This window comes from Gulosibacter macacae, from assembly GCF_003865375.1.
Lineage (GTDB): Bacteria > Actinomycetota > Actinomycetes > Actinomycetales > Microbacteriaceae > Gulosibacter > Gulosibacter macacae.
Window position 1 is genome coordinate 1 of the sequence record NZ_RQVS01000002.1, and the last position, 57,671, is coordinate 57,671.

Sequence of the window (57,671 nt, forward strand, 5' to 3'; positions counted from 1 at the left end):
GATTCAGACCACACCTACACCCTCAAATGCGATGAGCCGTTGAACTCGCCATCCCGAACAAACTTCTTCGCCTCAGAGCTGAAATGCAGCTCCCCGGAGAAGCCTGGCTAGAGCTCGGAGTCGACCCCAGGTCGTCGGGTTCCCGCTACTGGCAGAAAGCCACCTTCTTCCCACAGGGGCTGGCAGGAAGACTCTATTGGCTGAGCATGCTTCCGTTCCATGGGTTCATTTTTCGCAGTATGGCTCACCGAATCGTCTTGCAAGCAGAACAATTAGAGGAATAGGTTCCATGGGCCAATGCGCGGCGTAGAGGTTGTGGTCTAGAAGACTATCTCGTGAATCGCGTCCTCTGCCGTCGGGTGTATGAACTGGAAGCCGCTGTTCATAAGTACTTCCGGAGAGACGCGCGCATCAGTGGTGAGAAGTGATTCGGTCGCATCTTTTCCCAACCCAATCCGCAACGCTGCCGTCGGGGTGGGCAGGAGGAACGGCCTATGCAGCTTCCTGGCAAGCGCCCTTCCGATCTCTGCATTGGTTGCATGAACGGGGCCTGCAAGATTTACCGGTCCGGTAATCGTGTGCGCCAGGATGTGATTAATCGCTCGAATCTCATCCTCCAATGAAATCCAAGGCCAGACCTGTTTCCCGCTTCCGAGCGGCCCGCCGAGACCGAGTCGTGTGAGCTGGATCATTGGGCGCAACACTCCTTGCGGGTGCAGGATCGGGGCGGTGCGTAAAAGAGTCACCCCTGTGGTTTCGTCCGCCCTGAGCGCTTCGGATTCCCATGCAGCGCACAACTGGGCAAGAAATGTGTCGCCCACCGGTGACCGCTCCGTAAATTCGAAACCCGGCTTGGAGCCATAAAACCCGGTGGCCGAAGCAGAAATGAGCGAGGGAATAGGTTCGCCATTCTGAGCCAAAGCCCGAATTGCTGTGACGATTGTGCGGGTCGCGTCAATTCGGGATCTCCAGAGCGTGTCTCGATACTTCGAGGTCCAGGGGAGATGGCCGACGCTTGCTCCGCCAAGTGAAACAATTGCACTTGCGTTGCGGAGAATATCCGGGTCAAGCTGCCCGGAGTCAGGATTCCAGCTGACCTCATCAGCCGATTTCACGGGGCGCCTCACGAGCCGCACCACACGCTTTCCCTGGTCACGCAGATCAGCAGCCAGGGCGGTGCCCACTAAACCAGATGATCCCGCAATGATCACACTCATGTCTTTCACCCGTTCTTAGTGTTGTTGGATAGCCCAGCGCTCAGTGGAGACATCAAGCTCGTTTGCCATATCGTTGATAAATCGTGCGACCACCTCGCGCTCTTGAGAAGTGAGCCGCGCCGCCGCATGAAATCGTTTTGCCTGCTGGCGACCCACTGTCTGCATGGCGGCTTCGTGCGTGTCAGGTGTGATAGCGAGCGCGACAGCTCGTCTGTCTTCTGGATGAATTGACCGCGTGATGTGACCGCCTCGTTCGAGACGGTCTAACAGTTTTGTTGTTGAAGCAGTCGAGATTTTCAGGTGGGTTGCCAACATTCCCGGGGTTGCTATCTTCTTTGAATTCGCTGTGACGATGAGAAAATGCAGAGCACGCATGTCATTCTGCCCAAGTTTCATGTAGGCCAATGAGGCCTCTGACAGGCGGTCCTCCGCATCGCGGAGCGCGCCGAGCGCTGCCATGATTTCTCCGATTTGTTGCATGGATTCTTGATCCATTTCGGAGCGATCGATGATCCTGCTTTCAGGGTCATTCGCTTCGACAACGAAGAGGCACGGGCTCTCTTCTGGCGTTGAACTGGCACCGGTCATGGTGTTATATTAGCCGATATCAGTTATTTACCAAGGTGAATAAATTACCTTTGCTAGGCAAAAGGGAAGCGCCATAAATCCACGTGCAGCACAACCGCTGACAGAATCAAAAGAAGCTCGACCGAGAGTTCGCCGTTGGGCACGAGTACTGACTCCGGCGATCCTGATTCTGCTGTGGGTGGGTGCTGGCAGCGTGGGTGGCCCATATTTTGGCAAAGTTGATGAGGTCTCATCAAATGACCAGACTGCGTATTTGCCTAGTTCGGCTGACGCCACCCAGGTGCAAGAACGACTTGCTGATTTCCGCGATTCCGAGGCAATTCCCGCGGTCGTGGTGGTCGCAAGTGAAAAAGTGCTCACGCCCGAACAGCTCTCTCAACTCAGCGATGCGGTCGCATCGCTCCCCAAAACCGTGCCAGGCGTGTCCTCAGAGGTGTCTCCGCTTATTCCGTCCGAAGACGGTAAGGCCGCTCAAACCTTTGTGCCTATTGACGGGAAGGATGGGATTCGCGAAGCAACGACCGGAATCGGTGAGCAGTTGCGAGCTGTGGCTCCCGAGGGCGTTCAAGTGTATGTCACCGGTCCCGCTGGGTTCACCGCTGATCTCGTGAACGCCTTTTCAGGGATTGACGGACTCCTGCTCGGTGTTGCGCTGCTCGCCGTGTTCATCATCCTCATCATTGTGTACCGTTCCCTGCTCTTACCTGTAGCGGTGCTGACGACAAGTTTGATGGCGCTGACCGTTGCGCTGCTTGCGAATTGGTGGCTCGCAAAATGGGGGCTCTTCATGCTCTCTGGTCAGACTCAAGGCATTCTCTTCATTCTCGTGATCGGTGCAGCAACCGACTACTCCTTGCTATATGTGTCTCGGTTTCGTGAGGAGTTGCGAAAGACAAAGGATCGCGGCACTGCGACCCGGCAGGCCCTTCGTGGTTCGTTCGAACCAATCCTCGCCTCGGGAGGCACCGTAATCGCCGGGCTGCTGTGTCTACTGCTTTCAGATCTCAAGTCCAATAGTTCACTCGGTCCCGTCGCTGCTGTGGGAATTCTTTTTGCGATGCTTGCAGCCCTCACGCTGCTGCCCGCCATCCTTTTCGCATTCGGTCGTGCCGCTTTTTGGCCTAAGCGCCCACACTTTGAACCTGAGGTTGTTGCGGCAGAGCATGGAATGCCAGTGGGCATGTGGGCCCGGCTCGCCAACTTTATTCGCACTCATCCACGACCCATTTGGGTAGTTACTGTCGTGGTGCTCGCCGTGGGCGTGTTGGGTGCGAGCCAGCTCAACGCATCGGGAGTGCCTCAGTCAGGCTTGGTGCTCGGAGCCAGTGAGGCCCGTGATGGCCAGAAGGTACTCGGTGAGCATTTCCCCGGCGGTTCGGGAAGCCCCATGTATGTCCTCGCTCCCGAGGCTGCTCTCCAGCAGACCGGCAAAACGTTGATCGGCATCACTGGTGTTGACAGTGTCTCGGTGGTATCGGCAGATTCACCGAGCGGCACCGCCCTGGTCACCACAGGCGGACTGCAGGCGTTTGGCCCTCCCGGAACTCCCGCGCCGGAGCCCACGGTTTCGCACGGAGAAGTACTGCTACAGGCAACGCTCAGCGACGCAGCAGATTCTGAGGCCGCGGAGCAGGTTGTGCGCATCACCCGTGGAGAGCTTTCGGGTAGCGGCGCGATCGTAGGCGGCGTGACGGCAACCGCAGTTGACACGAATGACGCGTCGATTCATGACCGCACGCTCATCATTCCCGTGGTGCTGCTGGTGATCCTGCTGATTTTGATGTTGCTGCTTCGGTCGATTGTTGCGCCGCTGATTCTTATCGCGACAACCGTACTGTCTTTCGGTACTGCGCTTGGGGTCGCCGCGTTGATGTTCAATCACGTCTTTAACTTTCCTGGCGTCGACCCGGCCGTGCCACTCTATGGGTTCGTGTTCCTTATCGCACTCGGCATTGATTACAACATATTCCTGATGACTCGGGTGCGCGAAGAATCAGTTGCGCACGGCACCCGAGAGGGCATTTCGCGCGGTCTCGCCATCACGGGCGGCGTGATCACCTCCGCCGGTCTCGTACTCGCGGCAACGTTTGCGGCTCTTGCGGTCATCCCAATTCTGTTCCTCGCGCAGATCGCATTCATCGTGGCGTTTGGTGTGTTGCTTGACACCTTTATTGTGCGATCGCTACTCGTTCCTGCGCTCGCAACAGATATCGGCCGCAAAATCTGGTGGCCCTCAAAACTCGGAAAAGGTGAAATGTAGAAGTGGTTTCAACGCCTCACAGGCATGTAGTGAGTGGGAGCTGGGGAAGAATCCTGAACTCGAAGGTTCGACCGACGTTGGGAGATGCGATCCGTGCCGCCTATCTGGACAACGGGGTCGGGCCGTTACCTCGCGAATGCAAGCGCGTTTCATATGCTAACTCATGTGCTAGCGACCCCGCTAGGTCGTGAAGAACAGTGCATTTACCCACAGGTAGGTTGCACCGAAATGTTGGAATCGTGAGGCAGAACGACTGTTCATGATTCCATGTGCGAAGGGGACGGAACAGTTCGAGTCCACGATGCTACCCAGCACGGCCGCGACGCCCGGGCGGGAGCAGTCCGCGGCTGCGGGCCTTAGCGACCCAGCCCTGCGCCGTGCTGAGTGCGACACCGTTGATGTCAGCCATTGTCGCTGACGGGTTCTCGTCGCCTTGCCCTGAGAGCTTGCCGTGCTGCAAGGCGACGAGTTCGTAGAAGTCGGGCACCTGCTTGGGGTTACCGAGTGGCTTCAATAGTTCCCTGTCGCTGATCTTAAGGCCGCTCGGGAGCACAACCTTGTTGCCAGTCACGGTAGCAACGCGCTTCATCGCGAAGAGACGCTTGTTAATCGCGGCCTCGATCTTCGCTGTCGGGAGTTCACGTAGCAGATGGCTCGTGATAGGGTCGCCCGGTCGCCACGGCAGATAGATCACTCCCGTGATGCGCACTTCCTCGGGGGTCGCATAGAGCTGGCGCTGCAAACGGATCATCACCCGCGTAGCGGTGGCCTCATGCTCAATGTAGCGCCAGCGACCATCAGCGGCTTCGTTCTGCTCCGAGTTGGCATTGCTCGCCTGGTCGTCATAGCCGAGCACGCGATCTATCTCGTCACTGGTATCGTCGGCACGTTCTCCGGGGAACCGAGCAGCGAGGTGCCAGCCAGCTGGCAGATCGGCCTGCGCGATCAGGCCATCTGCGGTCTGATCCCAGGGGCGGGGCGTCGGAAGTGCCATGTGCACCAGTCTAGCGAACTAACCCGCTTGTCTCATGTAGTTGCGATTACGTGTTGTTTGTGTTTCAGTATCAGGTATTCGCAATAACGCTAGATCCTGGCGACACTCGACCGCCCCGGCGAAAGGAATGGGCATGACCGAGGCAACGACGCAGACCGACTACCTCACACGCGCCGAAGCTGCCGCTCGCTGCCGGGTGCCACTGCCAACGTTCGACAAGCTGCGTCGCGACGGACTGATCCCGGAGCCGGATGCCGAGGTGGGCAAGCACAAGCTCTGGCGCGCAGACACCATCGAAGAGTTCCTCGAAGTCGGCGGAACGAGACGCTGATGGCCGGGCGTCCGTCAAACACTTCCCCGGCTCGGGTCGATCCGAACACAGGTCGCCCGCTGCCCGAGGGGATACGGTGGCGGGCGAATCGCAAACGGTATCAGATACGTGTGACGGTGACCGACCTTGCCGGGAATAAGCAGCATCGTTCTCGTATGCTCCTTACGCTCGCGGAAGCGAAGCGCGAGCTGGCAAAAGAGGTCGCTGGTCGCAACCCGAACGCGGGCATGACGCTCACGCAATGGCACGAGCGATACTGGCCCGCTGTCGCAGCGTCAGTGCGGATTGGAACTGCGCGCGGCTACGACGTGTCGTGGCGCAAGCGGGTTCAGCCGACGCTCGGCGACAAGAAGCTCGAAGAGATCACCTCGCCACTCATCGAGTCGGCGATGGTGGCGTGGGCGGGGTCTCCGTCGATCAAGGTAGATTCGCTTGCCGTGCTCAGCCGCCTGCTCGACGGTGCACGCCGAGCAAGGATCATCGACTACAACCCGGCACGAGAAGTGAAGCGCCCGAACCAGGACACCTCCACTTCCCCAACCTCGCGGGCACTCAACGTGCAGCAGATCAGGAGACTGCTCGAACTCATCCCAAAGGGCGTGTACCGGAGTTACGCGGCAGCGCTCGTATTCACGGGGATGCGCGCTGGCGAGGCAACCGCGCAGCGGGTGCGCGACGCCGACCTGGAGCAGAACATCCTCCGCATCAGCCGCAGCTTCTCCCCCGGCATGAACGGCGAACTGGTCGAACAAAGCCCCAAGAGCCATAAGGAGCGGGAAGCCCCGATTACGAATCAACTCCTTCCGTTTGTCATCGCGGCGGTCGAGGGTAAGGAACCAGATGACCTGTTGTGGGCTGGACAGAACGGTGGCAGACTCACCGCACGTAACTTCCGCCGCGCTGTCGATTGGGAGAAAATCAAGCAAGAACTTCGCCGCCCCGATCTGCGGGTGCACGATCTCCGGCACACCTTCGCCACGATCCTCTTCGACGCAGGAGCCTCTGCACCTGACGTGCAAGCCGTACTCGGGCATTCCAGCCTGCAAGTCACCGAACGCTATTCACGCGCACGCGAGGGTGTCGCTCGGCGGGCCGGGTCGGTGCTCGACGAGCTCTTCGAGCCCGACAAGCCGAAGTCGAAGAAGAACACCAAGAAGAGCAGCACGACGAACGGCGCAAAGAAGTCGCGGCGCTCGTCTGCGAGCCCGAACCTTGCCGACTCGTTCAGCAACCCGTTCGAAAGCGCTGACTACAGCACGGGCCGCGAAAATGGCCCAGGAATGGCCCAAGGTCGCGGCGGGCTCGGCTTGTAAGGACCACGATAGATCCTGCGACTTCGCGCAGGATGACGGCGGGGCGGCGCAAGACGACGCTAGAGCGACGCAGACCGGGGGTTATAGGCCAAAAAGTGTGTATAGAAGGATCGTTCTCCCGCACCAGCGCGCCGAACACGCCCTAACCTCTTACTCCGGCACCCTTGACCGTGCCGAACCCGACCAACACCAGCACCTGTCTGCTATGCGCAACCCGACTCGTGAAAAACGGGACCACCAGCGCCGGTACTCAACGCTGGCGCTGCCCCCGCTGCGGGGCTTCCAGCACTCGCCGACGCCCCGACCTCACCCGCAGACACGAGCTCGACCGGTTCCTTGACTGGCTCACCAGCAAACACGCCCAATCCGAGTTGCCCGGCACCAGCGCCCGCACCTTCCGCCGCACCACCGCCTGGTGCTGGCAGATAGTGCCCCGCCTCGGGCCCGTGGAAACCCGCCACCACCACATCCTCCTCGACGGCATCTACCTCGGCACCTGGTGCCTGCTCATCGCCACCACCGCCGGACCCCAAGGCCTCGGCCACGTGCTCGCCTGGCAATGGTGCGCCACCGAATCCCACGCCGCCTGGTCCGCGCTCCTGGAACGAATCCCCGCCCCAACTGTCGCCGTCTGCGACGGCGGCACCGGACTGCACTCCGCACTCCGCCGACACTGGCCCACCACCCGGGTACAACGGTGCATCTTCCACGTCCAACTGGGCACCCGACGCCACCTCACCCGCAACCCCCGCACCGATCCCGGCCGACGGCTGCTGCAACTCAGCCGGGCACTGTCCGACATCCACGACATCGACGCGGCCATCACGTGGCAACAACACCTCGATACCTGGTGGCAAGCGCACGGACACCTCACCAAGGAACGCACCTACCACCGGCACTCCGGCCAGTGGTGGTACACCCACGACCGGCTCCGCAAAGCCTGGCACCTGCTCCACCGCCTCAACCAGCAAGGCGTCCTGTTCACCTATCTCGAGCACGGCAACGCGCGCACGACCAGCGCGCTAGAAGGCGGGATCAACTCCGGTATCCGTGACCTGCTCCGCCGCCACCGCGGCATGCCCGAGGCCCACCTCCGACGGGCCGCCGAATGGTTCCTCACCCTCAAAGAACTCCCACGCGACCAGGTCTACGACCTTATCCCGCGCGTGGAACCCGCACCGGCCCCAATGGAACAGCCGACGAGGTGGTCGGACCGGTGTCCTACGACACCGCCCTCACCGCGGACGAAGGGCTCTGGGCCCGCGCGGGATGGGCCGGACGTAGCCAACGCGACTAGACACACCCGACGCTATACACACTTTTTGGCCTATAAGCCAGAACCGGCGTCTCACCAGGAAAAATAAAGGAACCCCCACGAGTAGAAGCCTCATGGGGGTTCAGTAATGGCATAATGACCACTACGTGGCTCCGACGGGCGTCGATCCCGTGACCTTTCGATTTTCAGTCGAACGCTCTACCAACTGAGCTACAGAGCCGAGTCACGATTGCCGTCGAAACATCATCGTGTCTCTAGTGAGAATGCCCTCCGGAGAGGGCATTGCACTCGCGACCCTGACGGGACTTGAACCCGCGACCTCCGCCGTGACAGGGCGGCACGCTAACCAACTGCGCTACAGGGCCATATTAAATTACAGACGATCCACTCTAACAGTCCTCGGAAGCATTCGCCACCGTGACCCCAACGGGATTCGAACCCGTGTTGCCGGCGTGAAAGGCCAGTGTCCTAGGCCACTAGACGATGGGGCCGAAGCCCTGCAGTCGTGGACCGCCGAGGAACAACATTAGACGACGAGTCCCAACCGCGCAAATCGGCACGGCTCGGCCGTTCTTCGGCGCGTCAACGAGCCATTCTTCGCGCCTGGGGGTTACGTTTGCGGCGCAAGCCGACTAACGTGGCCTGTGTTACTAGTGTGACTAACATGCACAAAGTGACATTCGGGGCTCGATGATGCCCACCACGCACCGGATTCGCAAGACTGAAGGAACAGGATGCCCGCAACGCGCTCGACGACGACTCGCACGCGCCGCAACGGCCTGCGTGCCATCTCGGCGGCGGTGCTCACCTTCATCCTCGTCGGCAGCGGCCTCAACGCAGCCGTCGCCAAAGACCTCGACGACTACGCGACCTGGGACGATGTCATCGCCGCCCAGGGCGACATCGATCGTCAAAACGCGCTCATCGATGAAATCAACGTGCAGATCGACGACCTCAACAACCAGGTGACGATCGCCGAAGGCAACGCCCTGGCCGCAGGCGACATCTACTCTGCGGCACAAGATGCCGCCACCGCTCAGGCGGGCCTGCACTACACCCTCGACCAGCAGGCGCAGGATGCGGCCACGACCGCCGAGGCCGCCGAACGTGACGCTGGCGCCATGGCTGCTGCGATGTCCAACCGGGTGAGCAACGACCCCACCATGCAACTGCTCACGCAGCCCGAGCAGGCCGATGACTTTCTCATGAGCATGTCGACGCTCTCAAAGCTCGGCACGTACAACGGTGCTGTCTATGAGGATGCGGTGACCGCGCGGAATAACGCCGATTCGCTCGCTGATCAAGCACAGGTCGCACTCGATGAACGCATCCGGCTCGAAGACGAGGCCGAAAGTGCCTACAACGCGGCCGTTATCGCCCAGGCCAATGTGCAAACCGCGCGCGACAACGCAGTGACGCAGGGCAGTGAGCTCGAAGCCATGCTCATCCCGCTGAAGGAACACCGCGATGTCGTCGAGGCCGACTATCACGAGGGTGAACGCCTGCGCGAAGAAGAGCGCAAGCGCATCGAAGAGCAGCGTCGTCGCGAGCAAGAAGAGCGCGAGCGTATCGCCGCCGAAGAAGCCGCGGCTGCCCAGGCGGCGGCTGAGGCCGCTGGCATTCCCTATGTGCCGCCGGCTCCGTCGTCGGGCGACGGCGGCGCTGGGTATAGCGGGGGCATATCGCCGCCGATGAGCTGGAACTCGGTCGTCACCAGTCCCTACGGTATGCGTTGGCACCCAACGCGGGGCGGCTACTCGACGCACTGGGGCCTCGACCTCGTCGTCCCCGGCGGCAGCTGCTGGGCGCCGCTCTACGCCATCGACTCCGGCACCATCACCTATGCGGGTGAGATGGGCACCTACGGCAACATGGTCGACATCAACTCGAATGGCACGACCTTCCGCTACGCCCACATGTCCTACGGCGGCATCAATGTGTGGCCGGGACAGTACGTCAACGCCGGCGATGTAATCGGCTACGCCGGCACAACCGGTGCCTCGACGGGTTGCCACCTGCACCTCGAAATCATGCCCTGGGGCAATAACGTTGACCCGCAGGTCTGGCTCGCTGACCGCGGCATCTACTACTGGTAGCGGTAGGTAACGCGCATAAGAAGGCGGGGCGTGCATCCATTTGGATGCACGCCCCGCTACTTAGGTGAGTTGCTTACTCGTGGGGAACGAACGAGGCGATCGCGCGCTCGATGATTTCCTCGGCCTCGGCGGCGGTGCCCCAAGCCTCGACCTTGACCCACTTGCCGGGCTCGAGGTCCTTGTAGTGCTCGAAGAAGTGCTTGAGCTGGTCGCGGGTGTTCTGCGCGACATCCTCAAGTTCCTGGATGTGAGCCCAGCGCGGGTCCTTGGCGGGCACGCAGAGCACCTTGTCGTCACCGCCGGCCTCGTCGGCCATGCGCAGCACGCCAACCGGGCGCACCTTCAGGCCCACACCCGGGAACACCGGGTACTCGAGGAGCACGAGTGCGTCGAGCGGGTCGCCGTCATCGGCGAGGGTGTTCTCGAAGTAGCCGTAGTCGACCGGGTAAACGAACGGCGTGAACAGCACGCGGTCGAGGTAGACACGACCGGTTTCGTGGTCAACCTCGTACTTGTTCTGGCTGCCGCGGGGAATCTCGATGACGACGTCGTACGCGCCCATGGTGCTCCTTGAATGACGATTCGGATGCAGAAACGTTGCAACTCCCAGGCTACCGCGCGACCATGGACGCGGCAGTGACCGCAGAGGATTGGAACGCACCATGGCGAAGAAGACCGATTGGAACAGCCTCAACGAGAACCAGCAGGCGGGCATCGTGTTGCTTGCCGCAATCCAGGTGGGGCTGTTTTTGTTTGCGCAAGGGGCACTACTCGGCCGCCCCAAAGAATTTGTGCGCGGACGCAAGTGGGTGTGGTTCCTCACCAACTTCATCAACTTCTTCGGACCGATCGCTTATCTCACCTTTGGTAAGCGACGTACTCCGCGCGCGCGGTGATGGCGCACTAGGCTGGCCACGTGCCTGATCGTCCTCGCCTTACACCCCCGGTCGCCGACATTCGTCGCGCGGTGCGTAATTCGTTGCGCGGTGTTGCCCGCGAGGGTGACCTAGTTCTTGTTGCGCTTTCGGGCGGCCCCGACTCGCTGGCACTCGCGGCTGCGGCGGCTTTTGAGTGTCCGCGGGCCGGGATGCGCGTGGGCGCGGTGTGCATTGACCACCAGCTTCAGCCGGGTTCGGCGGAGCAGGCGGAACGTGCCGCGGCGCAGGCGCGCGAGCTCGGCCTCGCCCCGGTCGTTGTTGAGCGCGTCGACGTCGTTGATGACGGCGCCGGACCGGAAGCTTCGGCGCGAGCGGCGCGCTACGGCGCCATTGACCGCATCCGTGAGCAATTGGGTGCCACGCATGTGCTCCTCGGACACACGCTCGACGACCAGGCCGAGACCGTACTGCTCGGTCTCGCCCGAGGATCAGGCGGCAAGTCACTGCACGGCATGGCGGTGGTGAACGGCACGCTCGTGCGACCGCTCCTCGGTATCCGTCACGCCGAGACGCACCAGGCTTGCGCCGACCAGGGTCTCGAACCGTGGCACGATCCGCAAAATGAGGATGCCCGCTACAAGCGGGTGCGCATCCGTCAGACCGTCATGCCCATGCTCGAAGCCGAGCTTGGCCCGGGAATTGCCGAAGCGCTGGCCCGCACCGCGACGAGTCTGCGCGAGGATTCCGAGACGCTCGATGCGCTGGCGAATGAGTGGGCGCACGAGATTATTGGTCACGACGAGCAGGGTCGCATCACGCTTGATGTTGGCGGGCTCGTGACGCAACCCGCGGCCTTGCGCCAGCGCATCTGTCGCCTGGTTGCTGAGCAGGGCTTTGGGGTGTCGCTGTCGCGCGCACACACGATGGCGGTGTCGGCGTTGGCGACCGAGTGGCGTGGGCAGGGTCCGATTGATCTGCCGGGAATTCGCGTCGAGCGCGACAATGGCCAACTGTTTTTCGACGCGACTCGCGACGATTGATCCGGATGCACGAACTGAGAGGGAGCTGACGTGCGCGCAGAGCAGATTCAACACGAGGTTCGCGAGGTGCTCCTCAGCGAGGATGAGATTCGCGGTCGTCTTGCCGAGATGGCGCGCGATATCGAGCGCGACTATCACGAGCGCACGCCGCTGCTCGTCGGCGTGCTCAAGGGTGCCGTGTTCGTGATGACCGACCTCGCGCGCTCGTTGCGCATCCCGGTCGAGATGGACTGGATGGCGGTGTCATCGTACGGTTCGGGAACGAAGTCGACGGGTGTGGTGCGCATCCTGAAGGACCTCGACACCGACCTTACCGACCGCCACGTGCTCATCGTCGAGGACATCATTGACTCGGGTCTGACGCTCACTTGGCTGAAGCAGAACCTTGAGTCGCGGGGTGCGGCGTCGGTGGAGATTTGCACGCTGCTGCGCAAGCCCTCGCGGCTGAAGTCGAACGTGTTCGTGCGGTATATCGGCTTCGATGTGCCGAACGAGTTCGTGGTTGGCTACGGTCTTGACTACGACGAGCGCTACCGCAACCTCAACGATGTGGTCGTGCTGCAGCCCGAGGTGTTCGGCGGCGAAGCGACCGACGAGCCAGTCGAGCCGGCCCGCCGGGTGCTGCGCCCCGGGATCCCCGAGGAGGCGTAGCCGCGCGCAGGGCTGCGGCCCTCGCATCCCGCGTGCTGAGGCCCTCGCGTCCCGCGTGCTGAGGCCCTCGAAGCACAGCTCCTCCCACTAATCCGCGCGCTCCCGCCTAATCCGCCCGCTGCAACGCGCGGTTTAGCCGGGAGCGCGCGGATTAGCGATGGTACGACTGCGCGCGCCATGCGACCGGACCGCAAGAGACGCCAACGGCGCGCTACTCGGCCAGCTCGAAGCGCACCCGGCGCTTCGCGATATCCGCTTCGATGAGTCGCACCTGGATGCGGCGCCCAGGCGGCACGTCGCCGCGGCACTGCGCGATGACCGGCGGGTCAAACACGAACACCTCGGCATCGTGTTTGCCATCGCCCGGCCGCAACATACCGGCGGCGAACTCCGACCCCACCTGATCGGCCAGCGCCGTCGCTTCGGCCAAATTGAGGCAGGCATTGTCGACCGCGTTCGCGAGCTGGCCGGTGCGCTGCATGATCGCCGGGATGTCCGCGAGCGGGGATGCAGATTCCTTCGCCACCGGCGCGGCGGCGTCGCCAGCAGCCTCCTGCGCATCCTGTTCATCGAAGTCGAACCACTCGCCGTCGCTGAGCTCTAGGCACAGCTCCGTACCAAACCGGTCGGCCAGTCGCCGAATCGGTGCGGTCACATGCGCGTACTCATTCGCGACGCCCGCGTGCGAGCGGCGGTCGGCGCTCGGCAACGCATCCCCGGCACGAGTGTCGAAGGCGAGGTAGCCAGATCCGCGCAAGAGCTTTGTTGCGGCCATATTCAACGCAAGTGTCGACAGTTCCTGCGGCGGCAAGGATGCGAGCAGGGCGCCGGGCGCCGCATCCCCAGGCTCAATACCGAACGCGCGTGCCGCGTCGCGAAAACGAGCGAGCGACTCGGCGTCGGGCCGAGGCAGGGTGCGCAACAGGCCCGCGCCACCGCGCACCATGATCGCGGCGGCGGCAATGCCGGTCGCGAGCGAGCACTCCGAGTTCCACGCATCCACTTGGGTGCGCGGTTCCAAGCGCAGCCGCCAGCCGCCTTCGACCGCGGTGAGTTCCTGCGCCGGGAGCTGTAGCTCGATCGCGCCGCGTTCGAGCGCCCGGTGCGCACGCACTGCACCAAACGACGGCAGCGCCTCGATCGCCGGCGGTAGCGCGACGTCGCGATCGACCGCATCCTGCACGCCCGCGTAATCGAGCCGGGCGGTGACGTGCACGAGCGCGCGCCGCAGGCGGGCGCGGCGAAGGCGACCGGATGCGTCCGCGTCAATTTGCCAGAGCACCGCCGGTCGGTCTTCGCCGGCGACGAGGCTCGCGAGTTGCTCGCCGAGGATGCGCGGATGCAACGGCACACTGCCGTCGGGAAGGTAGATGGTCTGGCCGCGCAAGCGAGCTTCGGTGTCGAGTGCTCCGCCGGGTTCGATGAATGCGCCGACATCGGCGATCGCGTAGCTCAATCGGAAGCCGTCGGTCGTGCGCTCGAGGTGCACGGCTTGGTCAAGGTCAAGTGAGCCGGGTGGGTCGATCGTGACGAAGGGGATCTCGCGGGCGTCGATGCGGTCGGCGGCGAAGCGGTCTTGCGCGTTCGCGGCTTCGCGCTCGACTTCGTCGGGAAAGGCGCTCGGCAGTTCATACTCCGCGCGCACGCTAGCGAAATCGAGGTCGACGGCACGATTCGGACGCATGCCGACGAGGGTACGTCGCTGAAGCATCCAGCTGGCTGAAGCCGCGGCCTGCGTAGGCCCAGACCCTCGAAGCACGGTTCGTGTGCTGAGGTTCTCGAAGCACGGTTCGTGTGCTGAGGTTCTCGAAGAACGGCTGGTATGCCCCTTCGAGAGCCTCAAGACGCGAAGGTGCGAAGGTGCGAAGGTGCCTCAGGGTGCGGCTCAGTCGCAAGGCTCGAAGCGAGCTCCTACAAATCAACCCATCGCAGCGGGTTCGACTGCTCCGATGACGACACCGCGATGGCGAGCATCCCACTGAGATAGCGGTCCTCAGAGTTCTCGAGCGGCAGGCCGTGTCGATCCGCGCTCACACGGTGATGGCTGAGCAGCGGCTTCCCGCGGGGCACGCAGAGCAGCCGCGAATCCTCACTCGACGCCGCGACCGCCGCGAACGAGTGGTCCGCCCGAGTGAAATGCACACCCTGCTCGCCGAGTGCATTGGTCACTGACGGTAGCGACGGGTCCATTTGCTCGACGATGCGGCCGAGCCAGTCGGGGTAGCGCGCGCGCTCAAGCATGACGATCTCGCCATCGAGCGTGCGCGTGCGCACCACCAGCAACACCCGGTCGCGCGTGGCGCAACGCAGGTTCCGCACATCCGAGCTATTCGCCGTCACCCACACCTGGTCAACGACACTGCCGCCGGGCTCTCTGCCCTGCGCATAGGCCCACTGGGCGAATGAGAGCACTTCAGAGAACGCCGAGGGCGCGTTCGGCCGACGCACCACGGTTTTCGGGGCCCCACGGCCGCCGGCGAGGGTGCCCTCAAGCACGAGATTGCGCAGGGCGAGGCGGACAGTTCCGACCGAGGCGCCGTGGATTTCGGCAAGCTCACGCTCGGTGGGCATCGACGCACCGATCTCGATGCGTTCCGCATCGATCTCATCGCGGATGCGTTCAGCAATGGATTCGTGGAGAAGCACAGTTCGTATCCAAACTCGGAATGCTGACGGGTTATCCGTCAACGGTGGCACTAATGTAAGGGTCGCTCGCTGACCGTTTCCGTGTTGGTGGCTGGATCAGGTCTGGGAAGACCAGGGATTTCAAAGGGCATTTCGGGTGGAAACTGACTCAACCGGCGGCAACCAGCAACGAGCGGTGATGTTAAAGCTAGACGGTCTAGATGGGATCATCTTTGATTGTGACGGCGTCTTGGTCGATTCGGAGTCGTCGTGGCTCGAAGTCGTCGGTGATATCGGCGCCGCACGCGGCCGGTGCGACCTTGATCGGGCCCCCTATCGCGGCCTCACGGTGATGGATGCGGCGATCAAGTTGGCCGCCGAACTCGGCGAAGCGGTCGAGCCGCTTCGCAGTGAACTTGCGGTCGCGTTCTCGGCAGAATTGCGCGTCGGTGTGCCTACGATGCCCGGCGCGGTGGATCTCGTGCGCGCGCTCGCCGGTCGCATCCCGCTCGGCGTTGCGAGCAACTCAAGCGCTGACGATCTCGAGAGCCTGCTCGGCGCATCCGGCCTGCGCCCCCTGTTCGAGATCGTCGCGAGCGCCGACGATGTCGTCGAAGGCAAACCGAACCCGGCGCTCTATCTCGAAGCGGCGCGGCGACTTGGCATTGACCCGACCCGCTGCCTCGCGATCGAAGACTCCCCGGTCGGCTCGCGGGCGGCCATGCTCGCCGGGATGCGTGTGGTCGGTGTCAACGCCGACCCGAGCGTCGAGCTCGAGGCGCACTACCGCCTTGCGAGTTGCAATGACGTTGCCGAACTGCTTGAACTCACCGAGGTGCGCGCATGACCACCGTGCTCTGCTGGAACCTCTGGTTCGGTGGCCGCGAAATCGAGTCGGGGCGCGCGAAACAGGCCGAGCTCATCTCGCGCGTCGCCCCCGATATCGCGATCGTGCAGGAATGCTTCGGTGACGGCGGCGAAGAGCTTGCTGATCGTCTCGGCTGGCGTGCCCGCCAGCAATCGTGGGACAACGCGGTGCTCACGGCGCATCGGTCGAAACTGCTTGGCACGGATACTCGTGCCTTCGGCACGGCGGCCGCGGTCGACCTGCCGGGCCTCGGCCTCACCCTTGTGTGGTCGGTGCACCTCTGGTTTGACGATTACGGCCCGTACGCGACGGCGCAGGGCGCCGATCAGGATGCGGTAGACGCGTTGCCGGGCGAGCAGCGTCGAGTGCGTGAGATTGAACTCATCTTGGCTGAGACCGACCGAATGCTCGGCACGGAGGTTCCGGCCGAGACGCCGGTGATCATTGCGGGCGACTTCAACTGCCCGTCGAGCGACGATTGGGCCGCGCGGCCTGATCGCGTCGACGTGTCGTGTCGGGCGGTCGATCGCCTGCACGGGGCCGGGTACACGGATGCGTTCCGTGACGTGCATCCCGATGCTGCGGTCGTCGGTGGGGAAACCTGGTCGGCGATCGAGGCGGATCACGAGCCGCTTGACCGCATCGATTTCGTGTTCGTGCGCGGTGTTGAGGTCAAGGAGGCGCGCGTGCTCGGCGCGGCACCCGCGAACGTGCACGGCGAGAAGTTTGCGGATGCATCCTGGTTCGACAACTACGGCGGCACCTGCGCGCCGATTCCGCACCAGCGCGACAATAGTTTCGCGAGCGACCACCAGGCGCTCGTCGTGAAGCTCGCGCCCCTCGCACGCTGAGGTTCGCCGTCCCGTGCGCTGAGACTCGCCGTCCCGAGCGCTGAGACTCGCCGTCCCGTGCGCTGAGACTCGCCGTCCCGTGCGCTGAGGCTCTCGAAGCGCCCGCATCCACCGTGTTCGTTGAGCGCGCAATTCATTCTGGTCGCCCGCAGGTCACCCGCAGGTAGGCTTTAGGCCGTCCCGCCCTCTGTAGAAAGCCCTGCGAGCTCGCATCCATGAAGAAGTTCCAGAAGACCCTGAAGAGCCCGATCGTCATCGTGCTGCTCGCCGTCATCCTCATCGGGGTCGGATTCAGCCTGATCAACATGCAGGGCACCCGCGAGGTGACGACGCAAGAAGGCATCACCCTGATCGAGGCCGGCAAGGCCGAGAAGGTGAAGATCGTCGACGGTGAAAACCGCGTCGACGTTGAGCTCACCGAGCCCGACGAAAAGTTCGGTCAGCACATCCAGTTCTATTTCGTGGATGCACGTGCCGATGCGGTCGTGCAGGCGGTCGACAAGGCCGCGCCCGAGGGTGGCTACAACGATGAAGTGCCCGGTCCGAACTGGATTTCGACCGCGCTGTCACTCCTGCTGCCGCTCGTGCTCATCGGTTTCTTCGTCTGGATCATGTTCTCGGGCATGCTCGGCGGCGGTGGTGGCGCTGGCGGCGTGATGAAGTTCGGCAAGTCGCGCGCGAAGCTCGTCTCGAAGGAAGACCCGAAGGTCACCTTCGATGACGTTGCAGGTGCGAACGAGGCGCTTGAAGAACTCGCCGAGATTAAAGACTTCCTGATGGCGCCCGACAAGTTCACCGCGGTCGGCGCGAAGATTCCTAAGGGTGTGCTGCTCTACGGCCCGCCCGGAACCGGTAAGACCCTGCTCGCCCGCGCCGTTGCGGGTGAGGCTGGCGTGCCGTTCTACTCGATCTCGGGTTCTGACTTTGTCGAGATGTTCGTCGGTGTCGGTGCCTCGCGGGTGCGCGACCTCTTTGAGCAAGCGAAGAAAGATGCGCCGGCCATCGTCTTCATCGACGAGATCGACGCCGTCGGCCGCCAGCGTGGCGTGGGTCTCGGCGGCGGCAACGACGAGCGCGAGCAGACGCTCAACCAGCTGCTCGTTGAGATGGACGGCTTCGACGGCAACACCAACGTCATCCTGATTGCCGCGACGAACCGACCCGATGTGCTCGACCCGGCACTCCTGCGCCCGGGCCGCTTCGATCGCCAGATCGGCGTCGACGCCCCCGATATGGACGGCCGTCGCCGCATCCTTGAGGTGCACGCGAAGGGTAAGCCCCTCGCATCCGATGTCGACCTCGCCGTCGTTGCCCGCAAGACGCCGGGTTTCACCGGTGCCGACCTCGCGAACGTGCTTAATGAGGCGGCCCTGCTCACCGCGCGCATGAACGCGCAGATCATTGACGCGCGCGCCATTGATGAGGCTGTCGACCGCGTGATTGCGGGCCCGCAGCGTCGCTCGCGCGTGATGAATGATCAGGAGAAGCTCATCACCGCCTACCACGAGGGTGGTCACGCGATCGCGGCTGCGGCGCTGCGGCACACCGATCCGGTCACGAAGATCACGATTCTGCCGCGTGGTCGTGCGCTTGGCTACACCATGGTCGTGCCGCTTGAAGACAAGTACTCGGTGACGCGCAATGAGCTGCTTGACCAGCTCACCTACGCCATGGGTGGCCGCATTGCTGAAGAAATCGTGTTCCACGATCCGACCACCGGCGCTTCGAATGACATCGAGAAGGCGACGAAGACCGCGCGCAAGATGGTCACCGAGTACGGCATGACCACGCGCCTCGGTGCCGTGAAGCTCGGCGACGGTGATGGCGAATCGCCCTATGCCGTCTCGAAGGGTGCGCCCTATGGCGATGCCGTGGCCTCGCGCATCGACGACGAGGTGCAGGGTCTGCTCGAAAACGCGATGCAAGAGGCCTATCACGTGCTCGATCGCAACCGGGCGCTGCTTGACCAGCTCGCGGCCGAACTGCTCGAGCACGAGACAATCGGTCACGAGCGACTTGCTGAGTTGTTCGCCAACATCGAGAAGCTGCCCGAGCGACCGCAGTGGCTCTCGAGCCCGCAGCGCCCGGTGAGCCTGCAGCCACCGGTCACGCTCAAGCCGCATCTGCAGGTCGATGAGATGGGTGGCGGCGCCGCCCACGGTCACCAGCAGACGCAGCAGCCGGAGTAGCCGTGGCCGTTGATGAGGCGCGCGCCGCGGCCGCAATTCGCGAGTTCTTGATTGCGAGCGGTATTGCCGCTGATGACGCGCGTGTTGCCCGCACCCCCTTGAGGGTGGCGGCTGCGGCTACGGAATTGCTCGGCGGCGAGGGTGTTGACCCGGTGCCAGCGTTGCGTGATGGCCGCTTGCCGGCGCCCGATAGCGATCTTGTGCTCGTGCGCAATATCCGCTTCCGGGCGATGTGCGAGCATCACCTGCTGCCCTTTGATGGTTGGATTCAGCTGGCGTATCTGCCGGGCGATTCGATCGTGGGCTTCGGGCGACTGTACGACCTCGTCGAGACCTGCTCGAGTCGGTTGACGCTGCAAGAGCAACTCGGTGAAGACCTCGTCGATGCGTTGATGCTCGGCCTGGGTGCGAGGGGCGCGCTCGCCGTAGTTGAAGCGCGACAGGGCTGCGTCGCCGATCGCGGCCCGCGCCAGGCGGAGTCTGACGCAGTGAGCGTTGCGGCTCGTGGCGCACTCACCGAGTCGTCGGCCCGCGCCGAGGCGTTCCGCCTCATCGCCCTCTCCGCCACCGACCGCGACTGACGCTGTTGGTGATTTCCTGTCACCCACGCGTGGTCTCGAGGTGTTATTACCTTGACAAGGCGCTTGCGTGACGATTCCTACGCCGCTCGCAATTGTCGGGCGGTCTTGCCTGCTGTGACCCGCAGTGAGCGCGGCGGATATCGATGCCCATCGCGCCGAATCACGGCCATAACGTCTTGTCCGACTGAGTCGAGTTCGAACATCACCTCCTCGTAGGTCAGGCGGATGACGACATACCCGAGCCTGACGAGTCGTCGGTCGCGCCGCCGATCATTCCGGTACGACTCTTCTGAGGTGTGGTGAGAAACGCTGTCAATCTCAACTACGAGCCGCTTGCCGATCAAGAAGTCGACACGTCCCACGCCCGGGATCTTCGATTGCACCGTGTACTTAATGCCCTTGCGATCCAGCCAGAGACGGAATCGGCTTTCTGTCCCAGATTCCGATTTGCCGTTGACCGAACGAATCACGGGCCGTCCCACCGGACCCGCGAGGCTAATGATGTGCTCAAGCTCCACCGAAGAGATGAGTCCTCGCTGCAACGCCGAGTCGGCGAGAATGACTGCGCTTTCGGTATCGAAGTCTCGAATAGTCACCAAGAGCGCAGTGAACACGTCATCAACGCTCGTCCTGATAGGTCGTGACAACTCACCACGCAGCGCATGCGAAGTGACATTGAGGGTCTTCCGCACCCGGTCGTGACGTGATGCTCGCACGTTGAGGCCGAGGTTTGGCGGCGTCCACGCGCCGTGCAGTCGAAGTGCCGAGGGCCCTGTCAGCGCTCCGCCCAATGTCACGGCTCGAGCGACTCGATTGTCTGCGTTTGGTAGGGCGTACCACCCATTGCGCAGGCGAATGATCTTTCCTGCCTTCGTGAGTTGTGTGATGTTGGCTCGCGTTTGGCCGAATGAGCCGAGTTGCGCGGTTGAAAAGACCCCGTAGTAGGTGGGTTGTGCAGTCATAGCCGATAGAGAACCCGGTCTCGGCATCGAATCGGTCGAAATCTGCTGCCTCTGTGGATGTTCCGTTGTCCACAGGGGGTGCGGTAGGGAAGGCGATGGCCAATTGAGCTTGCATTCTCGTCACCTATACCGCGCCTCGAGGCATCTACACCTCGACAGGTTGCAGGGGTGACAAAATCCCGAAGCAACCACGCGCGCGGTGCGAGGATGGAGGCATGACGAGCGAATCTGCGACTGAGCTCATGGGCGTCCTCAACGTGACGCCCGATTCCTTCTCGGACGGCGGGAGCTGCGAGGCGAGCACGCCCGAGCAACGCACGCAGCGCGCGCTCGAGGCCGCCGCCGCGATGATCGCGGCAGGCGCCACCATCATCGACGTCGGTGGCGAATCCACCCGACCCGGCGCCACCCGCGTGCCCCAAGAAGAGGAGTGCGCACGCGTGCTCCCGGTGGTCGAAGTGCTCGTTGCCCAGGGCATCCGGGTCTCGGTCGACACGATGTACGCGGCCACCGCCGCCGCCTGCCTCGACGCCAAGGGCCCAGGCGAAGTCATCATCAACGACGTCTCGGGCGGCCTCGCCGATGCCGAGATGCTGCCGGTCGCCGCGAGCCGCCAAGCCAGATTCATCCTGAGCCACTGGCGCGGCCACTCGGTCACGATGAACGACCTTGCGATTTATGACGACACCGCCGCCGAGGTACTCGCCGAACTCACCCAGATGCGTGACCGCGCCGTCGCTGCCGGCATCGCGCCTGAGTGCATCATCCTCGACCCGGGCCTCGGTTTCGCCAAAGACGGCAATGACAATTGGGCGATTCTCAAGCGACTCGATGACTTTCAGCAGCTCGGCCACGACCTTCTTATTGGCGTCAGCCGCAAGCGCTTCCTCGGGGCGCTCTTCGACCAGGATGCACCGGTCACCGATCGTGACCTCCCCACCGCGGTCATCTCGGCACTTTGCGCCGAGCGCGGCGTCTGGGGTGTGCGCGTGCACAACGTCGCAGCCAGCCGAACCGCGATGGATGTCGTGGAATCCTGGCGCGCAGGTGGGAAGGTAATGCGATGAGCGAGCTCGAACGGCGCGACCACCCGGCTGATGCCGCGATCGACTTGATGCCGACCCGGCCAGGCCCGGCCGCGCATCCGGCCCTGCCCGCACCCGAGCTCGATCGCATTACGATCGACCGCCTGCACGTGCGCGGTCGCCACGGTGTCTTCGCCCACGAGCGCGCCGAGGGCCAGGACTTCTACATCGACGCCGAAGTCTGGCTCGACACTCGTGCCGCCGCACAGTCCGATGACATCGAAGACACCCTTCATTACGGTCACCTCATGCGTGCCCTCTATCAGGTGGCGCTGCGCGAACCGGTCGACCTGCTCGAGACGCTCGCCGAGCGCCTCGCCGCCGTCACCTTCGCCTTCAATGGGCCGCAAGCCGTGCGCATCACAGTGCACAAGCCGCAGGCACCGGTGAAGCTGCGATTCAACGATGTGGCCGTTTCGGTCTTGCGCTATCGGCCTGAGGGTCCGGAGCCCGAGACTCCGCGTCGCCCGCACGCCCGCGCGGTCATTGCCCTCGGTGCGAACCTCGGCGATCGTGAGGCCGCGATCCGTGAAGCGATGGATGCGATCGAGGCGCTCGATGGCGTTTGGCCGCACCGCCGCTCGAGTATTTACGAGACTCCGGCGCTCACGACGCACGGCGTCGACGAGTCGGTGCCGGCCTACCTCAACGCCGTCATCACGTTGCACACCGATCTCGATCCGCACAAGCTTCTCGACGAACTCAATCGCATCGAGGATGCGCACGGTCGCGAGCGCGTTGAGCGCTGGGGGAGTCGCACCCTCGATCTCGATCTCATCGAACACGGTGACCTCGAGAGCGCTGATGAGCGGCTTGAGCTGCCGCATCCTCGTGCCTTCGAGCGCGCGTTCGTGCTCGCGCCGTGGGCTGAGATCGAGCCGGATGCATCCCTCACCGGGCGCGGACCGATTGCCGAACTACTCGCGAACGCCGCCGACCGGGTCGAGAGGTATCGCGCGTGAAATACACGAACCCGTTCGTGCTGGTGCTCAGCGCTATTGCCGGGGGCGCGGTCGCGGTTGCGTTCGAGACGTGGCTCATTAGTTCTGGCCAGCCGCTCTTCTTGCTCTCTCCAGTGTTCAGTGGAACCCTGCTCGCGACTGCGATCGTGACGCTCGCGATTGCCTGGCCGGTGCGTCGGTACACCGCGGCGATGCGTCGGGTGCGGGAGTTGCGGCGGCGCGAGAGTGCGCTCGACCCGGATGCTCTGGATGCGGCTGCACGTGCTGCTTCGGGAAAGCGTGTGAATCCTGAGCGGGCGGTGTTCGCGCTTGCACTCGCGAAGGCGTCAGCGTTGGGCGGTGCCGTGTTTCTTGGTGCGGCGATTGGGATCGCCGGCATGATCGTCACGCGCCCCGGCGGGTTCTTCGGAATTGAGCAGACGTTGCTCGCGGGAGGATGCGCGCTCGTCTTGTTGGTGGCGGGATTGCTTGCCGAGTTCTGGTGCGTATTGCCTCCGGAAGATGGCGATGCTGAGCAAACTTCGAACGGTGAGCGGGCCGCTGTCTAACTCTTGGTGCTGAATCGTTTTCGCACGGATGTGCTGAATCATTTGTGCACGCAGTTCGCCAAGAGAAGTTTGGTGAACTTTCGGTGAATCGCGGCCGCGTCTAATACCACGCTGATGCGTGGTTTCTGCAGGTGACGCCTGAAATCCACCTGTGAGGGCGTCATTTGTGGACGATCCAGAATGTCTGATAGACGCCCGCTTAAGTTGGATGCGCATAAAGACATCGCTGTTGAAGTCATGTACGCTGTCCAAACATAGCAACCGATGACGGTTGTTGGTGTCCAGTATTCATCTAAGTCTTGCCGGGCGCGGCGTTGGAGACGAAGACAATGGCTGTTAGATCTCGGGTGTATGAATCACTGGGCCCACGTGCCAAGAAATGGCCGGTCTTCGGTGCAATCGCAGCGCTAGTCCTTGGGGTCGGGTTCACCTCGATCGCAGCCCCGGCCGAGCCGGCGCAGGCTCAGACAACGGGGCCGAACGTGTTCGGGACAGAGTTCGACATCGACGGCACCATCGACCGGGACTGCTGCACGAGTAGGTGACATCTGAGCTGGCTTGCCCGGGAGGGCGGCCTGGAAGGATGTTGCTGTGCCCAAGCCTTACCCGAGCGAGTTCCGTGACGACGTGGTGCGCGTCGCTCAGAACCGCGAGCCTGGAGTCACGATCGAGCAGATCGCGAAAGACTTCGGTGTTCACCCGATGACGCTGCAGAAGTGGCTCCACCGCGCCAAGGTCGAAACCGGCGCTGCGCCCGGAACGACCCTCTCCGAGGCGGCCGAGCTGCGCGAAGCGCGCAAGCGGATCCGGTTGCTCGAGCAGGAGAACGAGGTGCTGCGTCGGGCGGCGGCGTATCTGTCGCAGGCGAACCTGCCGGGAAAAGGCTCTACCCGCTCGTTACGGAGCTCGCCGCCGCAGGGATCCCTGTGACGGTGACGTGTCGGGTGCTCAAGCTCTCCCGCCAGCCCTACTACCGGTGGCTGGCGGACCCCATCACCGAGAGCGAGGTGGTGGAGGCGTATCGCGCGAACGCGCTGTTCGACGCGCACAAGGATGACCCCGAGTTCGGACATCGGCTGCTCGCCGACGAGGCCCGCGATCACGGTGAGGCGATGTCGGACCGCACCGCGTGGCGGATCGCCTCAGCGAACGGCTGGTTCAGCGCGTTCGGGAAGCCCAAGCGCGGCAAGCACCGGAAGCCGGGGCCTCCCGTGCACGACGACCTCTGCGCCGTCGTAGACGAGCACGGCCGGACCCGACACGTGTTCACCGCCGACGCGCCGAACGAACTGTGGCTGACGGACATCACTGAGCACAAGACCGCCGAGGGCAAGCTCTACCTCTGCGCGATCAAGGACGGGTGGTTTCAGAGAGCCAGCGCAACACCGTGAATAAGTTCGTCCATCTTCTCACGCGGCGTGTAGAAACCGAGAGTCTTACGCGGCCGATTATTGAGCTGGACCACGACTGCCTGAATCTCTGCATCACTGACCGTATTGAAATCAGTTCCCTTGGGATAGTAATCACGAATGAGACCATTGAGGTTTTCGTTTGACCCCCGCTGCCACGGGGAATGCGGATCACAAAAGAACACCGGGCAGCCCGTCGCTACAGTGAACTCGCGATGCCTAGACATCTCTTGACCTTGATCCCAGGTCAGTGTTTGCCGGAGCCGTGCCGGTAACTGCTCGATTTGTTGGCGGAGCACATCGATCACAGTCTTCAAGACCCGCGTGCCGGGCAGACGACCGATTAAGGCGAATCTCGTTGTCCGTTCCACAAGAGTCACAAGCCCTGAGTTCCCAGGCCCAACTACCAAGTCCCCTTCCCAATGCCCAGGCACAGCACGATCAGAGACAATGGCAGGACGGTCAGATATCCGTGCTCCCTCGAGCCAGGGACGTTCCCCACGCGCAGGTAACCGCGACGCAGGTATTCTTCGATTTCGACCCGAACGTAGGGCTTTCACCACTGTCAACTCATGCCGAAGCGCGCCCTTGCCCTGCACATAGAGTGCTTGGTAGATCGTCTCGTGAGATATTTGCCGATCTGGTCTGTCAGGAAACTGCATACGCAATCTTCCCGCAACTTGCTGCGGGGAGTATTTCTCATTGAGTGCCGCAATAACAAGACCGCGGAGATCACCATGGTCAAGCTTGCCAGCACGACCTTTGCGTCTGGCTTGCATCGTACGATGATGGGCGACCCCTGAGTGATACTTGAACTCACGGGCAGGGCCGTATCCGCGCCCCGTCTCGACCCGGTGCCGTCGTATTTCCCGAGACACCGTCGACACAGCGACAGCCAAATGTACTGCAATCGCACGTAAAGACCATGCGGGCGAGCTATTGATCGCCATCTCGATGAAGGTCCTGTCGTCACGTGTGAGTCGTCGATACGCCCGAGAAGGCTGAGTTCTTTGGGTATCAGAGTCTTTCACTGGTTCGATACCGCCCCGAGCGCCCATTCGAATGATCATGCCTGCAAGCCTGGCCCACTCGACGACCGCACCGGTATTCACGTTGAAGTGTTTCGCTGTTGTTTGTGCTGACGAGCCTGAAAGTAGCATTGAATACGCGATGCGGCGTTGATCCCATGAAACTGCCATAACGACCTCCTAGAGAAGGTGTTGCGCTGGCTCTCTGAAACCGCCACGTGTTCTCCGGTCGGATCGTCGGGTACTCGATCGACTCGCGGATGAAGTCGCGACTGGCCGTTCAGGCGCTCGAGAACGCCGTCGCGATGCGCGGCGACGTCGCCGGCTGCGTGGTTCACTCAGACCGGGGATCTCAGTTCCGCAGCCGGAAGATGCTCCGCGCCCTGGCCCGTTATCGCATGGTCGGATCCATGGGTCGCATCGGCTCAAGCGGGGACAACGCGGCTATGGAATCCTTCTTCGCGCTGCTCCAGAAGAACGTCCTCAACCGCCGCACCTGGACCACTCGCGACCAGCTGCGCATCGCGATGGTCACCTGGATCGAACGGACCTACCACCGGCGTCGGCGGCAGGCGCGCCTTGGCCGTTTGACGCCCATCGAGTTCGAGACCATCATGAACACGGCCGTCGCACTGGCGGCGTGACTAAGAACTGTCACCTATCCGTGCAGCAGTCCCCCGTTCCCCTGGTGGATTCTGGTCGTGGGGCCGCTCGTGGTTGGTTGGGCGACCTACGGCATCATCGCCCTTCGTACATCGCGCAAAGAAACGCGCGAAAACCTCGATGAGCCGATTTAGCGCCTAATCGCGGCCGCTGCGTCTTCGAACGGCCGCCTAATCGCGGCCATAGATATCCCGGCTGTACACCTTCTCCGCCGCATCCTCGAGCTCGGCGCTCATGCGGTTGGCGATGATGACGTCGGCGCGCGAGATGAACGCATCCCGATCATCCACGAGCTCAATGCCCGGGAAATCTTCGGCGCGCGCACTCGGCTCAAACAGGATGATCTCAGTGCCGGCCGCGGCCAGGTGGTTCATGATCACCTGAATCGACGATGAGCGGAAGTTATCCGAACCCGACTTCATCGCGAGCCGGTACACACCAACGACGCGTGGCTTCTTCGCGAGAATATCCTTCGCGATGAAGTCCATGCGCACATCGTTCGACTCGACAATCGCGCTGATCAGCGTCTGCGGCACGCCGTCGTAGTTCGCCAGCAGCTGCTTCGTGTCCTTCGGCAGGCAGTAGCCGCCGTAGCCGAAGCTCGGATTGTTGTAGTGCTGGCCGATGCGCGGATCGAGCGAGACCCCGTTGACGATTGACGCCGCATCCAGCCCGTGCTGCGCCGCAAAGGTGTCGAGCTCATTGAAGTAGGCCACGCGCATCGCGAGATACGTGTTCGAAAAGAGCTTGATGGCCTCGGCCTCGACGGTACCGGTCACGAGCACGGTCGGGTCCGCATCCAAGGATGCTTCGGCAAGTAACCCCGCAAACTCGCGCGACTTCGCCTCGTCACCGGCGACGATGATGCGGCTCGGGTGCAGATTGTCGTAGAGCGCGCGACCCTCGCGCAAGAACTCGGGGCTAAACAGGATCGTGAGCTGCGGGAACCGCTCAGCCATGCGCTGCGTGAAGCCCACCGGCACGGTCGACTTAATCACCGCGACGGTCGAAGGCGACAGCCGCGCAATGCTCGCGAGCACCGACTCGACACTGCGGGTGTCGAAGTATCCCGAGTCAGTGTTGTAGTCGGTCGGCGTCGCGATGATCGCGTAGTCAGCGCCCTCAAGTCCCTCCTTCGCGTCGGTCGTCGCGGTGAGGTCAAGCGGCTTGGATGCGAGGTAGTCGATGAGCTCGGAATCAACCAGTGGCGAGATGCGCGCGTTCACCGCGGCGACGCGCTCGGCGTTGAGGTCGACGGCCTTGACCGTGTGCCGCTCGCTGAGGAGCACCGCACTTGCGAGACCGACGTAACCAAGACCAAAGACCGCAATGTTCACAAGAGCCCGTTTTCGCTTGAGGGGTGGATTCGAGCATCCTAGGTGACGCGAACAACCGGCAGGGCGGCGGCTCACCAGGGGCTTCGCGATCGTCGCTTGCTAAACTGTGCGCGAACAGTAGGGCGACCAGGGAGTGCCATGAATCAGTTCGACCACCCGAACATCCAGTGGCATCGGGTTTCGCCAAAGTTTGTGATGCGCGAGGTCGTGACGATCATCATCGGCGTGCTCGTGTGGGCGGCCATTGCGGTTGCGCTCTCATTTATCCCGGGGATGTGGTGGCTCATGGGCGCGATTCCGGCGCTGCTCACGGCGATCCCGCTTACCTACGTGGTGCAACGCACGCGCGCGATTGGCTATGCCCTGCGCCAGGACGATCTGCTCTTTCGCCGCGGCCTCTTCTTCAGCCGCTTGGTCGCGGTGCCCTACGGTCGCCTGCAGATGATTGACGTGCGTCGTGGCCCAATTGACCGGATGCTCGGACTCTCGGCCCTGCGGACCATGACCGCCGCTCCCATGTCGCAGGTGCTCGTTCCCGGGTTGCCGGAAGCTGAGGCGGAGCAGTTGCGTGACCACCTCATCCGTGTTGCTGAGACTCGACGGGCCGGACTCTAATGGCGCAACCACCGCAACAGCCGTTTCAAGGGCGTGGGTTGACGCCCGGATGGCCGCCGAAGCCCGCGCACACGCCGCCGCCGGGGCAGATGCCTCCGGGTGGTCCCGTGCCGCCGCCGCCCGGGCCGGGGCAAGAGCCTCCGAGCCAGCCGCAGGAGCTGCAGCCTGGCTACCAGTCACCCTCTGGTCAGCAGTCGCCGGGGCAACAACCGTTTCCAGGCCAGCAACCGTCACCTGGCTACCAGCAACACCCCGGGCAGCAACACTCGGGTCAGCCGTCCCCGGGCCAGCAACAGTTCCCCGGGCAACAACCGCCGCCCGGGTACCAGCCGCGGCCAGCGCAACAGCAGCCCGCTCAGCAACGCCAGCCTGGACGCCACGGCCCGGTCTCGTCACTCGCCGACGGCGAATGGCACCGGCTCAGCCCAATGACGCCGTGGTCGACGGCCATCCCGATTCTCATCGCCATCATCGGAACCACGCTGGCAATCGGCGCGCCGATGATTCTCGCCGCGCTCCTCGCAGAACCGTTCGACTCACGCGGCCGCGCATCGCTCGGGGCGCCGGTGATTGTGATCGTCGGCATGCTCCTCGTCGCGGTGCTCGCTGCTGGCTGGCCGTTCCTGAGTTATCGGTTCGCCACGTTCCGACTCGGCGACGACATCTTTGAGATGCGTCAGGGCGTGCTGTTCAAGCAGCATCGCCAGGTGCGCCTCGACCGCCTGCAATCGGTCAACCTGAACCGGCCCATCGGCGCACGATTCTTCGGACTCACCCAACTTGAGACCGCCGGCGCTGGCGCCGATAGCGACATCAAGCTGATGTACATCAAGCGAGACGACGCCGAGGCACTGCGCGCTGAGATCTTGCGCCGTGCATCCGGTGCTCGACAGGCGCGCGTGCAGGCAGGTGCGCAATCGCTGCCGAGTGCGTCGCCGATGCATCCGAGCGCCACGGTGCCGACGGCGCACCCGGGCGGGATGCCGGCCCCCCAACATGCACCCGGGCCGCAACCGGCCGCCGCACCGCAACGGCCGCGCCGAGTGCTGGCTGACTTCATCGATGCCGCGATCCTCGATATCTCTGACATCAACGATGGCCCGCAGATGCCCGAGCATGCGGTGGTACGCGTTGCCCCGGCCCGAATTGTCGGATCGACCGCGCTCACGCTCGGCCTCGTGCTCGGCATCATCATGCTCGTCATGGGCGCGACCTGGGCAATTATCGCGGCTGTGCAAGCCTCAGTCGCACCGGATGCCCGCATTGAAACGGATCTCGTCTTCGGCTGGACCATGGGCCTCACCCTGCTCATGACCGCGATCGCCGGGTTTTTCGGGATGCTCGGTTCGCTGCTTTCGACGCTGCAGTACACGATCGCTGGCACACAGGATGGCCTGCGCATTGGCAAGGGTGTACTCAACAAGACGAGCGACACCGTGGCGCCGGGCCGTATCCATGCCGTGCAAATCAACCAGTCGATTCTGTGGCGACCGTTCAAGTGGTACTCGGTCACCGTGAGCCGAGCCGACCTGCAGATGCCGACCAACACGAGCAACAACGGCGAGAACTCCAACGCCTTGTCTCGGCAGACGCTCCTGCCGGTGGGCACACTGACCGATGTGCAACGCGTGCTCGCGCTTGCCCTGCCGATGCACCAAAGTGCGGTGACGCCGAATCTCATTGAAGCGGGCATGGCTTCGGGACGTCGTCCCGAGTTTGTGGCAGCACCGGGCCGCGCGTGGTGGCTCAAGCCGCTCGCCTTCCGCCGCCTCGGCTACGCGATCGACCGCGGGGTCATGTATCTGCGCAGCGGTTGGCTCATTCGTCGGCTCGCGATCATTCCGGGCGAGCGGATGCAGGGGGTCACGATGACGACCGGTCCGCTGCGTCGTGCCGCGCGCGTGGTGACGCTGGGGCCCGACATCGTGCAGGGGCAGGTATCGCATCGACTTCCGCTCGTGGATGCTGAGGGTGCGATCGAGTTGCATGATCGCGTCGAACAATTGGCGATTGCGGCGGCGCAGGCCGACACCTCGCACCGGTGGCGCGAGGCGCAAGCCCGGCTCACGGTCAACTCGGCGCGCATGCAGGTGGATGACGCGCGCAGTCGCGGCGAGCAGCCTGATCCGCGCGCGCTGTGGGTGTTGCGCGCCGAGGAAGAGTGGATGCGGTCGCAGCAGGGTCAGTCGGCGCAGCCAGGTCAGCCGGGTCAGCCGGGTCAGCCGGCTCCGCAGGGCGGGCAAGCCCCGCAGCCGCCGCAAGCAACTCCACCGGTGGACCAACAGTGAGCGCCGCACAGCGCGACGGTCGCCTCGGCGTCGGCGTCGTCGGGGATGATCCCTTCGGTCCGGTGTTTGCGGCCGGGCTCGCCGGAGCCGGACACGCGCTGATCGGCATTGCTGTCTCCGAGGGCCTCGCCGCAGACCGTGCTGAGGCGATGTTGCCATTTTCACAGCGGCTTTCGGCCGAGCAAGTTATTGAGCGCAGTGAACTCGTGGTGCTTGCCGAGCCGGCAGATCGACTTGAGCAACGCATCCGCGAACTTACCGAGGCGCGCATGTGGGTACCGGGCCAACTCGTCGTGCACCACTGCGCTGAATTTGGTACGGCACTACTCGGCCCGGCGCTCGACCAGGGCGTGATTCCGCTCGCGATTCATCCGGCCATTGACGTGACCGGAACCTCGATCGACCTCGTGCGCTTGCGCGAGGGCTGGTGCGGAGTGACCGCACCGCGACCGGTGCTGCCGATTGCGCAGGCGCTCGTCGTTGAGCTCGGTGCTGAGCCGGTCGTGATCGCCGAACAAGATCGCGCGACCTATGCCGAGGCGATTGATACCGCTACCTCGTTCACGCGTTCGATCGTGCAGCAGGTCACGGCGTTGCTCGCAGGCATTGGCGTCGACCAGCCCGGATTCGTGCTCTCGAGCCTCGTGCGCTCTGCCGCGGACAATGCCCTCGCGGAGGCGCAGCCGACGCCGCCGCCGCTCGAGCCGCCGCCGGTGTGACGAGTGGAACTGCGTACGTGCCATTTGGAACTTAAAGTGTGCCTGTAGGAAGCCGGTCGCGTGGGCTATCAGGAGTTTCGCGCGAGGCATCGCCCTCATCCTCCGTGACTGGGTTCCGTTCGGCACGCCGACGGTTCCGTTCGGCACGATTAGGCACGTGGTCGGAGATGCCATCCTGCCGCAACTGCCGCGAGCACCTGCGCCAAGCACGCATCCCACCGGTAGATCACGTCTTCATAGGTGAACCGCAGAAAGGTGTACCCGCTGAGGGTGAGGTGTCGATCTTTGCTGACATCGCGATTCATCGCATCGCGCGTTGAGTGAAACTCGAATCCATCAATTTCGACGACCAGCCACTCACCAATGAGCAGGTCGCGAGACCAGCCCGCAAGATCCACCTGTGCGCGCACGGGCAAACCCGCCGCGAGCAGGCGAAGTCGCACAATCGTTTCGAGCCCTGAATCGGCACCTGGCTGCACCTGGGCGAGCAACTCGTTGATTGGGGGCGGGGCTTGAGCCGCCTGCACGCGAAATGTTTCGAGATCGAGAACTTTCTTTTTCATCGCGGACTCAATAGCGGCAATCGCATCTTCGTTCGAGATACAACGGCTGGCTGTTACGAGTGCCGTGGGGATGGGATCAATCGCACCTTCGATGCGGTTGAGCCACTTGCCTGGCAACACGTGCACGGTGTCGCTGGCTCGACCGAAACGTGCTCGTACGACACTGTCTGGCCAAAGCGTCGCCTGCTTCTTGGTAAGCCGAAAGTGTCGACCGTGCACACCATGTGGAACCCAGAGTTTGTGCGCAGAGAGTGCATTCACGCAGGAAAGCGATCCGCCCGCCAGAGCTGCCACACCCGCATCAGTGGGTGTAGAGCCAGCCGCAATGTAGTAGCCGCGGCGAACACATTCGAGCTGATCGGTGGCAAGGGCGCTGGCGATCTGTCGCTTGGACCATCCGTGTTGGAGTAGGCCCGCGGTGGTAAGGACTCCGTGATTACGTTGCAACAGTGCGTTGAGCGGCGTTGTCATGCGGGCAGGATGCACGATCGCGCGGACAACACAGTGTGATGAGGGCGGGCTTGTGGATCAATTGGTTTCCACAGGTGGTGCGGTAGGTGTGCCAAGTGGAACATTCGCGGTTCCGAATGGATCGCGCCATCGCGCACAGGATCTTCAACGGGATGCGTGACCAGGGGTTTCCTGCGCGGTGGTGTGAATGCTGGTTCCAAAAGGCACGCTTTCAGTTCCATTTGGCACGCGCGCGGTTCCACATGGCACGCGGCACGATACGCTCATCCGGTGCGCATCCTCACCACTGTCAACGAGACTCGCGCAGCGCTCGCGGACCGCGGCCGTATCGCGCTCGTGCCCACGATGGGCGCCCTGCACGACGGCCACCTCTCGCTCGTGCGCCTGGCCAAACAGCACGCCGACACCGTCATCGTGTCGGTATTCGTGAACCCGCTGCAATTCGGGCCCAACGAAGACTTCGACCGTTACCCGCGTCCCTTCGACGACGATGTCAAGCTCCTCGAACAAGAGGGCGTCGACTTCTGCTTTAACCCCACGACCGAACAGATGTATCCCACCTGGCCGAGCACCACGATCGTGTCAGCAGGTGAAGCGGGCCGCATCCTCGAGGGCGAGTTTCGCCCCTCGCACTTCGACGGCGTGCTCACGATCGTCGCCAAGCTCTTCCTCATCACAGCACCCGACTTCGCGGTCTTTGGCGAAAAGGATGCGCAGCAGCTTGCGCTCATCCGCCGCATGACCCGCGACCTCAATATCCCGGTTGAGATCGTCGGCGCTCCCATCGTGCGAGAGCCCGACGGCCTCGCCCGCTCGAGCCGGAATCGCTATCTCGAAGGCGAGACGCGCGAGCGCGCCACCGTGCTCAACCGCGCACTCGAAGCGGTTGAAGCCAACGCCCACGAAGGTGCTCAAGCAGCGCTCGCCGCTGGCCGCAAGGTGTACGAAGCCGACGAGGCGACTATCGTTGACTATTTGGTGCTCGTCGATGCCGCGACGTTCGCGCCGGTCGACGACGCCTTCACGGGCGATGCGATCGCGCTCACGGCGGCACGCCTCGGCACCACGAGACTTATCGACAATCGACCCGTGCGGGTCGGCGGCAACGAGAACTAAAGGAGCAGGCACATGGCCACCGAGCAGCCTGTTGGCGCAGCGCAGACCGAACTCACCGAAGCAGAGGCCTCAGAGCAGCAGCAGGTGCGTCGCGAGAAGCGCGACCGGATGCTCGCAGAGGGCCACGCTCCCTACCCCCTCGACGTGCCGATCACCACCACGATCGCTGAGGTCGTCGCCGACAACCAGGGCCTCGAGGCCGACACCCAGACCGGCAAGATCGTCGGGCTCGCGGGTCGCGTGGTGCACCTGCGCAATACCGGCAAGCTCTGCTTCGCGGCGATTCAGGCGGGCGACGGCTCGCGCATCCAGGTGATGGTGTCGCTCGCGGGCGTCGGCGAGCAGTCGCTCGCGAAGTGGAAGGAATTCGTCGACCTCGGTGACCAGATCTTCGTGCACGGCGAGGTCATTACCTCGCGCCGCGGCGAGCTGTCGGCGATGGTTGACGAGTGGCGGATGGCGTCGAAGGCGCTGCGCCCGCTACCGAACCTGCACAGCGAACTCAGCGAAGAAACTCGCGTGCGCCAGCGCTACCTCGACCTCATCGCCCGCCCCGCCGCCCGCGAAATGGTACTCACTCGGGCGAAGACGAACGCCTCGATGCGCGCGACCTTCGCCGCCCACGGCTTTGTCGAGGTGGAGACACCAATGCTTCAGACGCTGCACGGTGGCGCCGCTGCACGCCCGTTCATCACGCATTCGAATGCCTTCGACACCGAGCTCTACCTGCGCATTGCTCCCGAGCTTTACCTCAAGCGGGCACTCGTTGGTGGTCTCGAGCGTGTCTTTGAGATCAACCGCAACTTCCGCAACGAGGGCGCCGACTCAACGCACTCGCCCGAGTTCGCGATGCTCGAGTCGTATATGGCGTACGGCGACTACAACACGATCGCAGACCTCACGCAGGAGCTCGTGCAGAACGCGGCGAAGGCCGTCTCGAAGGACGGTAGCGCCGTTGTCACCTGGCACGACGGCACCGAGTTCGATCTCGGCGGCGAGTGGCCGCGCATCTCGATGTACGAGTCGCTCTCGGAGGCCGCCGGCATCACCATCACCCCCGAGACCTCGGTTGCTGACCTCAAGGCGCTCGCCGATCGCGAGGGCGTCGAGGTACACCTGCCGAACCACGGCAAGCTCATCGAAGAGCTCTGGGAACACTTCGTGAAGGACTCACTCGTCGGCCCGACGTTCGTGATGGACTTCCCCGTCGAAACCTCGCCGCTCACGGCCGCGCACCGCACCAAGCCCGGATGCGTTGAAAAGTGGGACCTCTACGTGCGCGGCTTCGAGCTTGCCACTGGATATTCGGAGCTCATCGACCCGGTCGACCAGCGCGAGCGCTTCGTCGAGCAGGCTCGCGAGGGCGCGCGCGGTGATGTCGAAGCTATGCGCGTGGATGAGGAATTCCTCACCGCACTCGAACATGGCATGCCGCCGGCAGGTGGTATGGGCATGGGCGTCGACCGCCTGCTGATGGCGCTGACGGGGCTCGGCATCCGCGAAACGGTGCTTTTCCCGCTCGTCAAGTAGGCCGCGCGTCACCTCACACCCACGCAGCCACACCCGTGACCTCCGCGCCGCGGCCGCGTACACTGGACTGATCATGATTGAAGACTGGTGGCTCAACGCGCTGTGGTCGATTACCCCGACCATCATCATTGGTGCGCTGTTCGGCCTCATCCTGTACGGCGCCATCAACGCTGACCGCAAGACCCGCCGTGACCGCGCGCGCGTCGAGCGCGAAGAGCGCGAGGCCTTCGCGAAAAAGCGCGACGCCGAGGCGTAAGCGCGCGCACTGCCATACTGTGCGCATCCATTTCTGAGCGTCGTTCGGCGAAGCCACAGCAACCCCTGAAATTCGCGTTTTACCGTGGTGAACACGCGAATAAAGGGGGATGAGTATGCGCGCACCGATCACGGTCGTCGCAGTGCTCATCCTGCTCGCAAGTCTTACCGCCTGCTCGCCGACAGGTCCCTCGCCGAGCGCGAACCCGAGCGTGTTCGAGATCGCGATGAGCGAGTTGCGGCAGACGTCCGGGGTGAGCGAGGCCAACCTCGAGGTGGTCGAATCGCGCCACTACGTGGCGCTCGACGTGTTGCTCAACGGCGATGTGTCGCCCGAAGACCTTGAGAAGATCGGCGCGCTCGTCGTGCGATTCACCTCGCTTGCCGATGACGGCGGCTATGAATCGGCGGCACCACAACTCACGCTTGAGAAGTCGAACTACTCCTATTTCGCAGGCGTCAGCGATGACCAGCTCACCAGCCAGCTGAACTACTGGCTCGCGCTCGTGCGCACCGGCGCCGAGGCTGTCTCGGTGCGGAGCTACCAGCCCACTGCGGTCGCCGCCTACTCCGGCGTGAGCGCCACCACGACGGCCGATCCGTCACGCTATGTGCTGCTCGACCTGCCGAATGGGCTCAATCGCGAAGATCGCGGTGAGCTCATCGGTGCCCTCGCGAACGTGCCCGACCCGGGCGCTGCCGCCGGGCAGTGGGATGTGCTCGATCTCGCGACGAGCACGAAGGCCGAATACGTCGGGCCGAACTTCCCCGAGCGCGACCGGATGCGCGCCGACGCCGACACTGCCGACCTCTTTGCGCAAGTGCCAGGCCTCGCGAGCATCGAGGTTCGCCGAGATGACTCGGCGACGACTCCGCTCCTCGTGCAGATTGTTGTGTTCGACGACGCCATGGACAGCCTCGAAACCGCCAAGGCCGAGGATGCATTCGCGAAGACAGATGCGTACGGCCAGCTTCACGAGTTGTTGCGCCTGCTCGAATCACGCACTGCAGATCCGTACGGGGTCGATCTCCTCTCGAGCCCGCTCACCGATGGCGGCAACTTCCACCTCTGGTTCGACGTGCACGGATGCGAGTTCAACTCGGACACGCAGTGGCCGCGCCTGAGCAACGAGCTCGGCGCCACCTGGATCAGCGTGCTCAACCCCGATCGGCGTGGCGGTGCCACAAATAGCGAGCACTGCACGGTCAATGGCGAGCACCCGCCGCGGCCCTAACCGCATCCATTTCGCCTGAAAAATCGCGCTCGGCGAACCCGCTCGCCCGAAGGTCACGCCGACGGCGAACAGATGGCCTGATGCGGGGGTTGCGCCGTTACTCTCGAAGACACCTGGCCACCACTGTGCCGAGTGCAGTGGCTGCTAGAGCCCGAAGGAGATGCCATGTTCGAACGTTTTACCGACCGAGCTCGTCGCGTGATCGTCCTCGCCCAGGAAGAGGCGAAGATGCTCAACCACAACTACATCGGCACCGAGCACCTGCTGCTCGGGCTCATCCACGAGGGTGACGGCGTCGCCGCAAAGGCGCTTGAGTCGCTCGGTATTTCGCTTGAGGCCGTGCGCGAGCAGGTCGAAGACATCATTGGCAAGGGCCAGCAGAAGCCGAACGGCCACATCCCGTTCACACCACGCGCCAAGAAGGTGCTCGAGCTGTCGCTGCGCGAGGCCCTGCAGCTCGGCCACAACTACATCGGAACCGAGCACATCCTGCTCGGCCTCATTCGCGAGGGCGAGGGCGTCGCTGCCCAGGTGCTAGTGAAGCTTGGTGCCGACCTCAACTCGGTGCGTCAGCAGGTCATTCAGCTTGTCGCTGGCTACCAGGGCAAGGAACCGGTCGCCGCCGGTGCTGAGCAGGGTGCCGCGAACGCGCCGCAGGGCTCGGCGGTGCTCGACCAGTTCGGCGAGAACCTCTCGCAGCTTGCCCGTGACGGCAAGCTCGACCCGGTGATCGGGCGCGAGAAGGAGATCGAGCGGGTCATGCAGATCCTCTCGCGTCGCACCAAGAACAACCCCGTGCTGATTGGTGAGCCGGGCGTCGGTAAGACCGCGGTCGTTGAGGGCCTTGCCCAGGCGATCGTTGCGGGTGAAGTGCCCGAGACGCTCAAGGACAAACAGGTCTACGCACTCGACCTCGGCTCGCTTATCGCCGGTTCGCGCTACCGCGGTGACTTCGAAGAGCGCCTGAAGAAGGTCACCAAGGAGATCAAGTCGCGGGGCGACATCATCGTGTTCATCGACGAGATTCACACCCTCGTTGGTGCCGGTGCTGCCGAAGGTGCCATCGACGCCGCGAACATCCTCAAGCCGATGCTTGCGCGCGGCGAGATGCAGACGATCGGTGCGACGACGCTCGACGAGTACAAGAAGCACTTTGAGAAGGATGCTGCGCTCGAGCGCCGCTTCCAGTCGATCATCGTGGATGAGCCGTCGGTCGCGCACTCGATCAACATCCTCAAGGGCCTGCGCGACAAGTACGAGGCGTTCCACAAGGTGACGATCACCGACGACGCCGTCGTCGCCGCCGTCAACCTTGCCGACCGCTACGTCTCAGACCGTCAGCTGCCCGACAAGGCAATTGACCTCATCGACGAAGCTGGCGCACGTCTGCGCCTGTCAGTGCTCTCGTCGCCGCCGGAACTGCGCGAGCTTGACGAGAAGATCGCCAAGGTGCGCACCGAGAAGGAAGAGGCCATCGACCTGCAGGACTTCGAGGGCGCCGCGAAGCTTCGCGACGACGAGAAGCAGCTGCTCGGTGAGCGTCTGCGCCTCGAGAAGCAGTGGAAGGCTGGCGACGTCAAGGCCGTGGGCACCGTGGATGCGGGGCTCATTGCCGAGGTGCTCGCGGCGGCCACGGGCATCCCGGTCTACAAGCTCACTGAAGAAGAGACTGCGCGACTGGTGTTCATGGAAGACGCGCTGCACGAGCGCGTCATCGGCCAGCACGAGGCGATCAAGGCGCTCTCGCGCACCATTCGCCGTACCCGTGCCGGCCTCAAGGACCCGAACCGTCCCTCGGGCTCGTTCATCTTCGCCGGTCCTACCGGTGTGGGTAAGACCGAGCTCGCGAAGGCGCTCGCGGAGTTCCTCTTTGACGACGAATCGGCGCTGATCACCCTCGACATGTCGGAGTTCGGTGAGAAGCACACGGTGTCGCGCCTGTTCGGTGCCCCTCCTGGATTCGTGGGCTTCGAAGAGGGCGGCCAGCTCACTGAGAAGGTGCGCCGCAAGCCGTTCTCGGTGGTGCTCTTCGACGAGATCGAGAAGGCGCACCCCGACATCTTCAACTCGCTGTTGCAGATTCTTGAAGAGGGTCGTCTCACCGACGGCCAGGGTCGCGTGATCGACTTCAAGAACACCGTCATCATCATGACGACGAACCTCGGTACGAAGGACATCTCGGGTGGCCCGGTTGGCTTCCAGATCGAAGGCAACACCGAAACGAGCTACGAGCGGATGAAGGCGAAGGTCAACGAAGAGCTGAAGAAGCACTTCAAGCCTGAGTTCCTCAACCGTGTTGACGACACCATCGTCTTCCCGCAGCTCTCGCCGAACGAGCTACTCGAGATCGTCGATCTGTTCACGAAGCGTCTGGCCGAGCGGATGCTCGACCGTGATATGACCGTGGAACTCTCGACGGCCGCGAAGCAGCAGCTCATCAAGGTGGGTTACGACCCGGCCCTCGGTGCGCGTCCGCTGCGTCGCGCGATGCAGCACGAGATCGAGGACCAGCTCTCGGAGCAGATCCTGCGGGGCGAGTTGCGAGGTGGCGACCACGTGTCGGTCGACTTCACCGAAGGCGAGTTCAAGTTCGACGTGCGCCGCCCTGAGCGGGTGGGTGCAGCATCGGGCATTGTCGGTGCCGCGAGCGGTGACGTTGGCGCCGCTGGTATCGCGGATGCTGGTGCGTCGATGGCGGACCGCGGCTAGCTCGCAGATCTAGTTCACTAACGAGGAAGGCCTCTGCTTCGGCAGGGGCCTTCCTCCGTCTGGCCGGCAACTCCTCAATCAGCGAAGTGCGTCCAGAGTCTCCCTTGCGAGTGACGTGACCCGAGATAGCGGACAGTTCTCGCGCCGTGAGGGATGTAGCATCCGACCCCCAATCGCTAGCGTTGAGCGATCGCAGACGAAGGAGGGGCCAAGTGGCCGCTCTTGAGATTATCGATGGCGATCTCGCCGCCGCGGCGGGCGCATTTGCTGCTGGCGCGAGCGAGGCCGGCAACGGCAAGGTCACGGTAGTACCTGGCGAAGTGGCCACCGCAATGCCCGGTGGTACCGCCATTGCCGCGGCCGGAAGCGCTGCCACCGCGTTAGATGACTCTGTGGCGTCACACATCGAGCAACTCAACGATGCCGAATCGGACACCTTGCTGTAGCGGACGCACTCAGCAACGTCGACGAAGACCGTGCGAATAACTTCAGCAGTGCCAGTGGCGCACTACCCGGCTACAGGATGCGCTGAGACGGTGGTTTGGAGTGACCTCATCGGGTGGCGCGCCGCGCCACTTCACGACGCCTATGACGACCCCTCATACCGCCAGGGTGTACGAGAACGTTGGCGAAGGGCTCTACCCCGCCGAACAGGCGCTTGCCTCACAGGGCGCTAGCGCTGCTGCGGTACGCGGCGCGTTGCGCACCGCTCGGGCCGAAGCCGACCGGCTCGAGGCCCTCTGTGTCGACCTCATGCGTGCCACCTCAATCGCTGACGATGGTGTTGCCGAAGTTGAACAAGGTGTCGAGCATGCCGAAGCATTTGCGGGCCTCCACCGGCTCGACCTCGACTCCAACGGTTCGGTCTCGCTGAGTGCAGCGATACTCGCGGATACTCTCGGCGAACTCGAGCAATTGCAACGAGGGGCCCAGACCAGGGTTTACTCCATCCACTCCATTGCGGGCTCTTACGCACCCGGCGATTGGGAAGCGAACCCGACCACGAATTACGATCACTACCAGTACGGTATCGACGCGCTGAACTACATCGATCCGTTCAAGCACACGCCACGAGAGGATGCTGCCTATGAGCAGCACCACTTCGACCCGAATATTGTGGCCGACTGGGGATTTGTGCAGTGGCAGAACGAGGTCGACAACCACATCCGTGTCGCTGAGGGGCCGGACACCAACGAACCAGTGCTGGCCGCACTCTACGAGGAGACGAGCAATGACTAGGGCTGGTCTCGCCATCGTGTCAATGGTCGCGGCACTGCTACTCAGCGGTTGCGCGTTCCGGGCCAGCCCAACCGCATCCACCGAGGAGACTCAAGTGCAATTCACCGTCGCCGATGTTCGTGCCCGTTCGATCGAGCTCTCCGAGCAGGTGCTCGCGCTCGTACCCAGCGAGCAGCAAGATCCCGCCGCGATGGATCTGCCCGCGCCAAGCGAGGTGGCGAGCACACTCATCAGCTGTGCCGACGAACCGGGTCTCTACTGGTATCCCGGTGGTGGGGCAGTCGCGCTTGTTGCGGACGCCGACGTCGAGGCGGTCGCCGAAGCGTTACTTGACCGACTCGTCACCGAGACGGGCTGGCCGATGCTTCAGAACTACCAGGGCGGCGATCTCGACTATGTGCAAACACCGGATGGCTACAGCATCACGGCCATCGGCGTGCGGGCGAATAAGGGTAAACCTCCGCGCGTCGGTGTTTCGGTGTCGACCCCCTGAGTGCCTGCGCCCGCAGGTGACCCGAACGCCTTGAAGAAGTACTGAACTTCGCCGCATCCGGCCGCGGGCGTATGGTTGGCGGGTGGCACGCGCACAGTCGAATCAGGATGATGCGGCACCGCTCTGGCAGGTGCTGCTCATCGCCTTCCTGCCTACCTTCATTTACTCGATCGGGCAGGGCGCGATCATCCCGGTCATTTCGGCCGTTGCCACCGACCTTGGTGCTTCGACCGCGTTCGCTGGCTTTATTGCAGGTTCGCTCCTTATCGGTCAGGCGCTCGGCAACCTGCCCGCATCGAGCGTCGTGAGTCGATTTGGTGAGCGGCGCGCGATGATCCTCGCGGCGATGGCCACCATTATCGGTGCGCTCATCTCGGCGAACGCAACGACGGCCTGGATGCTCATGATCGGCGTGCTCTTGCAAGGCCTCATGACCGCGACCTTCGCGCTCGCCCGCCAGGCATTCCTCACGACCTACGTGCCGCGTCGCGTGCGCGCGCGAGCGATGTCATCACTCGGCGGCGTCTTCCGCTCGGGCATGTTTGTTGGCCCGTTCCTTGCGGCCTGGCTCATCGGCCTCACCGGCACACCGCAAGCCAACTTTTGGGCATTCATCGCCTGTTCGATCCTCGTGGTGATTTCGCTTCTCGTGCTGCCCGACATCGAGAAGTTCGCCCGACCCGGCCAGCCGTCCGTAGCAAACACCGCCGCGAAGCCTGAGGGCCTGTGGCGCACCATCGTCGACCGCCGTGATGTGCTCGTGCGACTCGGGCTCGCCGCGGGCGCCATGATGGCCTTGCGGGCTGCGCGTCAGGTGCTATTGCCGCTGTGGGGTATCTCAATTGGCATGGATGCGGCGACCGTCTCGATCGTCATGGGTATCGGCGGTGCCATCGACTTCGCGCTCTTTTTCACGAGCGGTTGGATCATGGACAAGTTCGGTCGCGCCGCGAGTGCCGTGCCAGCTATGGTCGGCATGGGTGTTGGCTTTGGTGCGCTCGCCTTTGTGCACGGTGCCCCCGAGGCGCAGTGGTGGTTCACCGCGATCACCTGGTTTGTTGCGGTCGCCAATGGCGTGGGTTCGGGCATCGTGATGACCCTCGGTGCTGATCTTGCCAACCCGGTGCAACCGGCACCCTTCCTCGGTGCCTGGCGCACGATCACCGATGCCTCCAGTGCGACCGTCCCGTTCATCGTCTCAGGGCTTGTCGCCCTTGCGGGCCTGCCCTTTGCGGCAGGGGCCTTTGGTGTGATCGGGCTCCTCGGGGCGTTCGTGATGTGGCGCTATATCCCGATATATGTGCCAAAGCCTCCGCATACCGGCCCGATTCAGCTTGGTGGCGAATAGACAGGATGCCGTTCTGGTCGCGCGGCAAAAGCCACTGCCAAATAGCTGAGCGAACACTGGGAAATTCTGAGGCTTGTGCCTCGGCGCACCGCGAAGATTGAGGGGGGAAGACCCATCCCGGCCGGTCGTTTGACCGAGTCACCATCCGCCGTCGACCGCACGGCCGACGGCCGTAGTCAGGAGCGCGATCCGCTATGACCACTTCACCCTTCGATACAGTCACTGTGCTGGGCACTGGCGTGCTTGGCTCGCAGATCATTTTTCAAACGGCTTACTGCGGCATCCCGGTTGTCGCCTACGACATTAGTGATGAGGCACTCGACCGACTTCCCGAGCGCTGGGAACAACTCAAGACTTACTACCGCCGCGACCTGCAGGCCACCGACGAGCAGCTTGATGCCGCGGTTGCCCGCATCAGCGCCACGAGTGATCTCGCCGAGGCTGTCGCCAGCGCCGACCTCGTCATCGAAGCGGTTCCCGAGACCATCGCCATCAAGAAGTCGACATACGAGGCGCTCTCGAAGGTAGCTCCCGAGCACACGGTCTTCGCGACGAATTCATCGACGCTGCTCCTCAGCGACATGGTTGACGCCGTCGACCGCCCAGACAAGTTTGTGGCGCTCCACTTTGCGAACAACATCTGGGTGCAAAACACCGCCGAGATCATGCGGCACGAGGGCACCGCCGACGAGGTGTTCGAACAGCTCGTGCAGTTCGCCGAAGCGATCGGCATGGTCCCGATTCGGGTGCTCAAGGAACAGCCCGGTTACGTCCTGAACTCACTGCTGGTGCCGTTCCTCAACGCCGCCGCTGCACTGCTTGTCAAAGGCGTCGCCGATGCTCCGACGATCGACCTCACCTGGCGGCGCGCGACCGGCGCGCCAAAGGGCCCATTCGAGATCTACGACATCATCGGTATGGTGACGCCGTACAACCTCGCGATGGCGCGCGCGGCAGAGAGCCCCGAATCCGCGGCATTCGCACAGTTCCTCAAGACCAACTTCATCGACCAGGGCAAACTTGGCCGGGCCAGTGGTGAGGGCTTCTACAAGTACGACGCCGAGGGCAACCGCCTCGACTAGCTAACACGCAGGCGGCCGGGTGGAGTAAGGAGCTTCCTCCTCATCCACCCGGCCGCCTGTGGCATCTGCCCAACCGAGTCAGAGCACGCGCTCGAGGAACTCCGAAGCCCGGTCGATCATCTCTTCGCCGGTGCGGATCTTGCCCGCCGAAGTGAACAGCCCGTGCGCGTGGTGCGGCAGGTGCACATGCTCGACGCGCGTGCCGTTGCGGGCGAGCAGGCCCGCATATTCGATTGCCTCATCGGCAAGCGGGTCGAGCCCGAGCGAGAGCACCCAGGCCGGCGGCTGCGGTGCATCCCCGAGTTCAACCGCGAGCAGCGGCGAAACGCGAGGGTCGGATGCATCGGCCGGGTCGGCGAGGAAGTTCTCGGCAAACCAGCGCATCGAGTTCGCGGTAAGCGGGAAGCCCTCTTCAATCTTCGCGTACGAGGGCGACTCGTTCGCGAGGTCGAGCACCGGGTAGAGGAGGAGCTGCGCAACGATCTCGGTGCCATCGACGGCAAGCGAGGGCAGGAAGGCGAGCGCGGTGGCGAGGCCGCCTCCGGCGCTGTCTCCGACCGTCACGATGCGCTCGGCATTCCAGCCACGGGCCGTCGACTCATCCCGAACCCACTCGATGGCGCGCTGGCAATCGAGGTGCGCGGCCGGGAATGGGAACTCCGGGCCGAGGCGGTAGTCGACCGCGACGACCGGGAGCCCGGTGCGCGTCGCGAAGCGACGGCAGACGGCGTCGTGGGTTTCAAGCGAGCCGATAACCCAGCCGCCGCCGTGGAAGAAGACGAGCACCGCATCCGCGGCCGAGCGCTCGGCGCGCGGGTCGTACACCCGCACGCCGAACTGCTCGTCACCGCTGCCGATGGCAACGTCTTCGACCAGCGCGAGTTCATCCTTCGCCAGCCCATTGGCTGCTGAGGAGGTCTCGTACGCTTCGCGCGACGCCGCCATCGAACCCGCATCCTGGAAAGAGCGCGAACCGTTCGCACGGAACGCCTCGATCAGCGGCCGCTGGTCGGCGGCAACTTCACTGAGTTCAATCAGTCCATGGGGCGGGATGAGGTCGGTCATTACGCCTGCGCACCGACGGTCTCGGCCGACACGACGTCGGCGCCCGACTTGACGAGGTAGTCCTCAGCCTTGAACTCGCCGGCCCAGTCGCGGTACTCCTCGACGGTGCCCGACCAGTTGTTGATGACCTTGCCCTTCGAGTTCTTGTACCAGCTCGAGCAGTCGCTCGAGAACGACGAGCCTTCCATCTCTTCCTGAAGCACGGTGTTGAAGCTGTCGAGCTTGTCGCGGTTCACGTCGAGCGAGACCTTGTCGAGGTCAGCGGTCTTTTCGAGTGCGTCGATGACGTAGTGCTGCTGGATCTCGAGCATGGTGACAACCGAGTTGTGGTTGAGGTTGGTGTTCGGGCCGTACATGAGGAACATGTTCGGGAAACCGTCGACCGAAAGGCCAATGTAGGCCTCTGCATCCTCTTCGCCCCAGCGCTCGGCGAGGGTGACGCCGTCGCGACCAACGATGTTGAGGTCGCCCTGGAAGTTCTGCGAGTAGAAGCCGGTGCCGTAGATGATCACGTCCGCCTCGTGCTCGACGCCATCGGTGGTGACGATGCCCTTCTCGGTGAAGTGGTCGACACCCTCGGTGACGAGCGAGACGTTGTCGCGCAGGAGGGCCGGGTAGAAAGCCGAGGTGCGCAGAATGCGCTTGCAACCGAAGTCGTAGTTCGGGGTGAGCTTTTCGCGGAGCTCTTCGTCCTTGACGACCGAGTAGAGGTAGTCGAGCGACTCCTGGCGACCCTCGGCCTGGGCCGAAGTGTTGTTACGGGTGCGCTCGAAGCCAGCCTCGCGCATGTCGTGGATGAGGCGACGCGACTCTTCGAAGGTCTCGGGGTGCTGCTCGAAGGTGTCGAGCTGCTCGGCCGAGAAGGTGATCTGCTCGCGGGGCAGGATGTAGTTCGCCGAGCGCTGGAACACCTCGAGGTGACCGGCAACCTTGGCAACCTCGGGCACGGCCTGCACTGCCGAGGCCGCGGTGCCGATGAGGATGACCTTCTTGCCGGTGAGGTCAACGTCGTGGCGCCACTCAGCGGTGTGGAACTGGATGCCCTGGTAGTTCTCGCGGCCCTTCCAGCCGGGGATCTTCGGCGAGTTGAGCTGGCCCCAAGCGGGGATGAAGAAGTCGGCGGTGTACTCCTCGCCGTTGCGGGTCTTGATGTTCCAGAGTGCCTCGGCCTCGTTCCAGCGAGCCTCGACGATCTCCGAGTTGTAGTGCATGTGCTTCTCGATGCCGAACGCATCCTTGAGTGCGACCTGGTAGCCGAGCATCTCGTCGCCACCGGCGAACATCTGCGAAACGCGCAGGTGCGGGAAGAAGGTGAAGCAGTAGACGTGGGCCTGGGTGTCGCAGGCGGCACCCGGGTAGGTGTTGTCGCGCCAGACGCCACCGACCGAGTCGGCCTTTTCGAAGACAGCGAAGTCGTCGATGCCGGCGCGCACGAGCTGTGCAGCCATGCCGAGGCCGCCGAAGCCGGAGCCGAGAATTGCGACGCGGTAGTGCTTGGTCATTTGTGGTGTGTCCTTTGTCTTGTGGTTTGTGAAGTCGTGTGGCTAGTCGAACGAGATGATCTGCCGCAGCACGGTGCCGGCGGCGAGCGCATCCATGCCCTCGTTGATCTCTTCGAGCGTGATCGTGTTCGAGATGAGGCGCTCGAGGGGCAACTTGCCCTCGCGCCAGAGTTGCTCGAACTTGGGGATGTCGCGGGCGGGCACGGCCGAACCGAGGTACGAGCCGATGACCGTCTCGGCGCGAGCGGTGAGCTTGAGCGGCTCGATCTCGCTCATTGCGCCGGGTGCCGGCAGGCCGACGGTGACGAGCGTGCCGCCGAAGCCGATCATCTTGAAGGCGGTCTCGAAGGCGCGCGGGTGACCGACGGCTTCGATGACGATATCGGCGGTGATGCCCTGCTCGGCAGCTTCGGCCGGGGTGTAGGCCTCATCGGCGCCCCACTCGCGAGCGAGTTCGAGCTTCTGGTCGTTCGCGTCAACTGCGATCACCTTTGCCGGACCAATGCCGAGCGCGGTGAGGAGCGAAGCCATGCCGACGCCACCGAGACCGACGATTGCAATCGACTGGTCAGCGGTGAGCTTCGCCGCGTTGAGTACGGCGCCGCCACCGGTGAGCACGGCGCAACCGAGCACGGCTGCGATCGCCGGGGGCACATCGTCACCCACGGCGACCACCGAGCGGCGGTCGACGACGGCGTACGAAGCGAAGCCCGAGCATCCGAGGTGGTGCTTGACCTCGTCGCCCGAGCGGGTGAGGTGGCCGGTGCCGTCGAGGAGCGTGCCGGCTTCATTGGTCTTCGAGCCTTTCGAGCAGGGGAGCTTGCCATCGGTGCGGCACTCGCGGCACTCGCCGCAGCGGGGGAGGAAGGTGAGAACGACGCGCTGGCCGATCTCAAACTTGGTGACGTTCGAGCCGAGTTCTTCGATGATGCCGGCAGCCTCGTGGCCGAGCAGCATCGGCATCGGGCGGGGGCGCGAGCCGTTGACGACCGAAAGGTCAGAGTGGCAGATGCTCGCAGCTTCGATGCGCACGAGCAACTCGTTTTCGGCGGGGCCGGTGAGTTCGAGCTCGTCGACGGTGATCGGCGTCGTCTCGGCGTAGGGTGCGTCGGCACCGAGCCGGTTGAGCACGGCTCCGCGAATTGTGCGGCTGCTCGTGGTGGCGGGCTGCGTCATATCGTCTCCGTTGATGATCGTGATGTTGTGCTTCGAGTGCCTCAGCACGCGAGGCGGTGTTGTGCTTCGAGTGCCTCGGCACGCGAGGCGGTGGTGCACTGAGGTTCTCGAAGTGCCTCGGCACGCGAAGTGCGCTGCATTGATCTTGGCTGGCTCCATTACGCCATTACATGGATAGTTCTCTATGAATGACAATCACCAGTAGAATTTTCTACATGACCGCGATGCCATCGGATGCGGGCGACACTTTCCTCGAACAAGTGCGCCAAGAGCGCCGCCTAGCGCTGTCGATTGCCGAGATTGCCGCGGCAGTCACCTCGATTCGCGATGACTCGGCGGCGATGCAGCAACTCGTCACCCGTACCCGCACGCTCCTTGGCGTCGACATGGCCTATCTCAGCCTCAATGACGAGGCTGCCGCGCACACCCGCATCGTCGAGACGGACGGCGTGTGGACCTCGGAATACCGCGACCTGCGCATGCCGCTTGGTGCCGGCGTGCTTGGCCGGGTCGCGCAATCGGGCGGTCCGGTGCAGACGTACGACTACGCATCCGATGCCATGCTCGTGCACGACCCCGAGATCGACCGCATCGTCGAAGCCGAAGGAGTGCGCGCGATTCTCGGCGCGCCAATGCGCATCGCCGGCCGCGTCATTGGTGCGCTCATGGTCGCGAACCGCGTGGCGCATCGCTTTGATGATGAGCAGATCTTCGTGGCGCAGACCCTCGCGAACCTAGCGGCGGTTGCCATCGACAACACTCGCCGGCTCGATGAACTCACGGATGCGGCGAGCCGGGAACGCGCCCGCGCTGAGGAGCTCTCGGCCGCTCTGGTGACCACCCAACGCGTCGTCGACGCCGATGACGCCCTCGTTGAAACAATTGCCTCGAGCGGTGGCCTCGCCGAGCTACGCGACGGCATGACCCGCGCGCTCGGCCGCGAGGTGCGCTTGGTTGATCTCACCGTGCGCTACGACATTCGTGATGCTGCCGCTGAGATCGGCGATGCTGAACGGCCGCTTATTGCGCTCTCGGCGCGCTCGGGCGCCGCCATGAACTCGAGCGATGAAGCCGGCGACCCGTTTGCGGTCATGGCCGCGATGCGCGGCGACGAACCGGTCGGTGCGGTGCTTGTTGACGGCGTACTCGCGCCGGGCGACGAGGTGGTGCTGCAGCGCTGTGCGCGGATGCTCGGGGCCTACCTCAGCGCGCAAGACCGCGAGCGCGGCGACCTCGCGCGGCGACGACGCGAGTTGGTTGATCTCTTGCTAGCGCCGCCGCCAAGTGGGCTCGCACCCGTCGCGGTGCGACAGCTCGGCGACTATGGCGTGCGGGAGGGCGAACCTTTCCGCATCCTCGTGGGCACCGGCTCGGATGCATCGCTGCGCGACTTTGACCACCGGCTCGAACTCGACTTCGGTCTTGCACTCTTGCGCACGCGCGTTGAGGGTGAGGTCGTGTGCATCGTGCCCGAGCGAGCGTTCGTGCAGATCGAGCGCGAGCTGGAAGGACCCGGGACGCGACGCCGCGGCGGCCTGCTCGTTGGACACTCGCCGGCCCTGCACATGCTCGATATCGTGCCCGAGGAATTCGCGCTCGTGCAGCGTGTATTGGATGCGGCGCGCAAGTCAGAGCATCCGCGCACGCTGGTCTCGCTGCTGTCGTACGGCGCGATCGGGGCGTTCTTGTCACGGGTGACGATCGAGCCGACGAAGCAGGCAATTGCCGACACAATTGGACCGCTCATCGACTATGACCGCGAGCACCGCACAGCACTCTGCGATACCGCGGCCGCCTATTTGGATGCGGGGCATTCGGTCGCGCGGGCGGCTGAGCGGCTACTCGTGCACGAGAACACGGTGCGGCAGCGGCTGGAGCGGATTGAGGCACTGCTCGGGGAGGGGTGGTCACTCGGGCAACAGGGACTCGACCACCACATCATGCTCGCCGCGAATCGGCTCGTGGGGGAGTAGTGCGGCCGTGGTCTCGATTCGTCGCTGCGCTCCTACTCGACCACCCAGATAGTTGGTTGGTCGAGTGGGCCGCAGGCCGTATCGAGGCCCGCCCTCTGCTATTTCCCCACAGTCCGCGGCAGCCGGTCGAGGTAGTCGAGCAGCACGCCCTCGCGCATCGCCCACGGCGACACGTCGAGTTGCTCGATACCAAACGCATCCATTACCTCTGACAGCACAATGCCGCCACCCACAATCTGGAAGGCGCGATCCTGCGTGATGCCAGGCAACGCCGACCGCGCCGTCCCCGGAATCTGCGCGAGCCGCGGCAGCCAGTCATCGAGCTGCCATTTCCGCAGCGTCACCCGATCATTCGGACCAACGCCGTCAATGACCGATCCGGCCAAACGCGCAAGCGAACGAATCGTCTTCGACGAGCCAATGTATTGATCGGGGAACGGCAGCTCCCCGAAGCGCCGCACCGCGCGCGGCAGATGCTTGCGCGCGTGGGCGCGCAGCGCATCCATTTGATCTTCGGGTGGCGGGTCGGTGAGCAAGAAGTTCTTCGTCATTCGCCCCGCACCAAGCGGCAGCGACATCGCCACATCGGGCAGTTCGTTATTGCCGATTGCGATCTCGAGCGAGCCGCCGCCAATGTCGATGAGCATGATGCCACCGGCCGACCAGCCGAACCAACGACGCACCGCGAGGAACGTCGTCGACGCCTCATCCTCGCCACTCATGACCTGCAGATCGATGCCGCATTCCTTGCGGATGCGCTTGAGCAGCTTCTCGCCGTTCGTCGCCTCGCGCAGGGCGCTCGTCGCCATCGGTAGCAGCTCATCGAGGTTCGCGGCCTTGATCAGCCGCGCCGCGTCGTGCATCGCGGTCATGACCCGATCGACACCCTCATCCGAAATCGAACCGTCGGGCTGCAGGTACTTCATGAGCCGCAACACCGTCTTCTTCGACGACTTCGGTACCGGCCGACCACCAGGTTGGGCATCGACGACCAGCAGGTGGACCGTGTTCGAACCGACGTCGAGAACTCCGAGGCGCATGGCACGATCCTACGCGCAGCGTTTAGACTGTTCCGATGCAGGAAATCACGGTTCGGAAGGCGCGCACGCACGATGTCGTGGGCATTCACGAACTTATTCAGCCCTACGTTGAGGCGAACATCCTGCTGCAAAAAGAGCTGGTCGTGCTCTATGAAGCGGTGCAGGAGTTCTGCGTCGCGGTCACTTCCGAGGGTCAAATTGTTGGCTGCGCGGCGTTGCACGTGCTCTGGCACGACCTCGGTGAGGTGCGCACAATTGCCACGTCGGCGTCAACCAAGGGCCACGGCGTTGGCGCGCGAATGCTGCGCTTTGTGATGGATGAAGCCCGCGAGATCGGACTTTCGCGCCTGTTCTGCCTCACCTTTGAAACTGAGTTTTTTGGCCGTCACGGTTTTGAGGCGGTTGAAGAGCAAATCGTGGATGCGGCGACCTACGAACAGATTCTGCAATCGCCCGATGTGGGTACGGCAGAGTTCCTCGATTTGCCGTGGGTGAAGCCGAACACGCTCGGCAACACGCGCATGATCGCGCATCTTTAGACGCATCCAACTACATCTCTCGTTCGGCACGGTGGTGCGGAACGTCGGCCTCGCGTCGGATGCCAATAACCTGGCGTTCACTTTGACGTTCACCCTGATCGTTACCTTCCCGAAGTCTCTGAGTTTGCTTAGACCTCACTAGCGAAGGATTCGAAACTCGCGGAATGTAATGAAGAAACTCGGTGCTGGCGCCCTTGTCGCCGCACTCGGGTTGACGGGCCTCGCGAGCTTCGGCTCGATCGAGCGCGCGGATGCGGCGTCTACGAACGTCGTCATCAGCGAGGTCTACGGCGGAGGTGGCAACTCGGGTGCTGCATTCAACCGTGACTTTATCGAGCTCTACAACCTCTCGAGTGAGGCCGTTGACCTCACCGGGATGGCGGTTGCGTACTACGCCTCGTCTGGTAACTCGGGCGGTCGCACTGCGCTCACCGGCACGATCGAACCCGGTGGCTACTTCCTCGTTGGCGCGGCCTACGGCAACAACCGCGACCTGCCCGGCATTACCCCGGATGTCGACGGTGGCCTGGCCATGGCTGGCGCGAACGGTGCCGTCGAACTCGTTGCCGCCGATGGCTCGGTCATCGACCTCGTCGGCTACGGCTCGGCGAGCAAGTTTGAAACCAAGGCCACGCCGGCGCTGACGAACGCGACCTCGGCTGCTCGTGTTGCGCCGATCGCCGACACCGACAACAACGCGGTTGACTTCGCCGTGGGTGCGCCCACACCGATGGGAACCACGTCAACGCCGACTGATCCGACGGATCCCACCGATCCGACTGATCCGACGGATCCCACCGATCCGACTGACCCGACCGACCCGACGGTCACGATCACCCCGATCGCGAGCATCCACGGCACCGGCGCAACCAGCCCGCTGAACGGCCAGACCGTCACCACCCAGGGTGTCGTCACCGCCGTGTACCCGCAGGGCAAGGCTGGTTTCTACATCCAGACCGCTGGCGCCACCTACGACGCCGCCGCGCATAACGCCTCGTACGGTATCTTCGTCTACTCCGCGAGCAACGCCGCGACCCTCAAGGTTGGCGACTCGGTTGAGGTCGAGGGCCGCGTCAGCGAGTACTTCGAGCAGACTCAGATCACCCCGACCAAGGTGACGACACTGTCGACCCCGCTCGGCGAAGCCATTCCGGCCGCCGCCGCCTGGCCGGCCACCAACGAAGAGCGTGAGCTTCTCGAAGGCATGCTTGTGCTGCCCGCCGGTGACTTCGTGGTCGCCGACAACTACAGCCTCAACACCTACGGCGAGATCGGCCTCGCGGCCGGCACCACCCCGCTTGTGCAGCCGACTGAGGTTGCTGCGCCGGGATCCGACACGGCCATCGCCCAGGACGCCGAGAACAAAGCGCGCAAGGTCATCCTCGACGACGGTTCGAGCTGGAACTACCTCACCAACAACACGGCGAAGAACTCGCCGCTGCCCTATCTCACGCTCGAAACTCCGGTCACGGTCGGCGCTCCGGTCACGTTCGCCTCGCCGGTGATCGTGGACTACTCGTTCAGCGAGTGGCGCTTCCAGCCGCAGCAGCAGGTCGTTGGCCTCACCAACTCGCCCGTCACCTTCGGCGACGTGCGCGAAGCGGCACCGGATGCTGTGGGCAGCGAGTTCACGCTCGGCACCTTCAACGTGCTTAACTACTTCACCGACCTCGGTCAGGACGAGCCCGGTTGCCGCGCCTACAACGACCGCGCGGGCAACCCCGTCAGCGCGAACTACTGCACCGTGCGCGGCGCATTCTCGGAGGCCGCGTTCGCAAAGCAGGAGACCAAGATCGTCACCGCGATCAACGGCTTCGACGCATCCGTCGTCGCCCTCGAAGAAATCGAGGACTCGAGCGACTTCGGTCACGAGCGTGACGCAACCCTCGCCCACCTCGTTGACATGCTCAACAAGGACAACCCCGGCAAGTGGGACTTCGTGCCCTCGCCGGCTACCATTCCTGCGACCGGTGACGACGTCATCCGCACCGCATTCATCTACCAGCCCGCCGAGGTGAGCTACGTCGCAGGCACGAGCGAGATCCTGGCCGACCCCGCCTTCGTCAACGCGCGTGCCCCGCTCGCGGCGACCTTCTCGCCGGTCGGCCACGACGACATGAAGATCGTCGTCATCGCCAACCACTTCAAGTCGAAGGGTGGCTCGGGCACCGGTGACAACGCCGATGACACTCGCGGCGACGCGTACGCCACCGGCTCGTTCAACGGTGACCGCACCCGCCAGGCGCAGGCCCTCGTGACCTTCGCCGCCGCCCAGCAGACCAAGCAGGGCACCGACCTCGTGTTCCTCACCGGCGACTTCAACGCCTACTCGGGTGAGACTCCGGTGACCACCATCACCGACGCCGGCTACACCAACCTCAAGTCGGAGGGCGAATACTCGTACCTCTTCCGCGGCAAGGTCGGCTCGCTCGACCACGTGTTCGCTTCGGCGGCCGCGACCGAACTCATTACCGGCACCGACATCTGGACGATCAACGCGTACGAGCCGCTCGCGCTCGAGTACAGCCGTGACAACTACAACGTCACGCAGTTCTACGCACCCGACCAGTACCGTTCATCCGACCACAACCCGGCCCTCGTCGGCATCAAGCTGCCTGAGGCTGCGGCGACCACCGGGTCGCTCGACGTCACCTTCTTCCGTGACGACAACCTCAATAACGCCTTCGATGAGGGCGTTGACGAGCTGCGCACCGGCCAGGTTTACGCGAAGGATGCCGACGGCAATTGGTGGGGCGGCTCGTTCGTGAACGGCAAGGCCACCTTCCCGAAGCTCCCCGCAGGCGCGGTCGAGATCTTCATCCCGGTTGACGGCGGCAACGAAATTGCCGTCTTCAAGGACGCCGACGACTCGCGTCTGCCGCAGTCGAAGACCGGTAGCCACACGGGCACCTTTGTGCTTGACGACGGCACCACCACCAACTTCACGGTGATGGACCGCCTCTCGGCAGTTGGCAACGCGACGATCACCGTCGGTGAATCGACGTCGTTCGTCGCGGGCTTCTCGTCGGTGACCGCGAGCGCCAAGGTGCTGCTCGAGGGCGAGACCACGGGTCGCAATGACCTCGTTGCCCTCTCGTTCGTCGACGGTACGGTCGACACCCCGGCCTTCTGGGTCGACGGTGCTGACTTCTACTACGCGAACAAGACCGCGGATGCTTGGGGCCAGGCGTACCTGCTCGGTGCGCAGATCTCGCTCAAGGCGGCCGCGAACGAGGGCTACGAGCTCGTTTCGGTGACCGCCGTTGACAGCATCAGCGGGAAGCCCGTCACCGTCACCGAGTCGGCTGCCGGCACCTGGTCGGTGGAGCGCAGCTCGCTCATCCGCTCGTTCTCGCAGCTCGACTTCACCGTCACGGTGAAGCCGGCTCCGGTGACGACCGGCTCGCTCGACGTCACGTTCTTCCGCGACGCCAACCTCAACAACGCCTTCGACGAAGGTGTTGACGAGCTGCGCACCGGCAACGCCTACGCAAAGGACGCGGCCGGTAACTGGTGGATCGGCTCGTTCGACAACGGCAAGGCCACCTTCCCGAAGCTCCCCGCTGGTGCGGTCGAGATCTTCATCCCGGTTGATTTCTCGGGCGAAGTCGCCGTGTTCAACGACGCTGACGCCCGTCTGCCGCAGTCGAAGACTGGGATGCACTCGGGTACCTTCATCCACGCCGACGGCACCACCGGCCCCGGCACGGTGATGGACCGCCTCGCCGCGGTCGGCACCGCGACGGTCACCGTGGGTGAGTCGACCTCGTTCTCGGCTGGCTTCTCGTCGGTGACCGCAAGCGCCAAGGTGCTGCTCGAGGGCGAGACCACTGGTCGCAATGACCTCGCGGCGCTCTCGTTCGTTGATGGTGCGGTTGACGCCCCGGCCTTCTGGGTCGACGGTGCCGACTTCTACTACGCGAACAAGACCGCGGATGCGTGGGGTCAGCTCTACTTCCTCGGCTCGGAGATCTCGCTCAAGGCCGCTGCAAACGAGGGCTTCGAGATTGTCTCGGTGACCGCGGTGGACAGCATCAGCGGCAAGCCCGTGACCGTCACGGAGTCGGCGGCTGGCACCTGGTCAGTTGCGCGTAGCTCGCTCATCCAGTCGTTCTCGCAACTCGACTTCACCGTCACGGTGAAGGTCGCCGACGAGCCCGTTGAACCGACCGAGCCGACCCTCGTGCTCGACCGCAACACGGCCAAGCACGGCGACACCGTCGTGGCGACGATGACCGGCTACGGCGCGAACGAAGAAATCGCGCTCGAGCTGCACTCCGACCCGATCGCACTCGGCACCACGACCGCCGACGCGAGCGGTAACGCCACGTTCGAGTTCCAGGTTCCGGCAGACGCCACCGTTGGTGACCACATGGTCGTTGCAACCGGCGCTGAGTCGGGCATCTCGCTCGAGGCTCCGCTCGAAGTGATCGCTGAGACCGAGGAGCCCGGCACGGGCGAACCCGGCACCGGCGAACCTGGCGCTTCGGCGCCGTCCACCTCACCGGTGCCGAGCGCGATCACTCCGGCGGGCGACAAGACCGGCGACAAGGGTGGTCTCGCGGCCACCGGTGCCGACGGCGATCTCGCACTGCTCATCGCCTTCGCTTCGGTGATCGCGGTCGCAGCGGGTGGCGTGCTGCTGCACCGTCGACGCAACCAGGCGTAGTCGCATCCTCCCCACCGGGGCGGTACAGGGCAACCTGTACCGCCCCGGTGCGTTTCCGCGCGCCTGCCGCGTGAGCGCGGGCTCGCTACGTAAATTGGATGCATGAGCGCCGATAAGCCCACACCCGCGGTGTACCGCCGTCGGCGCCTGGTGGCGCTCGTGGCGCTGCTCGTGACGATCGCCCTGCTCTGGTGGGGGATCGCCGCGCTCGTCGGCTCGGGCGGTTCATCCGACCCGACCCCGACGCCGACTGCGGCGGCTGCCGAGTCGGCTCCGGCGACGACGCCCGCATCCGAACCAACGCCGGCCGCGACCGAAGAACCGACCGCAGAACCGGAACCTGAGCCGACGTCAGAACCGCCAGCTGAGCCGCAGGCTTGCACTCCTGCGCAGGTCACGGTCACTGCCCGCACCGATGCCGAGTTCTATGGCGCGGATGCGCAACCACAGTTCTCTTTCCACCTCGCCAACACGTCAGATACCCCGTGCATCCTTGATGTCGGCACGGCGGCCCAGGAGTTCAAAGTGACCTCGGGCAGCGACGTGATTTGGGTGTCGACGCACTGTCAGGTCGATCCGGCAAGCCAGCTCGTGCAGCTCGAACCCGGTCACGAGCAGGATGCGCCAGCGATCACCTGGGTGCGCGAGCGTTCAACACCAGACACGTGCGAGGGTGAGCGACCGTCTGCTGTGGCCGGTGGCTCCTATTACAACCTCACCGTGACCGTTGGCGGCATTTCTTCGGGCCCGACAATATTTGTTCTTGAGTAGAGGGTCCAGCCGACCGGATGCGTTTACCTCGCGTTCATGTGCTGTGATGTGGCCGTTACTTTGACGTGAAGCCTTGTCTGAGTCTTTGCTGACTATCTGACGAGGAGGGGCCGCGTGGCTCTCAGTTCAAAGTTCCTGCGAGGTGCGCTTGCCGGCGTCGCCGGAGCCGCTGTCGCGGTTACCGGTTTTGCGGCACCGGCCCTCGCAACCGTCAACACCGATGGTGCGATCATCCAGCCTTCGGCTGCCGAGGGCATCACGCAAATCAACCTCATCGGCTACAACGACTTCCACGGGCGTCTCTCGACCCTCGAGAAGTTCGCTGGCACGGTGCTGCAGACCCGCGACGCCTTCGGTGCTTCGGGCTCGCTCATTATCGGTAACGGTGACCAGGTCGGCGCCTCGGAGTTCGAGTCAGCCGTCCAGCAGGACCAGCCGACCATCGACGCACTCCTCGAGTTTGGCGCGAACCAGACCGTCACCGCCGGTAACCACGAGTTCGACGCTGGCTACGACGACGCCAAGAACCGCATCGCGCCCCAGTTCGCTGGTGTCGGCGGTGTGCTCGCTGCCAACGTGACCCTCGCTGATGGCTCGCCCGCGCTCGATGCCTACCGCATCGTCGAAATCAACGGTGTTTCGGTTGCGGTCATCGGTGCCGTCACCGGTGACACCGCTGCGCTCGTTTCGCCCGACGGCATCGCCGGCATCACCTTCGGTGACCCGGTTGCCGCGGTCAACGCGTACGCCGCACAGCTCTCCGACGGCGACGCCACTAACGGTGAAGCCGACGTCATCATCGCCTCGTACCACGAGGGCGGCCCGGTCTCGGGTGCGGTTGACGAGAACCTCGCCAACCCCGTCTTCGCTGACATCGTGAACAACACCTCGGCTGACGTCGACGCGATCTACAACGCGCACACCCACCGCTCGTACGCTTACGACCTCCCGGTTCCGGGCGCTGAGGGCAAGACTCGTCCGGTGCTTCAGTCGGGCGAGTACGGCAACCAGATCAGCCAGCTCGTGCTCGACATCGACGCCACCGGTGCGATCGTGGCTTCGACTTCGGTGCTCATCACGACCGCTGCCGTTGACGCCGCGAGCCTCTCGGCTGAATCGGCGACCGCCTACAACAACATCCTCGCCATCAAGGCCGCCGCAATCACTCAGGCCGGTGTGCTTGGCGCCGAGCCGATCGGCGTCGTGAACGTCGACTTCAGCCGTGGTGCCGTTGCGTGGTCGGGTGGCGTCGCAGGTGCTGCTGACCAGCGTCACGAAGAGTCGGCGCTTGGCACGGTCATCGCTGACTCGATGAGCATCTGGGCGCAGAACAACACCACCATCGGTTCAGACCTCAGCATCATGAACCCCGGCGGTATCCGTTCGGGTATCGCGGGTGACGGCGTGCTCACCTACAAGGACGCACAGACCGTGCTCCCGTTCGTGAACAACCTCTCGGTCGTGGAGCTCACCGGCGCCACCCTCAAGGCAGTCTTCGAGAACCAGTGGCAGCGCGACGTC

At 63.7% G+C, this 57,671-nt stretch carries 48 protein-coding genes, 3 tRNA genes and 3 pseudogenes (1 of these 54 running past the window's edge); 37 read left to right on the forward strand and 17 right to left on the reverse strand.

All coding sequences use genetic code 11. The annotated features are described in order from the left end of the window. Positions 1-56: 56 nt before the first annotated feature. A pseudogene (locus tag EG850_RS01565) lies at positions 57-284 on the forward strand (DUF2867 domain-containing protein); the annotation flags it as partial. A 36-nt stretch (positions 285-320) separates the two neighbouring features. Here EG850_RS01565 and EG850_RS01570 read toward each other — a convergent pair. After that, positions 321-1,217 carry a TIGR01777 family oxidoreductase gene (locus EG850_RS01570; protein WP_124969586.1) on the reverse strand — a complete coding sequence of 299 codons (897 nt, stop codon included), beginning with the start codon at positions 1,215-1,217 and terminating at the stop codon, positions 321-323. 15 nt (positions 1,218-1,232) lie between these two features. Then, positions 1,233-1,805, reverse strand: coding sequence for a MarR family winged helix-turn-helix transcriptional regulator (locus EG850_RS01575; RefSeq protein WP_124969189.1), 573 nt, complete (start codon positions 1,803-1,805; stop codon positions 1,233-1,235). A 178-nt stretch (positions 1,806-1,983) separates the two neighbouring features. Here EG850_RS01575 and EG850_RS01580 point away from each other — a divergent pair, with 178 nt between their 5' ends. Then, positions 1,984-4,065, forward strand: coding sequence for an MMPL family transporter (locus EG850_RS01580; protein ID WP_328588366.1), 2,082 nt, complete (start codon positions 1,984-1,986; stop codon positions 4,063-4,065). Positions 4,066-4,369: 304 nt separating this feature from the next. On the opposite strand, the gene EG850_RS01585 is transcribed toward EG850_RS01580, so the two are convergent. Beyond that, complete coding sequence (locus EG850_RS01585) at positions 4,370-5,059, reverse strand: hypothetical protein (protein ID WP_124969191.1); 690 nt, start codon at positions 5,057-5,059, stop codon at positions 4,370-4,372. A gap of 133 nt (positions 5,060-5,192) precedes the next feature. Between EG850_RS01585 and EG850_RS01590 the strand changes: the two genes are divergently transcribed. The 3 genes from EG850_RS01590 (at position 5,193) to EG850_RS01600 (ending at position 8,067) form a co-directional block, all read left to right on the forward strand. Next, positions 5,193-5,390: a MerR family transcriptional regulator gene (locus EG850_RS01590; protein WP_124969193.1), complete on the forward strand. Its 198-nt coding sequence runs from the start codon at positions 5,193-5,195 to the stop codon at positions 5,388-5,390. Between the two features lie 155 nt (positions 5,391-5,545). Beyond that, a complete protein-coding gene (locus EG850_RS01595) occupies positions 5,546-6,703 on the forward strand; it encodes a tyrosine-type recombinase/integrase (protein ID WP_185714897.1) in 1,158 nt (385 codons plus the stop codon). Positions 6,704-6,873: 170 nt separating this feature from the next. Next, positions 6,874-8,067 carry an IS1249 family transposase gene (locus tag EG850_RS01600; RefSeq protein ID WP_235829183.1) on the forward strand — a complete coding sequence of 398 codons (1,194 nt, stop codon included), beginning with the start codon at positions 6,874-6,876 and terminating at the stop codon, positions 8,065-8,067. Between the two features lie 59 nt (positions 8,068-8,126). On the opposite strand, the gene EG850_RS01605 is transcribed toward EG850_RS01600, so the two are convergent. From EG850_RS01605 to EG850_RS01615, 3 genes are all read right to left on the reverse strand, one after another. Beyond that, positions 8,127-8,199: transfer RNA gene (locus EG850_RS01605), tRNA-Phe, on the reverse strand. A gap of 71 nt (positions 8,200-8,270) precedes the next feature. Beyond that, positions 8,271-8,344: transfer RNA gene (locus EG850_RS01610), tRNA-Asp, on the reverse strand. 53 nt (positions 8,345-8,397) lie between these two features. After that, positions 8,398-8,470 (reverse strand) — tRNA-Glu (locus EG850_RS01615). 243 nt (positions 8,471-8,713) lie between these two features. On the opposite strand from EG850_RS01615, the gene EG850_RS01620 reads away from it, so the two are divergent. Beyond that, entirely contained in the window at positions 8,714-10,075 is a 1,362-nt protein-coding gene (locus EG850_RS01620) for a M23 family metallopeptidase (protein ID WP_124969199.1), read from the forward strand. Positions 10,076-10,148: 73 nt separating this feature from the next. On the opposite strand, the gene EG850_RS01625 is transcribed toward EG850_RS01620, so the two are convergent. Next, positions 10,149-10,637, reverse strand: coding sequence for an inorganic diphosphatase (locus EG850_RS01625; RefSeq protein WP_124969201.1), 489 nt, complete (start codon positions 10,635-10,637; stop codon positions 10,149-10,151). Positions 10,638-10,737: 100 nt separating this feature from the next. Between EG850_RS01625 and EG850_RS01630 the strand changes: the two genes are divergently transcribed. The 3 genes from EG850_RS01630 to hpt are packed head-to-tail and all read left to right on the forward strand — an operon-like array spanning position 10,738 to position 12,644. Next, on the forward strand, positions 10,738-10,971 hold the full coding sequence (locus EG850_RS01630) for a PLDc N-terminal domain-containing protein (protein ID WP_124969203.1): 234 nt from the start codon (positions 10,738-10,740) through the stop codon (positions 10,969-10,971). 20 nt (positions 10,972-10,991) lie between these two features. Beyond that, positions 10,992-11,993: a tRNA lysidine(34) synthetase TilS gene (gene tilS, locus EG850_RS01635; protein ID WP_124969205.1), complete on the forward strand. Its 1,002-nt coding sequence runs from the start codon at positions 10,992-10,994 to the stop codon at positions 11,991-11,993. A gap of 30 nt (positions 11,994-12,023) precedes the next feature. Continuing rightward, on the forward strand, positions 12,024-12,644 hold the full coding sequence (hpt, locus tag EG850_RS01640; protein WP_124969208.1) for a hypoxanthine phosphoribosyltransferase: 621 nt from the start codon (positions 12,024-12,026) through the stop codon (positions 12,642-12,644). Between the two features lie 211 nt (positions 12,645-12,855). Here the strand turns inward: hpt and EG850_RS01645 are convergent, their stop codons facing one another. Together EG850_RS01645 and EG850_RS01650 are read right to left on the reverse strand one after the other, a co-directional pair. Further along, a complete protein-coding gene (locus EG850_RS01645) occupies positions 12,856-14,328 on the reverse strand; it encodes an RNB domain-containing ribonuclease (protein WP_124969210.1) in 1,473 nt (490 codons plus the stop codon). A gap of 227 nt (positions 14,329-14,555) precedes the next feature. Next, entirely contained in the window at positions 14,556-15,290 is a 735-nt protein-coding gene (locus EG850_RS01650) for a GntR family transcriptional regulator (RefSeq protein ID WP_185714898.1), read from the reverse strand. Positions 15,291-15,468: 178 nt separating this feature from the next. On the opposite strand from EG850_RS01650, the gene EG850_RS01655 reads away from it, so the two are divergent. The 4 genes from EG850_RS01655 to folE all read left to right on the forward strand — a co-directional run bounded on the left by EG850_RS01655 (position 15,469) and on the right by folE (position 19,758). Next, positions 15,469-16,116: an HAD family hydrolase gene (locus EG850_RS01655; RefSeq protein ID WP_124969214.1), complete on the forward strand. Its 648-nt coding sequence runs from the start codon at positions 15,469-15,471 to the stop codon at positions 16,114-16,116. Beyond that, the gene (locus EG850_RS01660; protein ID WP_124969216.1) at positions 16,113-16,988 is read left to right on the forward strand and encodes an endonuclease/exonuclease/phosphatase family protein; all 876 of its coding nucleotides are present in this window, start codon (positions 16,113-16,115) and stop codon (positions 16,986-16,988) included. Before EG850_RS01655 ends, EG850_RS01660 begins: the two co-directional genes overlap by 4 nt. Positions 16,989-17,203: 215 nt before the next feature. After that, positions 17,204-19,177 (forward strand): ATP-dependent zinc metalloprotease FtsH, encoded by a 1,974-nt coding sequence (ftsH, locus tag EG850_RS01665; RefSeq protein WP_124969218.1) that lies wholly within the window; start codon positions 17,204-17,206, stop codon positions 19,175-19,177. A 2-nt stretch (positions 19,178-19,179) separates the two neighbouring features. Further along, complete coding sequence (gene folE / locus EG850_RS01670) at positions 19,180-19,758, forward strand: GTP cyclohydrolase I (RefSeq protein WP_124969220.1); 579 nt, start codon at positions 19,180-19,182, stop codon at positions 19,756-19,758. 77 nt (positions 19,759-19,835) lie between these two features. Here the strand turns inward: folE and EG850_RS01675 are convergent, their stop codons facing one another. Next, positions 19,836-20,720, reverse strand: a complete 885-nt coding sequence (locus EG850_RS01675) for a type IV toxin-antitoxin system AbiEi family antitoxin domain-containing protein (protein ID WP_185714899.1) — start codon at positions 20,718-20,720, stop codon at positions 19,836-19,838. A gap of 215 nt (positions 20,721-20,935) precedes the next feature. Here EG850_RS01675 and folP point away from each other — a divergent pair, with 215 nt between their 5' ends. The 5 genes from folP (at position 20,936) to EG850_RS13385 (ending at position 24,706) form a co-directional block, all read left to right on the forward strand. Beyond that, the gene (gene folP / locus EG850_RS01680) at positions 20,936-21,787 is read left to right on the forward strand and encodes a dihydropteroate synthase (RefSeq protein ID WP_124969224.1); all 852 of its coding nucleotides are present in this window, start codon (positions 20,936-20,938) and stop codon (positions 21,785-21,787) included. Then, entirely contained in the window at positions 21,784-22,767 is a 984-nt protein-coding gene (gene folK, locus EG850_RS01685; protein WP_235829168.1) for a 2-amino-4-hydroxy-6-hydroxymethyldihydropteridine diphosphokinase, read from the forward strand. Before folP ends, folK begins: the two co-directional genes overlap by 4 nt. Next, a complete protein-coding gene (locus EG850_RS01690) occupies positions 22,764-23,315 on the forward strand; it encodes a DUF3180 family protein (protein WP_185714900.1) in 552 nt (183 codons plus the stop codon). Before folK ends, EG850_RS01690 begins: the two co-directional genes overlap by 4 nt. A gap of 591 nt (positions 23,316-23,906) precedes the next feature. Further along, a complete protein-coding gene (locus EG850_RS13380) occupies positions 23,907-24,245 on the forward strand; it encodes a transposase (RefSeq protein WP_214609488.1) in 339 nt (112 codons plus the stop codon). A gap of 14 nt (positions 24,246-24,259) precedes the next feature. Continuing rightward, positions 24,260-24,706 (forward strand): hypothetical protein, encoded by a 447-nt coding sequence (locus EG850_RS13385; RefSeq protein WP_214609489.1) that lies wholly within the window; start codon positions 24,260-24,262, stop codon positions 24,704-24,706. Here EG850_RS13385 and EG850_RS01705 read toward each other — a convergent pair. Beyond that, positions 24,682-25,923 carry an IS30 family transposase gene (locus EG850_RS01705; RefSeq protein ID WP_214609490.1) on the reverse strand — a complete coding sequence of 414 codons (1,242 nt, stop codon included), beginning with the start codon at positions 25,921-25,923 and terminating at the stop codon, positions 24,682-24,684. The genes EG850_RS13385 and EG850_RS01705 overlap by 25 nt on opposite strands. Before the next feature lie 41 nt (positions 25,924-25,964). On the opposite strand from EG850_RS01705, the pseudogene EG850_RS01710 reads away from it, so the two are divergent. Next, positions 25,965-26,396: pseudogene (locus EG850_RS01710) on the forward strand (transposase); the annotation flags it as partial. Positions 26,397-26,585: 189 nt separating this feature from the next. Here the strand turns inward: EG850_RS01710 and EG850_RS01715 are convergent. Continuing rightward, positions 26,586-27,752, reverse strand: a complete 1,167-nt coding sequence (locus EG850_RS01715; RefSeq protein ID WP_124969227.1) for a nucleotide sugar dehydrogenase — start codon at positions 27,750-27,752, stop codon at positions 26,586-26,588. 138 nt (positions 27,753-27,890) lie between these two features. Between EG850_RS01715 and EG850_RS01720 the strand changes: the two genes are divergently transcribed. Genes EG850_RS01720 through EG850_RS01730 form a run of 3 tightly spaced genes read left to right on the forward strand, consistent with a single transcriptional unit; the run spans position 27,891 to position 31,374 of the window. Further along, positions 27,891-28,367 carry a PH domain-containing protein gene (locus EG850_RS01720; RefSeq protein WP_124969229.1) on the forward strand — a complete coding sequence of 159 codons (477 nt, stop codon included), beginning with the start codon at positions 27,891-27,893 and terminating at the stop codon, positions 28,365-28,367. Next, complete coding sequence (locus tag EG850_RS01725; RefSeq protein WP_124969231.1) at positions 28,367-30,655, forward strand: PH domain-containing protein; 2,289 nt, start codon at positions 28,367-28,369, stop codon at positions 30,653-30,655. The genes EG850_RS01720 and EG850_RS01725 overlap by 1 nt, the downstream gene beginning before the upstream one ends. Then, positions 30,652-31,374: a DUF2520 domain-containing protein gene (locus EG850_RS01730; RefSeq protein WP_124969233.1), complete on the forward strand. Its 723-nt coding sequence runs from the start codon at positions 30,652-30,654 to the stop codon at positions 31,372-31,374. The genes EG850_RS01725 and EG850_RS01730 overlap by 4 nt, the downstream gene beginning before the upstream one ends. Before the next feature lie 149 nt (positions 31,375-31,523). Here EG850_RS01730 and EG850_RS13205 read toward each other — a convergent pair whose 3' ends face one another. Next, positions 31,524-31,937 (reverse strand): endonuclease domain-containing protein, encoded by a 414-nt coding sequence (locus tag EG850_RS13205; RefSeq protein ID WP_185714902.1) that lies wholly within the window; start codon positions 31,935-31,937, stop codon positions 31,524-31,526. A 741-nt stretch (positions 31,938-32,678) separates the two neighbouring features. On the opposite strand from EG850_RS13205, the gene panC reads away from it, so the two are divergent. The 10 genes from panC (at position 32,679) to EG850_RS01785 (ending at position 43,415) form a co-directional block, all read left to right on the forward strand. After that, positions 32,679-33,524: a pantoate--beta-alanine ligase gene (panC, locus tag EG850_RS01740; RefSeq protein WP_235829169.1), complete on the forward strand. Its 846-nt coding sequence runs from the start codon at positions 32,679-32,681 to the stop codon at positions 33,522-33,524. 12 nt (positions 33,525-33,536) lie between these two features. Beyond that, a complete protein-coding gene (gene lysS / locus EG850_RS01745) occupies positions 33,537-35,054 on the forward strand; it encodes a lysine--tRNA ligase (protein WP_124969237.1) in 1,518 nt (505 codons plus the stop codon). Positions 35,055-35,127: 73 nt separating this feature from the next. Beyond that, complete coding sequence (locus EG850_RS01750) at positions 35,128-35,310, forward strand: hypothetical protein (protein WP_235829170.1); 183 nt, start codon at positions 35,128-35,130, stop codon at positions 35,308-35,310. A 115-nt stretch (positions 35,311-35,425) separates the two neighbouring features. Then, positions 35,426-36,544 (forward strand): hypothetical protein, encoded by a 1,119-nt coding sequence (locus EG850_RS01755; protein ID WP_124969239.1) that lies wholly within the window; start codon positions 35,426-35,428, stop codon positions 36,542-36,544. Between the two features lie 165 nt (positions 36,545-36,709). After that, complete coding sequence (locus tag EG850_RS01760) at positions 36,710-39,253, forward strand: ATP-dependent Clp protease ATP-binding subunit (RefSeq protein WP_124969241.1); 2,544 nt, start codon at positions 36,710-36,712, stop codon at positions 39,251-39,253. A gap of 212 nt (positions 39,254-39,465) precedes the next feature. Then, a complete protein-coding gene (locus tag EG850_RS01765) occupies positions 39,466-39,699 on the forward strand; it encodes a hypothetical protein (protein ID WP_124969243.1) in 234 nt (77 codons plus the stop codon). Between the two features lie 142 nt (positions 39,700-39,841). Continuing rightward, entirely contained in the window at positions 39,842-40,492 is a 651-nt protein-coding gene (locus tag EG850_RS01770) for a hypothetical protein (protein ID WP_214609491.1), read from the forward strand. After that, positions 40,485-40,985: a VOC family protein gene (locus EG850_RS01775; RefSeq protein ID WP_124969247.1), complete on the forward strand. Its 501-nt coding sequence runs from the start codon at positions 40,485-40,487 to the stop codon at positions 40,983-40,985. The genes EG850_RS01770 and EG850_RS01775 overlap by 8 nt, the downstream gene beginning before the upstream one ends. A gap of 82 nt (positions 40,986-41,067) precedes the next feature. Then, positions 41,068-42,333 (forward strand): MFS transporter, encoded by a 1,266-nt coding sequence (locus EG850_RS01780; protein ID WP_185714903.1) that lies wholly within the window; start codon positions 41,068-41,070, stop codon positions 42,331-42,333. Between the two features lie 194 nt (positions 42,334-42,527). After that, on the forward strand, positions 42,528-43,415 hold the full coding sequence (locus EG850_RS01785) for a 3-hydroxyacyl-CoA dehydrogenase (protein WP_124969249.1): 888 nt from the start codon (positions 42,528-42,530) through the stop codon (positions 43,413-43,415). 78 nt (positions 43,416-43,493) lie between these two features. Here EG850_RS01785 and EG850_RS01790 read toward each other — a convergent pair whose 3' ends face one another. Genes EG850_RS01790 through EG850_RS01800 form a run of 3 tightly spaced genes read right to left on the reverse strand, consistent with a single transcriptional unit; the run spans position 43,494 to position 47,158 of the window. After that, positions 43,494-44,480, reverse strand: coding sequence for an alpha/beta hydrolase (locus EG850_RS01790; RefSeq protein ID WP_124969251.1), 987 nt, complete (start codon positions 44,478-44,480; stop codon positions 43,494-43,496). Beyond that, on the reverse strand, positions 44,480-45,982 hold the full coding sequence (locus EG850_RS01795; RefSeq protein WP_124969253.1) for a flavin-containing monooxygenase: 1,503 nt from the start codon (positions 45,980-45,982) through the stop codon (positions 44,480-44,482). Before EG850_RS01795 ends, EG850_RS01790 begins: the two co-directional genes overlap by 1 nt. 42 nt (positions 45,983-46,024) lie before the next feature. Further along, on the reverse strand, positions 46,025-47,158 hold the full coding sequence (locus tag EG850_RS01800; RefSeq protein WP_124969255.1) for an alcohol dehydrogenase catalytic domain-containing protein: 1,134 nt from the start codon (positions 47,156-47,158) through the stop codon (positions 46,025-46,027). Between the two features lie 215 nt (positions 47,159-47,373). Here EG850_RS01800 and EG850_RS01805 point away from each other — a divergent pair, with 215 nt between their 5' ends. Continuing rightward, on the forward strand, positions 47,374-49,131 hold the full coding sequence (locus EG850_RS01805) for a helix-turn-helix domain-containing protein (protein WP_185714904.1): 1,758 nt from the start codon (positions 47,374-47,376) through the stop codon (positions 49,129-49,131). A gap of 98 nt (positions 49,132-49,229) precedes the next feature. Here EG850_RS01805 and EG850_RS01810 read toward each other — a convergent pair whose 3' ends face one another. Then, on the reverse strand, positions 49,230-50,171 hold the full coding sequence (locus EG850_RS01810) for a Ppx/GppA phosphatase family protein (protein ID WP_124969259.1): 942 nt from the start codon (positions 50,169-50,171) through the stop codon (positions 49,230-49,232). 35 nt (positions 50,172-50,206) lie between these two features. On the opposite strand from EG850_RS01810, the gene EG850_RS01815 reads away from it, so the two are divergent. From EG850_RS01815 to EG850_RS01830, 4 genes and pseudogenes are all read left to right on the forward strand, one after another. Further along, entirely contained in the window at positions 50,207-50,710 is a 504-nt protein-coding gene (locus tag EG850_RS01815; protein ID WP_124969261.1) for an amino-acid N-acetyltransferase, read from the forward strand. A gap of 169 nt (positions 50,711-50,879) precedes the next feature. Next, positions 50,880-53,264 (forward strand): annotated as a pseudogene (locus EG850_RS13730) (ExeM/NucH family extracellular endonuclease); the annotation flags it as partial. Between the two features lie 2,217 nt (positions 53,265-55,481). After that, positions 55,482-56,150 carry a hypothetical protein gene (locus EG850_RS01825; protein ID WP_124969265.1) on the forward strand — a complete coding sequence of 223 codons (669 nt, stop codon included), beginning with the start codon at positions 55,482-55,484 and terminating at the stop codon, positions 56,148-56,150. 114 nt (positions 56,151-56,264) lie between these two features. Next, positions 56,265-57,671 carry the 5' portion of a bifunctional metallophosphatase/5'-nucleotidase gene (locus tag EG850_RS01830; RefSeq protein WP_124969267.1) on the forward strand. Its footprint extends 1,395 nt past the window's final position, so only the first 1,407 of its 2,802 coding nucleotides appear in the window; its start codon is at positions 56,265-56,267; the stop codon falls past the right edge of the window.

Bases quoted from the DNA above. Each gene is read 5' to 3' on its own strand.
- EG850_RS01750 (WP_235829170.1), top strand. From the start codon at position 35,128: ATGATTGAAGACTGGTGGCTCAACGCGCTGTGGTCGATTACCCCGACC.
- EG850_RS01720 (WP_124969229.1), top strand. From the start codon at position 27,891: ATGAATCAGTTCGACCACCCGAACATCCAGTGGCATCGGGTTTCGCCA.
- EG850_RS01795 (WP_124969253.1), bottom strand. From the start codon at position 45,982: ATGACCAAGCACTACCGCGTCGCAATTCTCGGCTCCGGCTTCGGCGGC.
- EG850_RS01775 (WP_124969247.1), top strand. From the start codon at position 40,485: ATGACTAGGGCTGGTCTCGCCATCGTGTCAATGGTCGCGGCACTGCTA.
- EG850_RS01630 (WP_124969203.1), top strand. From the start codon at position 10,738: ATGGCGAAGAAGACCGATTGGAACAGCCTCAACGAGAACCAGCAGGCG.
- ftsH (WP_124969218.1), top strand. From the start codon at position 17,204: ATGAAGAAGTTCCAGAAGACCCTGAAGAGCCCGATCGTCATCGTGCTG.
- EG850_RS01825 (WP_124969265.1), top strand. From the start codon at position 55,482: ATGAGCGCCGATAAGCCCACACCCGCGGTGTACCGCCGTCGGCGCCTG.
- EG850_RS01800 (WP_124969255.1), bottom strand. From the start codon at position 47,158: ATGACGCAGCCCGCCACCACGAGCAGCCGCACAATTCGCGGAGCCGTG.
- EG850_RS01705 (WP_214609490.1), bottom strand. From the start codon at position 25,923: ATGGCAGTTTCATGGGATCAACGCCGCATCGCGTATTCAATGCTACTT.
- EG850_RS01810 (WP_124969259.1), bottom strand. From the start codon at position 50,171: ATGCGCCTCGGAGTTCTCGACGTCGGTTCGAACACGGTCCACCTGCTG.
- EG850_RS01570 (WP_124969586.1), bottom strand. From the start codon at position 1,217: ATGAGTGTGATCATTGCGGGATCATCTGGTTTAGTGGGCACCGCCCTG.
- folP (WP_124969224.1), top strand. From the start codon at position 20,936: ATGACGAGCGAATCTGCGACTGAGCTCATGGGCGTCCTCAACGTGACG.
- EG850_RS01660 (WP_124969216.1), top strand. From the start codon at position 16,113: ATGACCACCGTGCTCTGCTGGAACCTCTGGTTCGGTGGCCGCGAAATC.
- EG850_RS13205 (WP_185714902.1), bottom strand. From the start codon at position 31,937: ATGAAAAAGAAAGTTCTCGATCTCGAAACATTTCGCGTGCAGGCGGCT.
- EG850_RS01575 (WP_124969189.1), bottom strand. From the start codon at position 1,805: ATGACCGGTGCCAGTTCAACGCCAGAAGAGAGCCCGTGCCTCTTCGTT.
- EG850_RS01620 (WP_124969199.1), top strand. From the start codon at position 8,714: ATGCCCGCAACGCGCTCGACGACGACTCGCACGCGCCGCAACGGCCTG.
- folK (WP_235829168.1), top strand. From the start codon at position 21,784: ATGAGCGAGCTCGAACGGCGCGACCACCCGGCTGATGCCGCGATCGAC.
- EG850_RS01585 (WP_124969191.1), bottom strand. From the start codon at position 5,059: ATGGCACTTCCGACGCCCCGCCCCTGGGATCAGACCGCAGATGGCCTG.
- EG850_RS01590 (WP_124969193.1), top strand. From the start codon at position 5,193: ATGACCGAGGCAACGACGCAGACCGACTACCTCACACGCGCCGAAGCT.
- EG850_RS01790 (WP_124969251.1), bottom strand. From the start codon at position 44,480: ATGACCGACCTCATCCCGCCCCATGGACTGATTGAACTCAGTGAAGTT.
- EG850_RS01755 (WP_124969239.1), top strand. From the start codon at position 35,426: ATGCGCGCACCGATCACGGTCGTCGCAGTGCTCATCCTGCTCGCAAGT.
- EG850_RS01625 (WP_124969201.1), bottom strand. From the start codon at position 10,637: ATGGGCGCGTACGACGTCGTCATCGAGATTCCCCGCGGCAGCCAGAAC.
- EG850_RS01760 (WP_124969241.1), top strand. From the start codon at position 36,710: ATGTTCGAACGTTTTACCGACCGAGCTCGTCGCGTGATCGTCCTCGCC.
- EG850_RS01805 (WP_185714904.1), top strand. From the start codon at position 47,374: ATGACCGCGATGCCATCGGATGCGGGCGACACTTTCCTCGAACAAGTG.
- EG850_RS01725 (WP_124969231.1), top strand. From the start codon at position 28,367: ATGGCGCAACCACCGCAACAGCCGTTTCAAGGGCGTGGGTTGACGCCC.
- EG850_RS01675 (WP_185714899.1), bottom strand. From the start codon at position 20,720: ATGACTGCACAACCCACCTACTACGGGGTCTTTTCAACCGCGCAACTC.
- lysS (WP_124969237.1), top strand. From the start codon at position 33,537: ATGGCCACCGAGCAGCCTGTTGGCGCAGCGCAGACCGAACTCACCGAA.
- EG850_RS01785 (WP_124969249.1), top strand. From the start codon at position 42,528: ATGACCACTTCACCCTTCGATACAGTCACTGTGCTGGGCACTGGCGTG.
- EG850_RS01645 (WP_124969210.1), bottom strand. From the start codon at position 14,328: ATGCGTCCGAATCGTGCCGTCGACCTCGATTTCGCTAGCGTGCGCGCG.
- EG850_RS01770 (WP_214609491.1), top strand. From the start codon at position 39,842: ATGACGACCCCTCATACCGCCAGGGTGTACGAGAACGTTGGCGAAGGG.
- EG850_RS01595 (WP_185714897.1), top strand. From the start codon at position 5,546: ATGCTCCTTACGCTCGCGGAAGCGAAGCGCGAGCTGGCAAAAGAGGTC.
- EG850_RS01655 (WP_124969214.1), top strand. From the start codon at position 15,469: ATGTTAAAGCTAGACGGTCTAGATGGGATCATCTTTGATTGTGACGGC.
- EG850_RS01815 (WP_124969261.1), top strand. From the start codon at position 50,207: ATGCAGGAAATCACGGTTCGGAAGGCGCGCACGCACGATGTCGTGGGC.